The sequence below is a fragment of the Paenirhizobium selenitireducens ATCC BAA-1503 genome (assembly GCF_900492185.1).
Taxonomy (GTDB): Bacteria; Pseudomonadota; Alphaproteobacteria; order Rhizobiales; family Rhizobiaceae; genus Allorhizobium; species Allorhizobium selenitireducens_A.
Genome location: NZ_UEYP01000012.1, coordinates 1 through 55,952 on the forward strand (window position 1 = coordinate 1; position 55,952 = coordinate 55,952).

The 55,952-nt window shown below is 64.0% G+C and carries 53 protein-coding genes and 1 pseudogene (1 of these 54 running past the window's edge); 27 read left to right on the forward strand and 27 right to left on the reverse strand.

All coding sequences use genetic code 11. The features are described from left to right. Nucleotides 1–241 (reverse strand): annotated as a pseudogene (locus RHIZ70P_RS17230) (winged helix-turn-helix transcriptional regulator); the annotation flags it as partial. Between the two features lie 439 nt (nt 242–680). On the opposite strand from RHIZ70P_RS17230, the gene RHIZ70P_RS17235 reads away from it, so the two are divergent. Then, nucleotides 681–1,496 carry a quinoprotein dehydrogenase-associated SoxYZ-like carrier gene (locus RHIZ70P_RS17235; protein ID WP_235842262.1) on the forward strand — a complete coding sequence of 272 codons (816 nt, stop codon included), beginning with the start codon at nt 681–683 and terminating at the stop codon, nt 1,494–1,496. Between the two features lie 52 nt (nt 1,497–1,548). Here RHIZ70P_RS17235 and RHIZ70P_RS17240 read toward each other — a convergent pair whose 3' ends face one another. From RHIZ70P_RS17240 to nirK, 10 genes are all read right to left on the reverse strand, one after another. After that, nucleotides 1,549–1,899 carry a hypothetical protein gene (locus RHIZ70P_RS17240; protein WP_115671722.1) on the reverse strand — a complete coding sequence of 117 codons (351 nt, stop codon included), beginning with the start codon at nt 1,897–1,899 and terminating at the stop codon, nt 1,549–1,551. Then, complete coding sequence (locus RHIZ70P_RS17245) at nt 1,896–2,576, reverse strand: hypothetical protein (RefSeq protein ID WP_115671723.1); 681 nt, start codon at nt 2,574–2,576, stop codon at nt 1,896–1,898. The genes RHIZ70P_RS17240 and RHIZ70P_RS17245 overlap by 4 nt, the downstream gene beginning before the upstream one ends. Before the next feature lie 73 nt (nt 2,577–2,649). After that, entirely contained in the window at nt 2,650–4,896 is a 2,247-nt protein-coding gene (locus RHIZ70P_RS17250) for a PAS-domain containing protein (RefSeq protein ID WP_115671724.1), read from the reverse strand. Beyond that, nucleotides 4,893–6,095, reverse strand: a complete 1,203-nt coding sequence (locus RHIZ70P_RS17255) for an FIST N-terminal domain-containing protein (protein ID WP_115671725.1) — start codon at nt 6,093–6,095, stop codon at nt 4,893–4,895. Before RHIZ70P_RS17255 ends, RHIZ70P_RS17250 begins: the two co-directional genes overlap by 4 nt. Nucleotides 6,096–6,106: 11 nt before the next feature. Then, nucleotides 6,107–6,796, reverse strand: coding sequence for a response regulator (locus RHIZ70P_RS17260; protein ID WP_115671726.1), 690 nt, complete (start codon nt 6,794–6,796; stop codon nt 6,107–6,109). A gap of 418 nt (nt 6,797–7,214) precedes the next feature. Next, entirely contained in the window at nt 7,215–7,772 is a 558-nt protein-coding gene (locus RHIZ70P_RS17265; protein WP_419178310.1) for a DUF922 domain-containing Zn-dependent protease, read from the reverse strand. Nucleotides 7,773–7,963: 191 nt separating this feature from the next. Then, nucleotides 7,964–8,407, reverse strand: a complete 444-nt coding sequence (locus RHIZ70P_RS17270) for a pseudoazurin (protein WP_115671728.1) — start codon at nt 8,405–8,407, stop codon at nt 7,964–7,966. A 128-nt stretch (nt 8,408–8,535) separates the two neighbouring features. After that, the gene (locus RHIZ70P_RS17275) at nt 8,536–9,237 is read right to left on the reverse strand and encodes a Crp/Fnr family transcriptional regulator (RefSeq protein WP_115671729.1); all 702 of its coding nucleotides are present in this window, start codon (nt 9,235–9,237) and stop codon (nt 8,536–8,538) included. 93 nt (nt 9,238–9,330) lie between these two features. Then, nucleotides 9,331–10,227, reverse strand: a complete 897-nt coding sequence (locus RHIZ70P_RS17280) for an SUMF1/EgtB/PvdO family nonheme iron enzyme (RefSeq protein ID WP_115671730.1) — start codon at nt 10,225–10,227, stop codon at nt 9,331–9,333. Nucleotides 10,228–10,311: 84 nt separating this feature from the next. Further along, nucleotides 10,312–11,454, reverse strand: coding sequence for a copper-containing nitrite reductase (nirK, locus tag RHIZ70P_RS17285; protein ID WP_115671731.1), 1,143 nt, complete (start codon nt 11,452–11,454; stop codon nt 10,312–10,314). Between the two features lie 223 nt (nt 11,455–11,677). On the opposite strand from nirK, the gene RHIZ70P_RS17290 reads away from it, so the two are divergent. Further along, complete coding sequence (locus RHIZ70P_RS17290) at nt 11,678–12,931, forward strand: NnrS family protein (protein ID WP_419178311.1); 1,254 nt, start codon at nt 11,678–11,680, stop codon at nt 12,929–12,931. 56 nt (nt 12,932–12,987) lie between these two features. Here RHIZ70P_RS17290 and RHIZ70P_RS17295 read toward each other — a convergent pair whose 3' ends face one another. From RHIZ70P_RS17295 to RHIZ70P_RS17310, 4 genes are all read right to left on the reverse strand, one after another. Then, entirely contained in the window at nt 12,988–13,308 is a 321-nt protein-coding gene (locus RHIZ70P_RS17295) for a metal-sulfur cluster assembly factor (RefSeq protein ID WP_115671733.1), read from the reverse strand. 4 nt (nt 13,309–13,312) lie between these two features. Beyond that, nucleotides 13,313–13,834 (reverse strand): DUF2249 domain-containing protein, encoded by a 522-nt coding sequence (locus RHIZ70P_RS17300; protein ID WP_115671734.1) that lies wholly within the window; start codon nt 13,832–13,834, stop codon nt 13,313–13,315. Next, complete coding sequence (locus RHIZ70P_RS17305; RefSeq protein ID WP_235842263.1) at nt 13,831–15,168, reverse strand: hypothetical protein; 1,338 nt, start codon at nt 15,166–15,168, stop codon at nt 13,831–13,833. Before RHIZ70P_RS17305 ends, RHIZ70P_RS17300 begins: the two co-directional genes overlap by 4 nt. A 69-nt stretch (nt 15,169–15,237) precedes the next feature. Then, the gene (locus RHIZ70P_RS17310; RefSeq protein ID WP_115671736.1) at nt 15,238–15,546 is read right to left on the reverse strand and encodes a DUF2249 domain-containing protein; all 309 of its coding nucleotides are present in this window, start codon (nt 15,544–15,546) and stop codon (nt 15,238–15,240) included. 219 nt (nt 15,547–15,765) lie between these two features. Here RHIZ70P_RS17310 and hemN point away from each other — a divergent pair, with 219 nt between their 5' ends. Further along, complete coding sequence (gene hemN, locus RHIZ70P_RS17315) at nt 15,766–17,118, forward strand: oxygen-independent coproporphyrinogen III oxidase (protein ID WP_115671737.1); 1,353 nt, start codon at nt 15,766–15,768, stop codon at nt 17,116–17,118. Nucleotides 17,119–17,202: 84 nt separating this feature from the next. On the opposite strand, the gene RHIZ70P_RS17320 is transcribed toward hemN, so the two are convergent. The 6 genes from RHIZ70P_RS17320 to RHIZ70P_RS17345 form a co-directional block, all read right to left on the reverse strand. Beyond that, complete coding sequence (locus RHIZ70P_RS17320) at nt 17,203–19,101, reverse strand: nitric oxide reductase activation protein NorD (protein ID WP_115671738.1); 1,899 nt, start codon at nt 19,099–19,101, stop codon at nt 17,203–17,205. Nucleotides 19,102–19,112: 11 nt separating this feature from the next. Then, entirely contained in the window at nt 19,113–19,919 is an 807-nt protein-coding gene (locus tag RHIZ70P_RS17325; RefSeq protein ID WP_115671739.1) for a CbbQ/NirQ/NorQ/GpvN family protein, read from the reverse strand. A gap of 170 nt (nt 19,920–20,089) precedes the next feature. Further along, the gene (locus tag RHIZ70P_RS17330) at nt 20,090–21,436 is read right to left on the reverse strand and encodes a cbb3-type cytochrome c oxidase subunit I (protein WP_115671740.1); all 1,347 of its coding nucleotides are present in this window, start codon (nt 21,434–21,436) and stop codon (nt 20,090–20,092) included. A gap of 28 nt (nt 21,437–21,464) precedes the next feature. Beyond that, the gene (locus RHIZ70P_RS17335; protein ID WP_115671830.1) at nt 21,465–21,917 is read right to left on the reverse strand and encodes a c-type cytochrome; all 453 of its coding nucleotides are present in this window, start codon (nt 21,915–21,917) and stop codon (nt 21,465–21,467) included. A 177-nt stretch (nt 21,918–22,094) separates the two neighbouring features. Further along, on the reverse strand, nt 22,095–22,376 hold the full coding sequence (locus RHIZ70P_RS17340; RefSeq protein WP_181904056.1) for a cytochrome C oxidase subunit IV family protein: 282 nt from the start codon (nt 22,374–22,376) through the stop codon (nt 22,095–22,097). Between the two features lie 4 nt (nt 22,377–22,380). Beyond that, nucleotides 22,381–22,950: a cytochrome c oxidase subunit 3 gene (locus tag RHIZ70P_RS17345; RefSeq protein ID WP_115671742.1), complete on the reverse strand. Its 570-nt coding sequence runs from the start codon at nt 22,948–22,950 to the stop codon at nt 22,381–22,383. Nucleotides 22,951–23,052: 102 nt separating this feature from the next. Between RHIZ70P_RS17345 and RHIZ70P_RS17350 the strand changes: the two genes are divergently transcribed. From RHIZ70P_RS17350 to RHIZ70P_RS17360, 3 genes are read left to right on the forward strand one after another with little or no spacing between them, the layout of a single operon-like run. After that, entirely contained in the window at nt 23,053–23,208 is a 156-nt protein-coding gene (locus RHIZ70P_RS17350) for a hypothetical protein (protein ID WP_115671743.1), read from the forward strand. A gap of 13 nt (nt 23,209–23,221) precedes the next feature. Continuing rightward, nucleotides 23,222–23,695: a hemerythrin domain-containing protein gene (locus tag RHIZ70P_RS17355; RefSeq protein ID WP_115671744.1), complete on the forward strand. Its 474-nt coding sequence runs from the start codon at nt 23,222–23,224 to the stop codon at nt 23,693–23,695. Then, nucleotides 23,692–24,375 carry an NnrU family protein gene (locus RHIZ70P_RS17360; protein ID WP_115671745.1) on the forward strand — a complete coding sequence of 228 codons (684 nt, stop codon included), beginning with the start codon at nt 23,692–23,694 and terminating at the stop codon, nt 24,373–24,375. Before RHIZ70P_RS17355 ends, RHIZ70P_RS17360 begins: the two co-directional genes overlap by 4 nt. Here the strand turns inward: RHIZ70P_RS17360 and RHIZ70P_RS17365 are convergent. Together RHIZ70P_RS17365 and RHIZ70P_RS17370 are read right to left on the reverse strand one after the other, a co-directional pair. After that, complete coding sequence (locus RHIZ70P_RS17365) at nt 24,372–24,956, reverse strand: UbiX family flavin prenyltransferase (protein WP_115671746.1); 585 nt, start codon at nt 24,954–24,956, stop codon at nt 24,372–24,374. The two genes, RHIZ70P_RS17360 and RHIZ70P_RS17365, sit on opposite strands and share 4 nt — an antisense overlap. Further along, nucleotides 24,953–26,461 carry a UbiD family decarboxylase gene (locus tag RHIZ70P_RS17370; protein WP_235842264.1) on the reverse strand — a complete coding sequence of 503 codons (1,509 nt, stop codon included), beginning with the start codon at nt 26,459–26,461 and terminating at the stop codon, nt 24,953–24,955. The genes RHIZ70P_RS17365 and RHIZ70P_RS17370 overlap by 4 nt, the downstream gene beginning before the upstream one ends. Before the next feature lie 110 nt (nt 26,462–26,571). Between RHIZ70P_RS17370 and ubiT the strand changes: the two genes are divergently transcribed. From ubiT to ubiV, 3 genes are read left to right on the forward strand one after another with little or no spacing between them, the layout of a single operon-like run. Continuing rightward, on the forward strand, nt 26,572–27,081 hold the full coding sequence (gene ubiT / locus RHIZ70P_RS17375) for a ubiquinone anaerobic biosynthesis accessory factor UbiT (protein ID WP_115671831.1): 510 nt from the start codon (nt 26,572–26,574) through the stop codon (nt 27,079–27,081). Beyond that, a complete protein-coding gene (gene ubiU / locus RHIZ70P_RS17380) occupies nt 27,072–28,049 on the forward strand; it encodes a ubiquinone anaerobic biosynthesis protein UbiU (RefSeq protein WP_115671748.1) in 978 nt (325 codons plus the stop codon). The genes ubiT and ubiU overlap by 10 nt, the downstream gene beginning before the upstream one ends. 2 nt (nt 28,050–28,051) lie before the next feature. Next, nucleotides 28,052–28,990: a ubiquinone anaerobic biosynthesis protein UbiV gene (gene ubiV / locus RHIZ70P_RS17385; RefSeq protein WP_115671749.1), complete on the forward strand. Its 939-nt coding sequence runs from the start codon at nt 28,052–28,054 to the stop codon at nt 28,988–28,990. Between the two features lie 48 nt (nt 28,991–29,038). Here ubiV and RHIZ70P_RS17390 read toward each other — a convergent pair whose 3' ends face one another. Beyond that, on the reverse strand, nt 29,039–30,661 hold the full coding sequence (locus RHIZ70P_RS17390; RefSeq protein ID WP_115671750.1) for an ABC-F family ATP-binding cassette domain-containing protein: 1,623 nt from the start codon (nt 30,659–30,661) through the stop codon (nt 29,039–29,041). A gap of 308 nt (nt 30,662–30,969) precedes the next feature. On the opposite strand from RHIZ70P_RS17390, the gene RHIZ70P_RS17395 reads away from it, so the two are divergent. The 8 genes from RHIZ70P_RS17395 (at nt 30,970) to RHIZ70P_RS17430 (ending at nt 40,341) form a co-directional block, all read left to right on the forward strand. Next, the gene (locus RHIZ70P_RS17395; RefSeq protein ID WP_115671751.1) at nt 30,970–32,010 is read left to right on the forward strand and encodes an ABC transporter substrate-binding protein; all 1,041 of its coding nucleotides are present in this window, start codon (nt 30,970–30,972) and stop codon (nt 32,008–32,010) included. A gap of 162 nt (nt 32,011–32,172) precedes the next feature. Next, on the forward strand, nt 32,173–32,961 hold the full coding sequence (locus RHIZ70P_RS17400; RefSeq protein WP_181904057.1) for an ABC transporter ATP-binding protein: 789 nt from the start codon (nt 32,173–32,175) through the stop codon (nt 32,959–32,961). Then, complete coding sequence (locus RHIZ70P_RS17405; RefSeq protein ID WP_115671752.1) at nt 32,958–33,779, forward strand: ABC transporter permease; 822 nt, start codon at nt 32,958–32,960, stop codon at nt 33,777–33,779. Before RHIZ70P_RS17400 ends, RHIZ70P_RS17405 begins: the two co-directional genes overlap by 4 nt. A 133-nt stretch (nt 33,780–33,912) precedes the next feature. Next, nucleotides 33,913–35,730: a sensor histidine kinase gene (locus RHIZ70P_RS17410; protein ID WP_419178312.1), complete on the forward strand. Its 1,818-nt coding sequence runs from the start codon at nt 33,913–33,915 to the stop codon at nt 35,728–35,730. Beyond that, entirely contained in the window at nt 35,727–37,082 is a 1,356-nt protein-coding gene (locus RHIZ70P_RS17415) for a sigma-54-dependent transcriptional regulator (protein ID WP_115671753.1), read from the forward strand. Before RHIZ70P_RS17410 ends, RHIZ70P_RS17415 begins: the two co-directional genes overlap by 4 nt. 203 nt (nt 37,083–37,285) lie before the next feature. Next, on the forward strand, nt 37,286–38,269 hold the full coding sequence (locus tag RHIZ70P_RS17420; RefSeq protein ID WP_115671754.1) for a tripartite tricarboxylate transporter substrate-binding protein: 984 nt from the start codon (nt 37,286–37,288) through the stop codon (nt 38,267–38,269). Between the two features lie 95 nt (nt 38,270–38,364). Beyond that, nucleotides 38,365–38,826 (forward strand): tripartite tricarboxylate transporter TctB family protein, encoded by a 462-nt coding sequence (locus tag RHIZ70P_RS17425; protein WP_115671834.1) that lies wholly within the window; start codon nt 38,365–38,367, stop codon nt 38,824–38,826. A gap of 9 nt (nt 38,827–38,835) precedes the next feature. After that, a complete protein-coding gene (locus tag RHIZ70P_RS17430) occupies nt 38,836–40,341 on the forward strand; it encodes a tripartite tricarboxylate transporter permease (protein WP_115671755.1) in 1,506 nt (501 codons plus the stop codon). A gap of 122 nt (nt 40,342–40,463) precedes the next feature. Here the strand turns inward: RHIZ70P_RS17430 and RHIZ70P_RS17435 are convergent, their stop codons facing one another. After that, entirely contained in the window at nt 40,464–40,946 is a 483-nt protein-coding gene (locus tag RHIZ70P_RS17435) for a hypothetical protein (RefSeq protein ID WP_181904058.1), read from the reverse strand. Nucleotides 40,947–41,208: 262 nt separating this feature from the next. On the opposite strand from RHIZ70P_RS17435, the gene RHIZ70P_RS17440 reads away from it, so the two are divergent. The 10 genes from RHIZ70P_RS17440 to RHIZ70P_RS17485 all read left to right on the forward strand — a co-directional run bounded on the left by RHIZ70P_RS17440 (nt 41,209) and on the right by RHIZ70P_RS17485 (nt 51,449). After that, the gene (locus RHIZ70P_RS17440; RefSeq protein WP_115671757.1) at nt 41,209–41,415 is read left to right on the forward strand and encodes a hypothetical protein; all 207 of its coding nucleotides are present in this window, start codon (nt 41,209–41,211) and stop codon (nt 41,413–41,415) included. A gap of 86 nt (nt 41,416–41,501) precedes the next feature. Beyond that, the gene (locus RHIZ70P_RS17445; RefSeq protein WP_115671835.1) at nt 41,502–42,455 is read left to right on the forward strand and encodes a sugar-binding transcriptional regulator; all 954 of its coding nucleotides are present in this window, start codon (nt 41,502–41,504) and stop codon (nt 42,453–42,455) included. A 154-nt stretch (nt 42,456–42,609) separates the two neighbouring features. Next, complete coding sequence (locus tag RHIZ70P_RS17450) at nt 42,610–43,923, forward strand: ABC transporter substrate-binding protein (protein WP_115671758.1); 1,314 nt, start codon at nt 42,610–42,612, stop codon at nt 43,921–43,923. Nucleotides 43,924–44,137: 214 nt separating this feature from the next. Further along, on the forward strand, nt 44,138–45,010 hold the full coding sequence (locus RHIZ70P_RS17455; protein WP_115671759.1) for a carbohydrate ABC transporter permease: 873 nt from the start codon (nt 44,138–44,140) through the stop codon (nt 45,008–45,010). Between the two features lie 2 nt (nt 45,011–45,012). Then, on the forward strand, nt 45,013–45,843 hold the full coding sequence (locus tag RHIZ70P_RS17460; RefSeq protein ID WP_115671760.1) for a carbohydrate ABC transporter permease: 831 nt from the start codon (nt 45,013–45,015) through the stop codon (nt 45,841–45,843). A gap of 10 nt (nt 45,844–45,853) precedes the next feature. Beyond that, nucleotides 45,854–46,852: an ABC transporter ATP-binding protein gene (locus tag RHIZ70P_RS17465; RefSeq protein WP_115671761.1), complete on the forward strand. Its 999-nt coding sequence runs from the start codon at nt 45,854–45,856 to the stop codon at nt 46,850–46,852. Beyond that, the gene (locus RHIZ70P_RS17470) at nt 46,849–47,625 is read left to right on the forward strand and encodes an L-iditol 2-dehydrogenase (RefSeq protein ID WP_115671762.1); all 777 of its coding nucleotides are present in this window, start codon (nt 46,849–46,851) and stop codon (nt 47,623–47,625) included. The genes RHIZ70P_RS17465 and RHIZ70P_RS17470 overlap by 4 nt, the downstream gene beginning before the upstream one ends. A 47-nt stretch (nt 47,626–47,672) precedes the next feature. After that, nucleotides 47,673–49,166, forward strand: coding sequence for a mannitol dehydrogenase family protein (locus tag RHIZ70P_RS17475; RefSeq protein ID WP_115671763.1), 1,494 nt, complete (start codon nt 47,673–47,675; stop codon nt 49,164–49,166). Further along, nucleotides 49,163–49,870, forward strand: a complete 708-nt coding sequence (locus tag RHIZ70P_RS17480; protein ID WP_115671764.1) for an HAD family hydrolase — start codon at nt 49,163–49,165, stop codon at nt 49,868–49,870. The genes RHIZ70P_RS17475 and RHIZ70P_RS17480 overlap by 4 nt, the downstream gene beginning before the upstream one ends. Further along, a complete protein-coding gene (locus RHIZ70P_RS17485; RefSeq protein WP_115671765.1) occupies nt 49,863–51,449 on the forward strand; it encodes an FGGY-family carbohydrate kinase in 1,587 nt (528 codons plus the stop codon). The genes RHIZ70P_RS17480 and RHIZ70P_RS17485 overlap by 8 nt, the downstream gene beginning before the upstream one ends. Nucleotides 51,450–51,541: 92 nt before the next feature. Here the strand turns inward: RHIZ70P_RS17485 and RHIZ70P_RS17490 are convergent, their stop codons facing one another. After that, nucleotides 51,542–54,742 carry an efflux RND transporter permease subunit gene (locus tag RHIZ70P_RS17490; protein WP_115671766.1) on the reverse strand — a complete coding sequence of 1,067 codons (3,201 nt, stop codon included), beginning with the start codon at nt 54,740–54,742 and terminating at the stop codon, nt 51,542–51,544. Between the two features lie 118 nt (nt 54,743–54,860). Continuing rightward, nucleotides 54,861–55,952: the 3' portion of an efflux RND transporter periplasmic adaptor subunit gene (locus tag RHIZ70P_RS17495; RefSeq protein WP_115671767.1), read on the reverse strand. The gene runs 111 nt beyond the window's last position; only the last 1,092 of its 1,203 coding nucleotides appear in the window; its start codon lies beyond the right edge, outside the window — the gene reads right to left on this strand; its stop codon occupies nt 54,861–54,863.

Below are 55,952 nucleotides of genomic sequence, written 5' to 3' on the forward strand. Positions count from 1 at the left end.
GCTTCAGGGTGCGCTTCTGCTTGCGGCCCTTCTTCGATTCCGTCTTCAGCCAGGCCGACAGCCGATCCGCGAACGGATCAAGCTTGCTCGGCCGCTCCGGGACCTTGAACTTCGGCTCCACGCTGTCCAGGCGCAGGTACTTGCGGACAGTGTTCCGGGACAGGCCGGTCCTGCGGCAAATCTCCCGGATCGATAGATGCTCTCGAAAATGCCAGCGTCGGATTACGCTCAGTAACGCCATGTCGATCACTCCAGAGCCCCCGCTGAAACCTCGCGAGGGATGATTGAAACATGGGTCAAATCTCAGTGATAATTTCCCGCAATCCCGGGTCAGTTCTCAGTGCAAAACAACAGGGTGGCTTGGCGCGCACGCCCGCCTCGCAATCCGCTTGGCTCTCCGACGCATAGCCGGGCAAGAGTGCCGTCCGGCATCGCGGTTGCGCTGGCGTGCCGGCCTGCGCATCGCCCGATGCCAGCAGGCAGATTGCAACGAATGCCTCGAACACACCTCACCTCCGCATCCGTCTCCGCGACGGCCTTCGTCATCCAGCCTGCGACCGGCACACAAGCCCCGCAACACATCCGAAAGGCTTGGTTCTGCGCAACGGCGCCTGGGCGTATGATATGCTATCAAGCGGATCGGCACCGCGTCCGGTCCTTGGAAGAAGAGGGGCTCTGCCATGATGCGCCAGGTTCTAGCCGGAATGTCCTTCCTGCTCATCGCCGGGCTGGCCGTCGCCGAAGAGCCCGTCTCCGACAATCCGCTTGTCGAAGGCGCGACTTGGGCGACGATCAAGGATGCCATCGCCGGCGAGGTCCCGCTCAGCGACGGTTCCGCCCTACTGACGGTAACGGCGCCCTATCGCGCCAACGACGCGGCGACGGTGCCGGTCGTCATCGAACAAAGGGAGGCTGGCACCGGGCCGATACAGGCGATCAAGCTGGTGATCGACGAGAACCCCGCACCACTCGCCGCCGAAATCCGCTTCGGTCCCTCCATGATGCCGCTGAAGTTCGAGACCCGCGTGCGGGTCAACCAGTATTCCAACATCCGCGTCATCGCCGACACGCCGGACGGCAGCTACATGACCGGGCGTTTCGTCAAGGCTTCCGGTGGATGCTCCGCTCCCGCGACCAAGGATCCTTCCGCGGCGCTCGCCGGCATGGGCGAGATGCGGCTCAGATTGTTCGATTCCACCGCCCCGGCTCAAAGCGGGCGGCGCGAGGCGCAGATCATGATCCGCCACCCGAACTATTCCGGGCTACAGCGCGACCAGATCACCCAGCTCTTCATCGGTGCGCATTTCATCACCGAACTCGAAGTCCGCCAGGGCAAGGACCTGTTGTTCGCACTGGAGGGCGGAATCTCGATCAGCGAAAACCCGGTCTTCCGCTTCAGCTACCTGGACGACGGCTCACCCGATTTCGTGGTGCACGCTGTCGACACCGAGGGCAATGTCTTCGATCGGGTCCTGCCGAAGCGACCGCCGGCCTGAGCCGTCCTGGTCTGTCCCTGTCCTGTCCCGTCCTTAGACTTGGGTGGATGCTTCAGAAGCACAACATCTCGGCTTCCGCCTGGGCACGCCTGAGTTCGGCCACCATGGTCTGCGACACGACGGCGGTCTTGTACATGGCCAGTTGCTCACCGCTTCCCTGCTGCAAGGAAAGTACCGTCTCCGCCTCTACATATTTCTCGTAAGGCAGGATCGATGCGATGATGTCGATCGAACAGGCGCATTTGCGCAAGACCTCGCGGGTCTGTCCGTTGGTCGCCATGCAGCCGAAGACATAGTCGGTGCGCGCCTCGGTGGGATAGTCGTTTAGCCTCTCGGGCATGCCCTGCCCCCCGGCGGAGCCGGCCGCCAGTGCCAGGGCAAGGCCGATCAGGAGCCGCTTCATGGTTTCGCATTCCCGCCCTGGGTAAGAGTGATGGCGTTAGAATAACCGATATCGGCGGGCGTCGATCCCTCGGGAACGGACGCCTTCAACGAATAGTACCAGCCCGGCACATCCTGCGAGACGGTGACGGCGAGTGCCAGTTCGGCGAACCGCCCCATCTGCCCACGCGCCTTGTCCTCGGCGAAGGGCCGGATGGTCACCTGCCTTGCGGCAACGTCGCGATCACCGATACGAACCGAGACCGGCACGATCTCGGCATCCTTCAGCAGCGCCTCCTTGATGCGGTTGCGCATGTAGAACGGGCTCCCGCCCGACTGCTTTGCGATGTCCGCGACCGCAGTTTCGAGGAAGTACATGATCAGCGGGTTGCCGACCGATGCCGGGAAGGTGCCGATCATACGCATCTGCGGTCCACGATGCAGGATCAGCGCGGCATTGTCGTCCGAGGTCAACTGCAGGCCGATCGTGTCGGTGTCGCCAGATTCGTCCTTCTTGAGGGGTGAGACGATCCGGTCGTAGACGAGGATGTCTCGACCTTCTTCGCCTGCCGCCGGCGGGGGCGAGGCGAGAAGCCCGGCGAGCGCTCCCTTGCGGAACAGCAGATCATAGGTTTCCGCCGCCGACAGCGGCGCTGTCGACCCGCCGAACAGGGCGAGAAGAAGCAGAAAGACACGCATCGAAATCCTCCCTTTTCCTTAGAGCCTAGCCCCCTGCACCCGTTAGTCACCGCAGACATTGGTCGGTATTGGCTCAAGCCGCGCGGCCTCGGGTCTGCCAGTCGATCAATGCCCTCAGCCGGACGAGCTGGACGGGCTTGTTGAGCACGGTGAAAGACATTTCGCGGGCAAGAAGCAGGAGCTCGCGCTCACGGTTGGCCGAAATGATGACCGCCGGTATCTCCTCGCCGGCCATGGCCCGCAATGTCCGGATGGTGTCAATGCCGGTGTCCTCGTCGTCCAGCTGGTAATCCGCAAGCAGAATATCGGGCGGCGTGCCGATTTCCTGCATCAGCGCCAGGGCCTCCGCGGTCGAGCTGGCCGCCAACACGCTGGCCCCCCAGTTCTCCAGCTTTCTGGTCATGGCATTGAGCTCGTCGGCATCATTCTCGACCACCATGACGATCAGATCGAGGCTGCCCTCGGGCGGGGCCTCGGCGACCGGGCTCTCGCCATGCCCACCATATTCGGCAGCGGCAAGCGGCACTTCGATGGAGAACATGGTGCCATGGCCTGGGCGGGACTTGAGCTTCAGCGCATGATCGAGATGCCGGCAGGCGCGCTCGACGATCGACAGGCCGAGCCCCATGCCGGTGCCCTTGCCACCGCTGCCGCGGGTGAATTCCTTGAAAACCCGCGCCTGGTCATGGTCAGAGATGCCGATTCCGGTGTCCCAGACCTCGATGCGCAGCCGGCCTTCGGCCATGCGGCACCCGACAAGAACGCGGCCGCGTTCCGTATACTGGATGGCATTGACCACCAGGTTCTGCACGCAACGCATCAGGTAGCGCTGGTCGCTCGTCACCCAACGGGTCGTCGGCAGGATGGTGAGCTTGATGCCCTTCTCCGCCGCGAGCGGCGCCAGGTCTTCCGCCAGGCCCTGAAGCATATTCCCAAGGCTGAAGGACGTGACATTGAACTCGACGCCAGAGCTATCGAGACGCGAAATGTCGAGCAGCGCCTGTAGCAAGGTCTCAATCGAGTTGAAGGATCGATTGAGGCGGTTCACCACTTCCTTGGCTTCGGCCTGCTCGACCGTTTCTGTGAGGGTGGAGAGATAGAGCTTTGCGGCATTGATCGGCTGCAGCAGGTCATGGCTGGCCGCTGCGAGGAAGCGGGTCTTGGACGTATGCGCCGCCTCGGCCACTTCCTTCGCCTGCCGAAGCGCAGCCTCGATCTTCGTCTGCTCGGCGGCATGCTTCTGCAACAGCCGGTTCGCTTCGGTCAGCTCGGCGGTCCGCTCCCGCACGCGCCGTTCGAGAAGCGCGGCCGCCTCCGTCTCTGCGGTGATGTCCATGATCGAGACGATGAACCCGCCGTCGGGCAGCGAATGCACCCGCATGTCGAGGCTCATGCCGTCGCGCCGGCGAAAGCGCTGCTGGATCGTCTCGCCCCGCAAAAGCGCCTTGAACCAATTCGATATCTCCGGGTCCTGAGACGTCCTGTCGAGAATTTCATGCCGTTCGATGTGCTCGATGATGCGCTGGAACCGCGTTCCCTTCTTTAACAGCGGCAGCGGAATTCCGAGCAGTTCACCAAACCGCTCGTTGCGCACCAGAAGTTCGCCGGTCGAGGAGAAGGTGCACACGCCAAGCGACATATGGTCGAAGGCCGCCTGCAGCAGGTGCGCCTGCTGGTCGATAAGCCGGTTCTTCTCGCGACGGTTCTCGCGGACCAGGTCGGTGATTTCCGTCTGCAGCACCGCCATATTGTCGGAACTGGTCTGGCGATAGGAGATCTGGAACCAGCGATCGTTGCGCAGCGCCATGACGAAGGAGGAAAAACGCTGGCCGGAAGGCCCCTGGGCGGTCACGGCCAGCCGACCTCGCGCCTTTGATCCTTCGCCCTCCTCATGGACCAGGTATCGACTGGCATTGACGGCCGCGAGATAGTCGTCGAAGGCGAGACCCGGTTTGATGATCGACTCGACATCCGGCAGCAACTGGCGAAACTGGCTGTTGCAGACCTGTAGCCGGTCTTCGGAAAAGAGCGCGAAGCCCCCCTCCATGGCCACCATCGCGTCGGCGAGATTGCGCTGAATGCGCTCCTGCGCCTGATAGGCGATTTCCAGCTCGCTGGATGCCCGTCCGAGGGTATCCAGCGCCTTTTCCAGATCCTTGGTCTTCTCCCACACCTCGGCTTGCAGCGCGATGGCCGACTGGAACAGCGAATAGGCGGTGCCGCCGACCTCGTGGCCGCGCTCGGCGCGATTGATCAGCGCATCGATGATCTTCGCCTGCTTGGCGATCTGGATCTCATACGGATCATTGGGATCGATCACAGCGGCGCGCTCCCCCTGGGACGAAAGAAGGCGACGCCGACGAAGGTCTGGTTCACGTGCACGCCCAGATGCTGTTCGCCATAGGTGCTGAAGCCGACGACGCGGCGCTCGCGGAACCGGCCGGAAGCCTCGGCCTCCAGCCCCTTGCGGTCGATTTCCAGCTTGCGCAGATAGCAGTCGAAGCCGAGAATGAAGTCCGGCGGCTCTCCCTGCCGGTCGGTGACCGTCAGGCCGCTGTCCAGCGTGCGAATGATCTCCTTGCCGCGACCGAGCGTCAGCAGCAAGCCGTCATCGATCGCGGACAGAAAGGTCAGGCCATTCTCGCCGTGGATCTGCTGGATTGCCCGCACGTGATAGATATTGCCATTGCGCACGAGGACCGGGTTTTCGGCAAAGATGGTCGGCGAAAGGGCGCCGACTGGCACCTTGACCAGGCGCGCATACTCCTGCGCCGCGGGAGCGCCGTTGATCTCCAGCACCAGTCGCTCCTCGGGGACGGCCTTGGTCACGACCATCCGGCTCTCTGTGGGCTGGAAATGATCGAAACCGAGACCGCAGAAGGCGAGATCCGTCTCGAGCAGCAACAGCAGCGCCGCATTGCTGTGGAACTCGCCATTGCGCAGGACCTGGGTCCGCTCGAACCGCAGGCCGTCACCGGCCGAGCCGCCGAAGACGGGGATGTCCTTCAATCCCGCTTCCAGCGCCGCCACCAGGATGTCTTCCTGCTTCGACAGCCCGTCGGCGAAAATGAGCGCCAAACGCTGGCGCCCGGGCGTGGCGCGAAACTGCTCAGACAATCGCTCGGTCTGCTGCACCACCTCGGCGATAGACACTGGCGAAATGGGGACGAACAGTGTCGAGGCAACGCGGAAATGGCTGCGCTCGAAGGCAAGCGCCACCAGGGCGTCGTCTTCATAACCACGTGGCGTGATCTGTCCCGCCGTCGTGCAGCCGAAGACCACGGCATCCGGCAAGGCCGCCGGCAGTGCGGCGGCGAGGCCTTCGGGCGAAAGCCGGCTCGGCACGAACAGCAGGATGAAGCTCGGCCGGGCATGCGCGAGCTGGCGTCGAATCTCGGCAAGCGCCGTCACCGGGTCCTCGGCATGGGAAACCGCGATGCGGACGGCCTTCGCCGGCCGTTGATCCAGGTCCTCAAGGACCGCTGCGCTGCCCTGCGGATGGACAAGACCGGCCACCATCTGCGGCTCCGTCATTGCAGGCTGTGGCGGATCGAGACCTCTCGCACCAGCATGGCCGCCTGCGTGCGATTGTGCACGCCAAGACGCCGCAGCAGGGCGGTGATATGCGCCTTGACCGTCGCTTCCGCCAGCTGCATCTCATAGGCGATCAGCTTGTTCGGCATGCCTTCGCAGATCAGGCTGAGGATGCGGGTCTGCTGTTGCGACAAATGGGCGATCTTGCGCGATATGGTTTCCACGGATCGGTCGGTCGCTTGCGCCCGCGCCGGATGCGTGAACCCCGGCGGCACATAGGTCTTGCCGTTCCAGATGTCACGCATCGCATCCTGGAAGGTCTGGCGCCCCGTATCCTTCGGGATGAAGCCCGCCGCCCCGGCCGCAAGCACGGATTGGACGATGCCCTCCGTCGTGATCGCGGAAATGACGATGACCGGAATATCCGGTGTGCGCTCCTTGATCTTGAGGAAACCGCTCAAACCGGAGGCATCCGGCAAATTCAGATCAAGCATGATCAGATCGGGCGAGAAGCGCATCCGCAATTGCTGCAGCGCCTCGCCCAGCGAAGTCGCTGTTCGAATCCGTCGGGTATTGAATATGCTCTCCATCGTGGTGGCGAGAGCATCGCAATAGAGCGGATGATCGTCGATCACCAACGCCGATTTTATCGAAAGCAAGTGGTCGGACATTTCGGCCCGCGACATGGCTTTCCTCCCAAAAATACTTCCTGATTGTCATCAGCGGAGCAGCCTCCAACCGCCCCGTATGCCATGGATAATACTTCCGCTCCCTAGCGTGGTCGGGCTCTCCCAAACGCAACCACACGTAATTTGTTGCACAGAATTGGGGGTTGCGCAATTGCCGAGGTGACCGTCCTGATGTTGCTCGCCGGGCGGCCGATGCCGACGGCTAACTTATTGTAAATAAGCTATATTTCATATAACTTTTCGGATCTTTAAGTTAGTCTAACCTTACTCTTCACTTGGGATTGTGGCGTAATGGCGTACGGGCCTGGGCAGCGTCTCCACGGAAAACCTCGGATTGTTCTCCATTCGCCCCGGTCGACCCGCCACCGCCGGACACAACCACTTTGCGTGTCAATGTGAACCGGTGAGCCGCCGGCTATCCACCGTTCACCAATTGCAGGATCAGCGTGTGCACATTCCCGCCGGGATTGAGTTCTTCGCGATCGAAATCTCGGCTGCGCTGGCGCTGTTCATTAGAAAGCGCGCCCAGCCGCCTCGTCATTTCTTCCCGGATCTTGCGGCACTTGGGATCGCCGGGCACCGTCAAGCCGACGGTCGCCGCCTCGATCTTTCGCACCATGTCGATGATGTAATCGCCATGCACCCGTTCGTGCTCGGTCACGCCCGCAATGAAGCTGTTCCAGTTCCCCTGGACCGGGCCCGGCAGGGGATTTGCCGCCTTTGGCAGAACATAAGTGATGATGAGCTTCGGTCTGGCGCTCGCCAGCACGCATGTGTCACCGCGGGTTTCATATTTCCGGCTCCACGTCAGGGCGAAGCTGGTATGGGCGATCGACCGGACCCCGATGGCCAGCTTCGGACCCCTGGCGCCAATCGATTCATAGAGCTCCGGTCCATTCTTTCCCGTGACGGAGTAATTCTGGACCTTTTCAACAGGCTGCCATTCATTCGCGGCAGCCGATCCGGCGACCATCAGGCCGGCGATGATCAGACCATATGCGATACATGCTTTCACGCGTCTGTCCTGCTTGTGCTTCATCCTCAGACTAGAAGCAAAGCCATGGTGACGCAATCTGCGGCACGCCGTGCGCCCTCGGGCCGCGCGCATGAAAGAGCCCGTTCCGGTTGAGCCGGAACGGGCTTGCAGAGGCGAGTGACCCGACCTTACTTGAGCGAAGCCAGCGCGGCGGTGAGACGTTCCTGAGCCTTCTTCGGCACCTTCACGCCCTTGTAGGCTTCAAGGTCGGCCGGCGCATCGCCGACGACCACCAGGGCGACCATGCCCATGCCCACATGCGGCGCGCACTTCACGCCATAGGCGCCCGGAACGTCGAAGGTCACGGTGATCTTCTCGTTCATCTTGCCCTTGAACTCGGCGGCACCTTCCGGATGCAGACCCTTGATGATCTCGGCATTGTGACCCTTGTCGGTCGGGACGAAGGTGACGGTGTCGCCGGCGGCGATCTTCACACCGGCCGGTTCGAAGACCATGGCGCCGTCCTTGCCCTTGTTCAGCATGAAGACTTCGTGGTCGGCAGCGGCGGCGGAACCGGCAAAGGCTGCAAGCACGACAGCGGTGGCGGCAAGGCGCTTCAACATCATGGACATTTCTCTATCTCCTTGAAATCAGGACCCTTCGGATCCGTTGGAACAGGAGATACGATGTTCAGGGTGAGGCTTCTTTGAGCTTGCGCAACTAACAAAGCGCAAATTGCAGAACATTCTCATTCGCAGGCTCACGAGTGATCCTTGAGCCCTTCGGCCAATTCGGACAGGCCCGGGATATTGCGTACAAGCAGTTTCTGCCGCCCGCCTTCGACAAGGCCTAGGCCTTCCCATGCGCTGAGAATGCGCGACACGGTATGCAGTGTCGTCCCGGTCATCTCGGCAATGTCCTGGCGTGAAATCGGGAAGTCGATCCGGATGCCGCCTTCCTCCTTGCGACCCGCTTTGCGCGCCAGCCGCAGCACCACATGGGCCACGCGCCGCTCGACCTCCTGGGTCGACATTTCGCGGATACGCGTATGCGCCTCCTCGAGCCTCTGCCCGATGGTCTGCATCGCCGTCACCGCAAGCCGGGGATTGTGTTCGACGAAACTGGGCCACAGATCGGTCGGCCAGCCAAGCGTCAGGCTTTCGGCCGCGGCGATCGCCGTTCCCGGATAGTCGGTGCGCTGAAGCGCCTTGGCAAAACCGAAGAGATCACCGGGATGTACGACCCGCACGATGATCTGCTGGCCGTCTTCGGTCACCTGCGTCACCTTCAGGCGTCCGTGCAGCAGCAGATAGAAGCTGACCGCCGGCTGACCCTGTTCGAAAACCGATTCACCCTGAGGAACCCGCCGGGCTGCGGCGTGGCCAAGAAGCTTGTCGAGATCCTCGTCGCTCATCCGGTCGAACAGGGGAAGAGCCTTGACGACGGTCCGATCGATCTTCACCGCCGCTGTTCCTTTCTGCGCGCGCCCGTCGCCCGGAAAAGCCGGGCGGCGAGCGATACAATTCATGGCTACAAACTGAATTGCCCTTCTAGACTAGGATGCCGCGTGACGAAAGGTAAAAACTAGCCTCGAATACCAGGTATTGTCCCGAACCAGCCGGAAGCCGACATTGTCCGGCGGCGTTCCGACCGAGCATCCGCCGCTTTTCGGGTCGCGGATGAAGGAGCTGAGCGGGGACCGGTGCTTGCCGGATGCGATGTAAATGCCGCAGCTCTCGCTGGCGCTGGCTGTCACCCCGCCCTCCGCGAGCGTGACCTTGCGGTTGCAGGTCGTCGTCCATTCCCAGACATTGCCGGCGAAATCGGCAAGACCGTATTCGCCCTCGCCGAAGCGCCCCAGGGACTGCGGCGTCGGATCACGGGACGCCTTGCGCGAGGCCTCCCGCTGGTAGTCGGCCAACCAGCGCAGCGCCGGGTTCTTGCTGTCGGGATCGACCCCGAGGGCATCGTCGGGGAATTTCGACCCGGCCGCGAAGGCGAGGTCCTCGTCGCTGGGCAGGGTCCAGACAGCATTGGTACGGCGGCTCAGCCACAGGGCATAGGCCGTGGCATCATCATGGCTGATGCCGGTGGCCGGCAGGTCCAGCGAGGACGGGGTTTGCTGCTCGCGAGCAGGGCAAGCCCCCTCGGCCACGCAAGCGTCATATTCGGCGGTGGTGACCTGATATTTCATGATGTCGAGCGTCCGCGTCCGCTTGATCTCCACCTTCGGCGCATCGACGGCAAAGCCGTTCTTGTAGAACTCGCCGGCGGGTCGATAGGTGAAGCTGTGCGGCTCGATGCGGATGGTGGCGGGTACCGGGATATCGGTCGTGGCCGGCCGGAACAGCCCGGCTTGAAAGGCAAGCCCTCCGGCAAACGCCAGCATCAGCAAGGCCGGCAGGGCGATCGAAACGCTCGATGAAAGATGGGGTGAGCTAAGAGCGGACATGACGACCTTCCAGAGGCAGTCGATTGATTTGGGAAGAGACCCATGCCCGCACAGCGCGCGGGCATGGGCTTAAGCATCGGCCGATCAGCTGGCCGAGGGAGCGAGAACCGAGGTCATCAGATCGTCGTTCCAGTCGCCCGTAACGGCGAAGTGGGCGGCGGCACCGAGTTCGAAGGCCTCGATCAGGTTGTGGTTGACATAGGCGTAGATGCCCGGCTGCAGGAAGGTGTAATAGGCAGCCCCGGCAGCGCCACCCGGGATGAACCAGGTTTCCTGGTCGGTTTCCGGCGGGTTGTGGAACTTGCCGGTGGCCCAGACATAGTCGCCATGGCCGCCGATCAGGTGCGGACGGGTGTCGCGGTTGGCCTGCGAATGGACGATCAGCACGCGATCACCAACTTCGGCCTTGAGGGCATTTTCGCCGGTCAGGGCGCCGACCGCGCCGTTGAAGACGATATGGCTGGGGGTCAGGGTGCGCATGACCTGCAGGACGTCCTGATAGGCGTCGCCGGCAGTCTCATACTTCTTGAAATTGCCCTTCTCGTCCTTCGGCACATAGAAATCCTGTTCGCCGACATAGTAGACCTTGTCATAGACCAGCTCGTTGCCCTTGTGATCCTTCAGGCCGTCGCGCGGCAGAACCATCATCGCGCCATTCATACCCGAAGTGACGTGCCACGGAACCATGCCGGGAGGTGCGCAATGGTAGACGAAGACGCCGGCCTTGGTGGCCTTGAACCGCAAGATGGTCTTCTCGCCGGGGTTGACGATAGTGAGTGCACCGCCACCCAGGGCACCGGTCGAGGAGTGGAAGTCGATATTGTGCTGCAGCGTGTTGGTTTCGGGATTGATCAGCGTCAGCTCGACATAGTCGCCTTCATGGACGACCATCAGCGGGCCGGGGACCGAACCGTCGAAGGTCATGGCATGAACCTCGGTTCCCTGGTCATCGACGATGAGCTTCTTTTCCTCGATGGTCATGGTGAACTCGACCACCTTCGGTCCGCCCTCGGCCTTTTGCGTGTGGGCATGGACGAAGGGAGGCTTGACCAGGTCGACCTTGACGCGGGGAAGCTTGGCGATGTCGGCAGCGGTCGCGGAAGCGTTGGTCTTGATGTTGCCGCCTTCGGCGCGAGCTGCGGTCGGCATGACGATCGGCGCCAGTGCGCCGGCGAAGGCCGCACCGGCCAGGATCGTGCGGCGAGTTACCTGAAACTTCTCGGTCATCGGATTATCTCCTTTAGAGTAGAGCGGAGCGAATGTCGTCCGGTCGAGAATGGTTTTACGCCCGCACTGCACTGCGCAATTTGTGCCAGCACAAACTTCCTCTGGCGCGGGTCCCCCTGCGTCATTTTGGCAGAAACCGTGCTTTGGAAGACGCTGAATATATTGACAGAACAATGTTTTGCTTGCGCGCGATCAAAGAGAATTGGTGCATCGCACCGTATCAATGCTTGCGCTTTATCAAAACCACGGAGCCTCCCCCATGGCCGGTCCACAGAAACGACGTAGCGGCGGCATTCCGCGCGGCCTGGCGACAACCGGCCCGGTCCTCTTCTCCTATGGCTTCCGGCCGTTCTTCCTCGGCGCCGCCCTGATGGCGATCATGGTGATGGCCCTGTGGATTCTCGCCTTGACATGCGGACTGCCGGTTGGCGGCTCCTATGGCGCCGCGCATTGGCATGCCCATGAAATGCTGTTCGGTTTTGCCCCCGCGGTGGTGGCGGGCTTCCTGCTGACCTCCGTCCCGAACTGGACGGGTCGGCTCCCGGTCTCCGGCCGCCCTCTGATGGCGCTATTCGGCCTGTGGGTCGCAGGCCGCATCGTGCTGCTGCAACCCGACCTGAGCGGTATCGGGATCGCCATTGCCATTGACAGCCTGTTCCTGCCCGCACTGCTCCTGATCTTCGCCCGCGAAATCGTCGCGGGGCGAAAATGGAAGGACCTCAAGGTTCTGATAGTGCTGGCCTTACTGTCCGCCGCCAATATCGGATTTCATGTGGCGGCACTGATCGGTGAACACGGCGGCTTGGCCCAGAGACTGGCTGTTTCGGCCTATACCGTCCTCATTATGATCATGGGCGGCCGCATCATTCCCAGTTTCTCGCGCAACTGGCTGAACCAGCGCGGGGAAAAGCTGTTCCCGATCCCCTTCAGCACCTTTGACACCGTCGCGATCGCCGGCGGAGCCATGGCGCTCGGCGGCTGGACGCTATTGCCAGAGAGCCACCTGACGGGCCTGATCGCCCTTGTCGCCTTCGGCCTGCACATCGTGCGCCTGAAACGCTGGCGAGGGCACGCAGTCTTTGCGGAAAAACTGCTCTTCATCCTGCACACCGCCTACGCCTTCATCCCCTTGGGGTTTCTGGCGATCGCACTGGGCACACAAGACTATCTTGGCGCCAATTCGGTACTCCATGTGCTGACGGTCGGTGCCATGGCAACGATGATGCTGGCCGTCATGACCCGCGCAACCAGAGGCCACACCGGCCGTGTCCTGGCCGGCTCCCGCACCACGACATTTTCATACGCGTCGATCCTGCTCGCCGCACTCCTGCGGCCCGCGGCCGACCTCATGCCGAACCATATGACGACACTCTACGCGGCGGCAGGCTTGTTCTGGATCGCTGCATTCGCTCTGTTCGTCGTCGAGTACGGGCCGATGCTGACCCGCGTCCGGCGCGTCGGGCTGGCCGATCGCTGAGACCCACAGTCCGGCGTTCACGCTGCTGCATCTCAAACCATGTCGATCATCGGTGATCAGTGACGGACGGTTGCCGGAAAGACGCCGGACCGGATGAGATCGGGCGTCCAATGCGGGATGTAGGTCAGTTCCACAACCGCCGCATTGACCCCGTCGACCGCCTCGACGGCCGCCTGCACCGCCTGTTGCAGGAATCCGGCGGCAGGGCAGCCACGCGACGTTGTCGTCATGACGACGAGCGCTCTGCCGCCGACATCGACCGTCACATCGTAGATCAGGCCGAGATCGACAATATTGCCGCCGATCTCGGGATCCGTGATCCCCTTGAGCGCGGCGACGATTTCTCCAGCAAGCCCCGGCAGGCTGTCGACGTCCATCACCTCACTCCTGCGTCTCGCCGATGCGGATAAGCATGCGATAGGCGGTTCCCGTCTCGTCGTAATTGCCGACCCACTGGTGACCACGCTTTTCCAGTTCCGGCATCAGGAACACCGGCTCGCGCGACAGCAAGGCGAACAGCACCTCGCCGGGATCCATGAGTTCGGTCTTGGACAGAATGCGCGCCATCGGCTCTGGCGGATCGAGCTCGGTCAGGTCGAGGTGGAAAACCGGTTCGGCCCACGTCGCCGCGGACACCGCATCGTCGGAAACCGCGACATCGGCCGGCCCGCCCGCTTCGGGCGTAAACAGCACCTCCCATTCGCCACCGCCGATTTCCGATGCCTCGTGCGAGAAGCCGCGCTGTCCCATGACGCGAAACAGCGGTTCGGGCTTGAACGTGGCGATGAGGCGAAGTCCCTCGCCCGGCTTGAGGGACTGAACGGCTTCCATGATCGCCTGGAACGGTTCACCGCCATTGCGCAGGATCGGCCGGACGTCGAGTTCTTTGTAGGCGTGTGTCATCTGGACCTCGTGGGCTGAAGGGACGGCAGGAAGAAATTGGGACGGATGGCTCCGGCAGGCAAGCGTTTGTCGGGCACTATTTCCAGAAGCCGGCGCGTGCGCAGGAATTCGGCGACCAGCGCGATGCTTCCGCCAAGCTGCAATCCGGCGCCGGCGCGAAAGAGCAAGCCCTGATCGAGCGCCAGCGCCAGGGTCGCCAGCAGCACCCCGGCGTGGAACAACAGGAACCAGCGCCGGCCGCGCGGCTCACTGACGAGATCCTGCACGCGCGGGGTGGGAACGCGCCCCAGGACAGGCCCGTAGCATTCGAGCCAGGTCAGGAAGGGAATGATCTTGAAGAGCTTGGCGAGGCCGAGCCCCGTCAGCCATCCGAAACCAAGAAGATAGACGATGGGGGCGATGTCGGTTGCCAGACGCCCGGCCACCGCTGCCACACCGAGCCAGCCCGCGCCGACAAAAAGTGCGGCAAAGGCTGCGATGCTGGCAAGACTGTTGAGCTCGAGCTTCGGCCGCCGACGGGCATGATAGATGGCATGAAGATCGACGGCGTAGAACCCCAGGGCGGTGAGGCAAAACACAAGGGCCAGAGTCAGGGCCGACGTTACGAAGCCAGCATCACCATCGTTTGCCGACAGGAACACGGCGGCCAGCAGCATGGCGATCGACGCCGCGCCCGCCAGCCAGACCCGCCTGGCTCCGCGGGAGGCGCTATCCGGCGACAGCAGGAACATTGGCAGCAGCTTGTAGCTGACGCCGACCGCCGAGACCGTCAACCAGCCGCCAAGGCCGAGCGCCGCATGCAGCGGCAGCCCGGTCGGCAGGAAACCGGTCCAGGACGACGGCAGATAGCCGGAGAGGGCGAGCGCGAATGTCGCCCCGAGCCCGAGCGTCGCCAGCAGCGCGACCAGTCCGAGGCCGACAAATTGGGCCGGCAGGGCTAACGGCCATGCACTGGCAAGCGTGATGCCGACAATGCCGGCGATCGTCAGGTAGCCTGCGGAAAGGCCCAGGGCGCCGAACGAGAGCAGCGGGGCCGCGAAAGCCCCGCCCCTGTCCATGAGCATGAAGCCGAGCACGAGTGAGGCCTCCCCGATGACGATTGCAGCGAGGCCCGGCAGTGCCGCGCCGCCGCCCTTCAAAGGCTTGGCCACCAGAACCGGCACGAACTGCAGCAAGGCGCCGGACATCAGCAGACCGAACCAGCCGGTGGTCATGAGATGAACGACAGCCAATGTCGGCGGCGCCTCGATCGCTGCTCCGGGATAACCGTAGCCCGTGAGCAGCAGTCCCTCGGCCAGCAGCAGAAAGACGCAGCCGGCCGCGAAATAGGCCATCGTCCAGCGGGAAAGGCTCGCACCCGGCATGTCCGTCTCCTCATTGCGGCGCCGTCGACGGCGATCCGCTCAATGGGCCCCGCCGCAGCCGCAACCGCAATTGGACCCGGTATCGGCGCCGACCGCGGCCGCCGCGTTCAGCCGTTCGATCGCCACCCGCCACACCTCAGGGCCCTGCTCGAGATATTCCCAGCCGAACAGGCCGGAGAAGTTCGACTGCAGATGATACTGAAGCGGACGGGGATCATGATCGCTGGTGATCAACATTGCCGCCCCCGGCGGCAGTGCATGCAGCATTCCGAAAATCCGCGGATGGCGTTCCGGCGGCGGAATGAGGCGCACGTCGATATGGGGCCTGGTCTCTGCAATATCGGTCATTGGTTCGTCCTGTCTCCGTTCGACCCGCAAATCATCATCGACGGCCCGGGCCCGGCCGATGCCTTGGATCTAGCCCCAAGCCTCGGAATCGACCTTGTCGCCGCGCAAATAAAACGGCGAAGGCGAACTTGGCCTTTCGCCTCGTTCCTTGGGATTTGGCAAAGAGCAAGAATGCGATCGGGTTTAGGCAAGGGATAATTGTGAACCCGGAGTAGCCCCATGTCCCGCGAACTGATCGAAAAATACGGAGAGGCCCGCCTGCCCCGCTACACCAGCTATCCAACCGCACCGCGCTTTGCCCCGGGCATCGGTGCCGGCACCTATGGCGACTGGCTGGCCGCCATACCGTCCAGCGAGGTCGTCTCGCTCTACCTGCACATCCCCTTTTGCCGGTCGATGTGCTGGTATTGCGGTTGTCACACCTCGATCACCCAGAAAGACCAGCCCATCCTCGACTATCTCGACGTGTTGAAGCGCGAGATTCGACTGGTGGCGAAGGCGGCCGGCAAACCGCTGAAGGTCGGCCAGATCCATTTCGGCGGCGGCACGCCGACTATCATGACGCCGCAGGAATTCCTCGATCTGTCGATCTTCCTGCTGCAGGAGTTCGACATCACCTCATCCGCCGGCATCGCGGTTGAAATCGACCCGCGGACGCTGACGCCGGCGATGATCCGGGCGCTCGGCCAGTCCGGCGTGACGCGCGCCAGCCTCGGCGTCCAGAGTTTCGATCCGGTGGTGCAAAAAGCGATCAACCGAATCCAGACCGAGGAACAGACGGCCGAGGCAACCCGCGGGCTGCGCGCCGCCGGTATCGACGGCATCAATTTCGACCTGATCTACGGCCTGCCGCACCAGACGGTGAAATCCTGCATCGAGACAGCCAGGGCGGCGATCGCCATGCGGCCCGACCGCTTCGCCGTGTTCGGCTATGCCCATATCCCTTCATTCAAGAAGCACCAGCGGCTGATCGACGAAAACGCCCTGCCGGACGCCGCCGCGCGCCATGCCCAGGCCGAAGCCATCGCCGAGACGCTGGTCGCCGCCGGCTACCGCCGCATCGGCCTCGACCATTTCGCCCTGCCGCAGGACGATCTGGCGCGCGCCGCCGAAACCGGCAACCTGCACCGCAATTTCCAGGGCTATACGACGGATGCCTGCAAGACCCTGATCGGGCTCGGCGCCTCGGCCATCGGTCGCACCTCCGAAGGCTATGTCCAGAACGACGTGGCGATCGGCCAATATGCCCAGCGCATCGCCTCCGGCCAGCTCGCCACCGCCAAGGGTTACCGCCTGACGGCGGAGGACCGGCTGAGAGCACAGGTGATCGAACGACTGATGTGCGACTTCCGCGCCGATCTGGCGGACCTGTGCGCGCAGCACGGCTTCGCCGTCGACCAATTGCTGTCCGGCAATGCCATGTTCCAGCGCCTGCTGGAAGACGGGATCACCGAAATGGCCGAGGGGGTCATCACCGTCAAGGATGATTGCCGCTTCATCATCCGCGCGGTCGCGGCCAGCTTCGACGCCTATCTCGACCAGTCGGCGCGAACTCATTCCAAGGCGGCCTGAACCGCCGAATCTACCCCTGAACAAGAAGAGGCCCGGCACCACCCCGATGCCGGGCCTCCCTTTGCGTGCCTTGCCGTGTCCGCCTCAGCCGGCAAGGCCGCGATAGATGGCCGGCAGGGCCGCCGGCAACCGGGCGATGTTCGACACCACGGCATAGCCGTGCTGGCCGAAGATCGCCGGCACATAGGATTTCGCGTCGCGGTCGACCGTCACGCCGAACACCCTGACACCCTTGCGTCGCGCCTCGATGACCGCGCGGCGACTGTCTTCGAGCGCAAAGCGCCCCTCGTAGTGATCGACGTCATTGGGCTTGCCGTCGGTGAGCACGAGCAGCAGCTGCCGCCGGTTCGGCTGCTCGGTGAGCTTGGCCGTGGCATGGCGGATGGCCGCGCCGATCCGGGTGTAATAGCCGGGCTTCAGCGCCGCGATGCGGTTCTCCACCACGGGCCCCATCTTCTCGCCGAAATCCTTGACCGTCTCGACGCGCACCCAGGAGCGGCGGCGCGACGTGAATGTCAGGATCGAGTGATTGTCGCCGCAAGCGGCAAGTCCGTTGGCCAGCACAAGAAGTGCTTCCTTTTCGACGTCGAGCACCCGCAGGTCGTCGAACCACGCATCCGTGGACAACGAAACATCGACGAGCAGGGTGACGGCAAAGTCATGCGCCTGCGGCCGGCTCATCAGGTGGATGCGGTCGCTGCCCTCGCCGCCGGCCTTGAGGTCGGTCCGGCTGCGCACCACGGCGTCGAGGTCGAGATCGGCGCCGTCGAGCTGGGCCCTCAGCATCTCGTGCTTCGGCCGCAGCACCTCGAATTGACGGCGCACGCGGCGGATCAGGCTCTTCATCGCAGCGCTCGCTTCCGGGCCTTGCGCCTCCTCGGGCGCGGGTCCCGCCAGCACGCGGCAATAATCCTTGAGATAGGCGTTGCGCCGATAGTCCCACTCCGGATAGCTCAGCTCCGCCGTCAGCGGCGTCCGGTCGAGCGCCTCGGGCGGAAGATCGAGATCGAAGCGGAAGCGGGCCGACGGACGACCCTTGCGCTCGCCGAGCGTCATCTCGTCCAGTTCCTCGGCAGCCGCCGCATCGTGATCGTCGCTGTCGTCACCGGGGCGATCGACATTGACCATCTCCGCCATGGCGAGGATCTTCTCGAAACGGTTGAGAATGAAAGGGCTGCGGTCCTTGTCGCGGCCGTCGCTCTTTTCGCGGGTCGCGATCTGGCGTCCGGTCGTGGCGCCCTGACGGTCCCCGCCGGCGGCCGGCCTGTCCTCTTCCGTGCGCGGCGCGCTCTCCTCGCGCAGCAGCGCATCGGGCCAGAGCGGCACGGGCATCATCGGCAGGTAGCCGGGCGGCGCCCTGGTCGGCAAGGGTTCGGGATAGGCGAGCGGCGCAAGCCCTGCCCCCTCGCGCAAAAGGTCGATGATGCGGTCCTCGACCAGTCGCTCGACGCGCGGCAGCTTGCCGCGCTGCCTCTCCACCAGGACGGCGGTGCAAAGCGTGCGATAGCGGGACCTGAGACCGGGAAAACGCTCGAGCACCGCCTGAGCCGTTTCGCCGGCCCGGTCGATCAAGGCAAGGTCGCGGGCCAGCGGATCGCTGGCCGAGACCGGATTGAGCGGCATGACTGCCATGGCGGCAGCCAGCCAGACATAGAGATCGCGGTTGAGCTCGGCCTTGGGCAGTAGATCGAGCACCGGCGGCAGCATGACGGTCGCGTGATCGCGGCCGGGCTGAACCAGCTTCTCCTCGCCGAGACCCAGTCGTTGGCGAAACTTCAGGCGATGGCTCGAGGTTCGTCCGCGCGCCGGGGCGAGTTGCACGGCGCGCTCACCACCGAAGCCGCGAAAGCAGACAGACAGCACCGGCTGGACCTCCTCGAGCAGGACGGCGGCCTCCGGATAGCGCGGCCATGTGCGGGTATTTCCGGCGATGTTGTGCCAGGCGCGCCCGACGGTCTCTTCCAATTCCAGGAAGTCCAGCATGATGCACCTCTTTAGCGGATGACCGCGCTGGCCAGTTCGAGAAGGGCCGAGCGCACGTCCGGCTCGTCGGTCAGCGGCTCGATCATCGCCGAGCGCACGGCCTCCTTCGGCGCAAGGCCCGCGTCGATCAGGCTGGCGCAATAGACCAGCAGGCGGGTGGAGACACCCTCTTCCAGATCATGTCCTTTGAGCGCCCGCAGACGCCGGGCAAGCTCGACCAGCGGGGCGACCCGCGCCTCGTCCAGCCCGCTTTCGGCCGAAACCACCGCGATCTCGCGATCCCTTGGCAGGAAATCGAACTCGATGGCGACGAAGCGCTGGCGGGTCGACGGCTTCAGCGTCTTCAAGAGGTTTTGGTAACCGGGGTTGTAGGAGACGACCAGCATGAAACCGGGCGGTGCGTTCAACACTTCTCCGGTGCGCTCGAGCGGCAGGATGCGCCGGTCGTCGGTCAGTGGATGCAGCACGACCGCCACGTCCTTGCGCGCCTCGACGACCTCGTCGAGATAGCAGATGCCGCCTTCGCGCACGGCCCTCGTCAGCGGCCCGTCGACCCAGACCGTATCGCCACCTTTCAGCAGGTAGCGGCCGGTAAGGTCGGCAGCGGCCAGGTCGTCATGGCAGGAAACGGTCGACAGCGGCAGGCCGAGCCTGGCGGCCATGTGCCCGACGAAACGGGTCTTGCCGCAGCCGGTCGGCCCCTTGAGCAGCAGCGGCAGCTGGCGGGTCCAGGCCGTCTCGAACAGGGCGCATTCATTGCCGGCCGGCGAATAGGCCGGAATGTCGGGCATGGGCGGATTGGTGAGCATGAGGTTCATGGGGTGTTTCCTTCAAGGCTGGGTTATCGACCCGTGGCGGGGCTCGTCGACCTCTTCCGCCTGATCGGGGAGAGGTGCCGAGCGACCGTGAGACGATGAGGGGACCTTGCGGAACGCCCCCTCATCCGGCCCTGACGGGCCACCACCTCCCCGACGGGGAGGAGCAAAGACTACTCCGCCGGTTCGGCGACGCCGCCGAAGGCCGGCGCCTTTTCCTTGCCGGGCATCAGCACCGCCCAGGCGAACATCAGCGCCGAGACCAGCACCACGGCGCCGGAGCCGAGACGCACCCAGTAGAACAGCGCGAGCTGGTCCTGGACGGCCATGTAGCTCTCGCCGAGCACACGCTGCAGGTGAACCTGGAGCACACCGGCGAAGGTCAGCGCGAAGGTCATCACCGACATGGCCGTGCACATCATCCAGAAGCTGGCAATCGACAACCACTGGTTATACGGCAGGCGGCCGCGGATTTCGGGAATGGCATAGGCCATGATGGCGAGGTTGAGCATGACATAGGCGCCGAAGAAGGCGAGGTGGCCATGGGCTGCGGTCACCTGCGTGCCGTGGGTATAGTAGTTGATCGAGGACAGCGTGTGCAGGAAGCCCCAGACGCCGGCGCCGAAGAAGGCCATGACCGAGCAGCCGATCGACCACAGCAGCGCTGCCTTGTTCGGATGCTTGCGGCCGGCCTTCCAGGTCATCACGAAGGTGAAGATCACCATGGTGAAGAAGGGAGCGACCTCGAGCGTCGAGAACAGCGAACCGATCCACTGCCAGTAGCCCGGCGCGCCGATCCAGTAGTAGTGGTGGCCGGTGCCGAGAATGCCGGAGAAAAGCGCCAGGCCGACGATGACATAGAGCCACTTCTCGACCACTTCGCGGTCGATGCCGTTGAGCTTGATCATCAGGAAGGCCAGAACCGAGGCCATGATCAGTTCCCACACGCCTTCGACCCAAAGATGCACGACATACCACCAGTACATCTTGTCGAGTGCCAGGTTGATCGGGTTGTAGAAGGCGAACAGGAAGAAGATCGCGACACCCCAGAGCCCGAAGATCAGGATATTGGTGACGACGGTCTTGCGGCCCTTGAGCACCGTCAGCGTGATGTTGAACAGGAACATCAGCATGACGACGACAATGCCGACCTTGATGATGAAGGGCTGCTCGAGGAATTCGCGGCCTTCGTGGATCCCGAACAGATAGCCGACCACGGCAACCGCTGCGGCGATGAGGAAGATCCAGAACTGGGCGATCGCCATCTTGGGGCTATAGAGTTCCGTCTCCGCCTCTTCCGGCAAGAGATAGTAGGTGGCGCCCATGAAGCCGATCAGCAGCCAGACGATCAGGGCATTGGTGTGGACCATGCGCACGATGTTGAACGGCAGAAGCTCGGACAGCGTGTTGGGCAGCACGTAGACCGTGCCGGCGAGCACGCCGAACAGCACCTGGGCGAGGAAAAGGCCGAGCGCGCCGTAAAAGTACAGCATCGCGACCTTCTGGGTTTGGTATTTCATTGTCGTTTCTCCTTGTCGCGGCGCTTGCTCAACCGGCGTCGTTCGGCGGCCAGTTCTGCGTCTTGATGCGGCTCGTCCATTCGAGGAAATCGGCCAGGTCGTTCAGTTCCTGTTCGCTGAGGTTGAACTGCGGCATCTGCCGGCGACCTTCGACGCCCGACGGCTGCGCGGCCATCCAGGATCTGAGCGTCTCGCGAGCGCCCTCCGGATCTTCCTTGCCGCCCCAGCGCACCCACACATTGCCCACTTCCGGCGCGAAATAGGCGCCTTCTCCGAGCAGGGTGTGGCAATTGATGCAGGAGTTCTTTTCCCAGACGTGCTTGCCGCGCGCCACGCCGTCGGTCAGCGTCGATTCGTCGGTGGACGTGGTCTTCATGTAGTAGTGGCTGTGGGCCGTCAGGCCCACGAAGATCGTGAAGAAGAAGATGGACCCGCCATAGAAGACGTTGCGGGCCCCTGTCTTGGTTAGGCGCTCTGCCATCCCCATGGTCCTTTCGTTCGCCGCAGCTTTCATTCTGCCGCCGGCCTGGTGAAATCCCCCTGCAGCGGTCGGCGGCCTGGCCGCCCCTCATGCCGTCCTGCGGGATGGTCCCTTTCTAGCGGCGGACGAAAAGCCTTCTTTGCTATTTGGCAAATAAGCGGGCGAAGGTCCGATCGCTCAGACCGGCGCAGCGATCGCCACAAAGACGGCGCGCGAAAGCGCCAGCAGGACGAAGGACAGCGGCCAGGCGACGAGCGCGAAACGCAGCACGCCACCGGCGTGGCGAAGGCCCATGAAGTCGAGGATGATGATGCGCGCCTTGGCAAGTGCGGCCATGAGGACGATGCCGATCGGCACCAGCATGTGGCCGCTGAGCGCGGCGGTGATCGCCCCGCCGGCCGCCAGGACGCTTGCGGTGACGAAAGCCCAGTGAAGGCGTTCTTGGGAAAAGCGGTCCATCGGATCAGGCCAGGTAGATGATCGGGAACATGACGATCCAGACCAGATCGATCGCATGCCAAAGCGTGGTGATCAGCGCGACGTTGCCGCGGGTCGGCCGCCAGGCGATCAGGAGCATGACAAGCGCCCCGAACACCACATGCAGCAGATGGAAACCGGTGATGATGAAGTAGAGCTCGAAGAAGCCACTGACCGCCGCATCCCCGGCATAGCGGATCTCCCCGGCATATTCGGCGAGCTTGACGAGAAGGAAAACGAAACCCAGCAGGGCCGCCGCGATCAGCGAGCGACGGACCTGCCGGGCCGAGGCGGTGGGGCGAGCCGCCACCGCCGCCTGCCAACCACTGGTGAGAAGCACGACCGTGTTGATGGCCGCGAGCCCGGGGCTCAAATGCAACCGCGCCAGGGCGAACCGTTCCGGCTCGAAAGCCGACATGACCAGAAAGGCGCCGATCAGGATCCCGAAGGCGACAAGCTCGCTCCACACCAGCACCCAGAGCAGGAGAACATCGCTCTCCTCCTCCTCGACCGGGGCCGCGATGGCGACCGCTGAAATATTTGTTCCCGTCATCATGGGCTTTTTCTTAAGGAGAGCCGATCGGCGCGTCTTTGCGGCAGCACAAAGAAAAATGACAGTCGCCAAGTTAAGGTCGCCGCATCAAAGGAGATTTCTTCCATGACTGACGCCCAGATCGGCCTTGCCGTCGCCACGCCCATCATCATCGGTTTTGCCATCCTGCTCTACCGCATGGGCGTCCTGCAACGCGGCGGTACCATCTCGGCCGTCCTCGCCTCGGTCGCCATCGCCACCGTGCTTTTCGTCAGTCAGTGAAGAGGAGTTCGCCATGCACGACATCCGCAGTCTCGACCAACAGGAACTGAAGACACTCCGGCAGAACCACGAGGAGCTCCTCGGGCTTTGCCGCAGCCTCGAAGAGCTGGCGGACAGCCTGCCCTTCGCTATCGACGAGGCCCTCTGCCGCGAAGTGGCAGAACAGGTTGTCCCGCTTCTGGCCCGAACGCAAGATTTCGAGGAACAACTGCTTTTCCCCGATCTCGACCGGAGCGCCGGCTCCTGCTTCACGGCGATGATGATCGAGCGGTTGAAGAACGAGCACCGCTGCGACCGCCTCGCCGCCGAGGAAATCTCGCTGACGCTGAAAGCCATGTTGCGCGGCCATTGCGGCATGACCTTCGAGACCATCGGCTACATGCTGCGCGGGTTCTTTGAATGCGTGCGCCGCCACGTCGCCTCCGAAAAGGCGATGATCCACCAGTTGATCTCCCCTGAGCCGGAATCGCGGATGACACTCGCATGACCAACCTTTTGATCGCGCTCGGCGCCTTTCTCGCCCTTCACTCCGTGCCGGCCATCCCTCCGATCCGCGCCGGCGCGATTTCCATGCTTGGCCGTCGCACCTATCTCGGGCTCTATTCGCTGGTATCTGTGCTCGTCCTCGCCTGGGTGTTCCAGGCGGCGCTCACCACCGACTACATCCCGCTGTGGGAGCCCGCCGGCTGGCAGGCGAAGGTCACACTGGTCACCGCACCGATCGGTGTGTTCCTCGTCCTTGCCGGCCTTGCGAGCAATAATCCCCTGTCGATCACCATGCGGCAGGAAACGGCCCCCGGTGCCATCACCACGATCACCCGCCATCCGGTACTCTGGGGCTTCCTGTTCTGGTCGCTCGGCCATCTGGTGCCGAACGGTGACCTGCGCTCGCTGATCCTGTTCGGCGGGCTGGCGCTGTTCACCGTATCGGGATTCGCCCTCCTCGACCGTCGCGCCCGCAAGCGTCTCGCCGGTCGCTGGGACCAGATGGCGAAGGCTTCCTCTCTCGTACCCTTCGCCGCCGCTCTTTCGGGCCGCAACCGGCTGCGGATCGACGGCCCCCTCCTGCTCTCGGCGCTCACCGCTGCGGCGATCACCGGCTGGCTGCTCTTGGGCGGGCACGCCCTTCTGTTCGGCGCCGATCCGCTGCTTGCCACCACTTTCTAGCCCGGCACGTCGCCGCCCCATTCGGCCGCCAGCGGCTCGTCCGTGATCCGCAACAGATCGATGGCACGCGCGGCGATATGGTCGACGATAGCATCAACCGTCTCCGGCCGTCGGTAGAAGGCAGGCACCGGCGGCATGACGATCGCGCCCATTTCGGTTACCGCCACCATGTTGCGCAAATGCCCGAGATGCAGCGGCGTCTCGCGGGCGAGGAGAACGAGCGGCCGGCGCTCCTTCAGGTGCACGTCCGCGGCCCGGATCAGCAGCGTATCGGCAAGTCCTCTCGCGATGCCGGACAGACTGCACATCGAACACGGCGCAACGATCATGCCCGACGTGCGAAACGAACCGCTGGCGATCGCCGCGCCGATATCAGCGATCGCATAGCGACGAACGGAGAGCGCCTCGAGCCGGTCCAGCGCCCTCTCTCCCAGTTCATGGGCAAAGGTCCGCTCCGCCGCCGCCGACACGACCAGATGCGTCTCCACACCGACCAGCGCGGCCAGCCGCTCGGCGATCCTCATGGCAATCGGCGCGCCGGATGCACCGGAGACGCCCAGCACGACGCGTTTGACGCTCATGGCAGATCCTCCAATCCGAGTTCGCTCCACATGGCATCGACCTTTGCGGAAACCTCCGGCGCCATCTCCAGCACCCGCCCCCATTCGCGGTCCGTTTCCGGCCCGATCTTGGTCGTGGCGTCGAGCCCGAGCTTGCCGCCCAGCCCCGGCTTCGGCGAGGCGAAGTCGAGATAGTCGATCGGTGTGTCGGGGATGATCGTGACATCGCGGCTGGCGTCGAAACGGGTCGACAGCGCCCAGATCACGTCGTGCCAGTTGCGCACGTCGATGTCGGGATCGACCGCGATAATCAGCTTGGTATAGCTGAATTGCGGCAGCATCGACCACAGCCCCATCATGATCCGCTTCGCCTGTCCGGGATAGCGCTTGTCGATTGACACCACGATGGCGCGATAGGAGCACGCCTCCGGCGGCAGCCAGAGGTCGGAAATCTCGGGAAACTGCTTCTTCACCAGCGGCAGGAACAGCTCGTTCATCGCCTCACCGAGCTTCGAGGGCTCGTCCGGCGGCCGGCCGGTATAGGTCGAGAGATAGATCGGCTTCTTGCGCATGGTGATCGCCGTCAGCGTCATCACCGGGAAGCGATCGACCGAATTGTAATAGCCGGTATGGTCGCCATAAGGCCCCTCTTCGGCCACCTCGCTTGTCGAAACCGTGCCCTCCAGCACGATTTCCGCATTGGCAGGCACGCAGAGCGGCTGGCTCGCCGCCTTCACCACCCGGCTGCGCCGCCGCTTGAGCACGCCGGCGAAGCCGAGTTCGCTCATGCCCTCGGGCAACGGCATGACGGCCGCAAGGATGGTGGCCGGGTCGGCGCCGATCACCACGGCGACCGGCATGTCCTGTCCGAGCTTCTGCCACTGGCGATGATGCTTCGCCCCGCCGCGATGGGCGAGCCAGCGCATGATCAGCCTGTCGCGGCCGAGCACCTGCATGCGATAGATGCCGACATTCACATCACTCGGGTCGTCCGGCGAGCGGGTGATCACCAAAGGCCAGCTGACCAGCGGCGCCGGCTCCCCCGGCCAGCACCACTGGATCGGCAGGCGGCCGAGGTCGATCTGATCGCCGCGCCAGATCACCTGTTGACAGGACGCGCCGGAAACCTGTTTGACCCGAAGTGCCAGGGCCGACTGCAAGAGCGGCAGTTTTCGCATTGCCTCCTTGAGCGAGCGCGGCGGTTGCGGCTCGCGCAACTCGCCGAGCAGATCCGCGAGTTCGCCGATCCCACCGCTCTGGAGCCCGAAGCCCCACTCGATCCGCTCGCGCGTGCCGAACAGATTGGCGAGCAGCGGAATTGGCAGGGTCTCACCGGCTGCATTGACAGGCTTTTCGAACAGCAGCGCCGGTCCGCCGGAGGCAAGCACGCGGCGATGGATCTCGGTCACCTCATGTAACAGTGACACCGGCTTTTCGATGCGCTTGAGGCTGCCGCGGCGTTCCAGCGCGGCGACAAAATCCTGAAGGTCGGCATAGCGCCTTGTGGCGGAGGGTGCGCTTGTCATCCCGCCTGTGTGGCGGCTAAAAATCATCGAGTCTTTGCGCTGGCTCAAACGCGCGCGCCGACCGAGCCGTTAGCATGGCGCGCACCGCTTTCCGCAAAGGCCCTGAAAACATGGAATTTCCCAAGACGCTCGTCACACCCCTGAACTACGTACCAATAGCGGTGATCGAGCGAGCGACGGGCCTGCTGTTTGCCCGAATGATGAAGGAGCACCCCGGCCTGTTCGAACGCCTTGGCGAACACAAGTCGAAGCGTTTCGCCTTCCTGCCGGGCGATGTTCCGCTCGCCTTCATCGTCGAGCCAGCCCACCCGTCGATCCGCGTGCTGCGCAAGAGCGGCTCGCCGCTGACCGCCGATGCCGCGGTCGAAGGTCCTCTCTTCATGCTGCTGGCATTGCTCGAAGGACGCTGCGACGCCGACGCGCTGTTCTTCTCGCGCGATCTCAACGTCACCGGCGACATGGAGGCCATGCTCGCCATGCGCAACGCCCTCGACGACTGCGACATCGACCTGCCGCGCGACCTCTCGACGCTGGCCGGTCCCTTCGCCCCTATGTTCGGCCGCATGGCCGAGGGTATTCGCCGCCGCGCGCTTGGCAGGGAGGGATCGGCATGGAACTGATCTGTCCGGCAGGCACTCCCGCCGCCTTCCGCGAAGCCGTTGATGCCGGCGCCGATGCCGTCTATTGCGGCTTCCGCGACGAGACCAATGCCCGCAACTTTCCCGGTCTCAACTTCAGCCGCGACGAGTTGCGCGAGGCGATTGCCTATGCGCGCCGCCACAAGACGCAGACCTTTGTTGCGCTGAACACCTTCATGCGCGCCGGCGACGAGGAGATCTGGTACCGCGCCGCCGCCGATGCCGTGGCGCTTGGCGCAGACGCCCTGATCCTCGCCGATTTCGGCCTGATGGCGCATGTGACGGAACGCTATCCCGAACAGCGGCTGCACGTCTCGGTCCAGGCCTCCGCCTCCAATGTCGATGCGATCAACTTCCTCGTCGACGCCTTCAATGCCAAGCGGATCGTCCTGCCGCGCACGCTCACCATCGCCGACATCGCCCGCATCGCCCCGAAGATCCGCTGCGAAATCGAGGTCTTCGTTTTCGGTGGCCTCTGCGTCATGGCCGAGGGACGCTGCTCGCTCTCTTCCTATGCGACCGGCAAGTCGCCCAACATGAACGGCGTCTGCTCGCCGGCCAGCCATGTCCATTACCGCAGGCAAGGCAACGAGCTGGTCTCGGAACTCGGCGACTACACCATCAACCGCTTCCCCGCCGGCGAGGCCGCCGGCTATCCGACGCTGTGCAAGGGCCGCTTCGACATCGCCGACGACCGCAGCTACGCTTTCGAGGATCCTGTCTCGCTGGATGTCATGAGCGAGATCGATGCCTTGACCGCCGCAGGCGTCAGCGCGCTGAAGATCGAGGGCCGCCAGCGCGGCAAGGCCTATGTCGCCGAAGTCGTCTCGACACTGAAGAAGGCGCTCTCGGCGAAACCCGAACAGCGCGCTGCGCTTCTTGCCGGCCTGCGAGGTCTGAGCGAAGGGCAGAAGACCACGTCGGGCGCCTACGAGAAGCGCTGGAGATGAGCATGACCGATACCCCTTCCCCCTCGCTCACCATGGGTCCCGTCTACTATCTGTGGGACGGCCCCAAATGGCGCGACTTCCATTTCCGCATCGCCGACGAATCGCCCTTCGACACGGTGGTGATCGGCGAAACCGTGTGCTCCAAGCGCCAGCATTTCATCGAACCCCATCTTGCCGAAGTGACCGAACGGCTGGAGGCCGCCGGCAAGACCGTGGTCTTCTCGACGCTGGCGCTGGTGACGCTTGAGCGCGAGAGCCGGCAGGTGCGCGAACTGGTCGAGGAGAGTGATCATCGGATCGAGGCCAACGACCTCTCGGCGCTTGGTCTGTTGAACGGCAAGCCGCACAATGTCGGACCGCTGGTCAACGTCTACAATGCGCCGACCGCCAGGCTGCTGGCGAGCCGGGGCGCGAGGACCATCTGCCTGCCGCCGGAACTGCCCTTCACTTCCGTCGAGAAGATCGTCGCCGACAGCCCCGGCATCGATTTCGAGGTCTTCGCCTTCGGCCGCATGCCGCTTGCCATCTCGGCGCGCTGCGCCCATGCCCGCTCCAAGGGCAAGATCAAGGACAACTGCCTGTTCGTCTGCGGCGAGGAGCCGGACGGCCTGCCGGTCAAGACGCTGGACCGCCAGTCCTTCCTGGCGCTGAACGGGGTCCAGACCGTGTCCCACACGTGCCAGGCACTTCTTGGCGAACTGGCGGATCTGGCCGCGTGCGGCATCTCGGCCATACGCCTGTCGCCGCAGGACTGCGACATGGTCGCGGTCGCAAGGCTCTATCGCGACGTGCTCGACGGCACGCTGGAGGCCGATGAAGCGATCGACCGGCTGCGGGACATCTATCCGGCAGCGCCCCTGTCGAACGGTTTCCACCATGCCCGCGAGGGTGCGGCCTGGGTGGCCCGCGCCCGCGACGTCGCCAGCGGCGCCATGGCCTGACGAACATACCGGCCGATCACCAGAATCGGTCGGGCTTGTCCTGGAATTTCAGCTCCGCAGACCCGGCGCCTCATGACCGGTCCGCGCCACATATTCCGTATAGCCGCCACCATACTGGAACGCGCCTTCGGGCGTCAGTTCCAGCACGCGATTGGAAAGCTCCGCCAGGAAATGGCGATCGTGGCTGACGAACAGCATCGTGCCTTCATACTGCGACAGCGCCTTGATCAGCATTTCCTTGGTATCGAGATCGAGGTGGTTGGTCGGCTCGTCGAGCACCAGAAGGTTCGGCGGATCGAACAGCATGATCGCCATGACCAGGCGCGCCTTCTCGCCGCCGGAAAGCACGCGGCAGCGCTTTTCGATATCGTCGCCGGAGAAGCCGAAGCAACCGGCAAGGGCGCGCAGCGGCGCCTGTCCTGCCCGCGGGAAGGTGGTTTCCAGCGTTTCGAAGATGGTCATCTCGCCATCGAGAATATCCATCGCATGCTGGGCGAAATAGCCCATCTTGACGCTGGCACCGACGCTCACCGTGCCTTCGTCAGGCGTGGAATCGCCGGCCACCAGCTTCAGCAGGGTCGACTTGCCGGCACCGTTGACGCCCATGATGCACCAGCGTTCCTTGCGCCGGACCATGAAGTCGAAGCCCTCGTAGATGACCCGCTGGCCGTACTTCTTGTGCACGTTCTTCAGATTGACCACGTCTTCGCCAGAGCGCGGCGCCGGCTGGAATTCGAAGGCGACCACCTGGCGACGCTTCGGCGGCTCGACGCGGTCGATCTTTTCCAGCTTCTTCACCCGGCTCTGCACCTGCGAGGCGTGGGATGCGCGCGCCTTGAAGCGCTCGATGAACTTGATTTCCTTGGCCAGCATCGCCTGCTGGCGCTCGAACTGCGCCTGCTGCTGCTTTTCGTTTTGCGCCCGCTGCTGCTCGTAGAACTCGTAATTGCCGGAATAGGTGTTGAGCGAGCCGGCATCGATCTCGATGATCTTGTTGACAATGCGGTTCATGAACTCGCGGTCGTGCGAGGTCATCAGCAGCGCGCCTTCATACCCTTTGAGGAACTGCTCGAGCCAGATCAGGCTCTCGAGATCCAGATGGTTCGACGGTTCGTCGAGCAGCATCACATCGGGGCGCATCAGCAGGATGCGGGCCAGCGCCACGCGCATTTTCCAGCCGCCGGACAGCTTGCCGACGTCGCCGTCCATCATCTCCTGGCTGAAGCTAAGGCCCGCCAGGACCTCGCGAGCGCGCCCCTCAAGCGCATAGCCGTCGAGCTCCTCATAGCGCGCCTGAACCTCACCGTAGCGCTCGATGATCTGATCCATCTCGTCGAGCCGGTCCGGATCGACCATGGCAGCCTCGAGTTCACGCAGTTCGGCGGCGACGACGCTGACCGGGCCTGCCCCATCCATTACTTCGGCCACCGCGCTGCGGCCGGACATCTCGCCGACATCCTGGTTGAAGTAGCCGATCGTCATGCCCTTCTCGACCGAGATCTGGCCTTCGTCGGGCTGCTCCTCGCCGGTAATCATGCGGAAAACCGTCGTCTTCCCCGCCCCGTTCGGACCGACCAGACCGATCTTTTCGCCCTTGTTGAGCGCGGCGGAGCTTTCGATGAACAGAATGCGGTGGCTGAGCTGCTTGCTGATGTTTTCGATACGAATCATGACCGGACGTGGAGCTGGAGAAGAATTTCGGGGCCTTATGTCACGGCTCGTGCGGTCTGTCGAAATTTTATCGCAATGCAGCGGCCGATCTGGGGGTTTTGCTCGCGGTATCTTCGCGCATGCTCACGCTCGACCGGCCAATGGCGCCTGCCGCGCAGCGTGCCACCAAAAAACAGCAAACTCCATGCAATTTGCACATAAATTAATCACCATAAAGTCTTGCACTCTTTATGTGCATTATTCGCTTGCGCGAAGGCCGAACTTTGGCTTCAATCGCCGCAACAAACCAACAGAGGGAAATTCTGACCATGCTTTCGAGACGACTGTTTTCCAGTCTGGCCGCAACCGCAGCCCTTGCCTTCACGCTCGGCCTCTCCATGCCGGCCGCCCCGGCACATGCGGAAACGCCGATCAAGTTCACACTCGACTGGAAATTCGAAGGCCCGGCCGCCGGCTTCCTGCTGGCGCTCGACAAGGGCTACTTCAAGGCCGAGGGCCTCGACGTCACGATCGACAGCGGCAATGGCTCTGTGGAAGCGATCCCGCGCGTGGCGACCGGCGCCTACCAGATGGGCTTTGGCGACATCAACTCGGTGATCAAGTTCCTCGACGAAGACGCCTCCCAGAAGGTCAAGGCCGTCTACATGGTCTATGAACGCCCGACCTTCGCCGTCGTCGGCCGCAAGGCCCTCGGCATCACAGAGGATCCGAAGTCGCTCGAAGGCAAGAAGCTCGGCGCCCCGCCGCCGGACGGCGCGTTTGCCCAGTGGAAGGCCTTCAAGCAGGTAGCCGGCATCGATGACAGCAAGATCACGATCGAATCGATCGGCTTCCCGGTCCGCGAACCCATGCTCGCCAAGGGCGACGTCGACGCCGTCTTCGGCTTTGCTTTCTCGGTCATCCTGAACCTGAAGGCTCAAGGGGTGCCGGCCGACGACATCGCCACCATCCTGATGGCCGAACACGGGCTCAACCTTTACGGCAATTCCGTCCTGGTCAACACCGACTTCGCCGAGGCCAATCCTGAAGCCGTCAAGGGCTTCCTGAAAGCACTCGCCAAGGGCTTTGCCGATGCCGTTGCCAATCCGGCAGAGGGTGTGGCCGCCGTCCTGAAGCGCAATGAGACGCTGAATTCCGACATCGAGCTGGAACGCCTCGGCATGGCCAATGCCATGAACATCAAGACCCCTTACGTCGTCGAAAACGGCATGGGCGGCGTCGACATGGCACGCCTCTCCGCCTCGATCGAAACGCTGAAACTCTCCATGGGCCTCAAGGGCAATGTCACGGCCGAGCGCGTATTCGACGCAAGCTATCTGCCGGCCAAGGAAGAGCGGATGCTGCCCTGATTGCGTCCCCTTCTCCCCAGCGGGGAGAAGGTGGCGCGCAGCGCCGGATGAGGGGGGCGAAGCCAGGAAAGCTGGTGATCGAGCCCCCCTCATCGCCCCGCATTCGCCCGGCACTTCTCCCCGCTGGGGACAAGAGGTCGCCGCCGCCCAACAGGAGACCCAATGTCCCACCTCGTTTCCATTGACAATGTCGACATGCGCTATGGCGGCGCGGAGGGCACGCTCGCCGTGTCCGGCCTGACCCTGCGCGTCGACAAGGGCGAATTCGCCGCCGTCGTCGGCCCCTCCGGCTGCGGTAAGTCGACGCTCATGAAACTGGTGACGGGACTGCATATCCCCCAGGCAGGCGACGTGATCGTAGCGGGACGACAGGTAACTGAACCGGTGTCGATCGTCGGCATGGCGTTCCAGAACCCGACCATGCTGCCGTGGCGCACGACGCTGGAGAACATCCTGCTGCCGCTCGAAATTGTCGAGAGGCACCGGCACCGGCTGCGCGCGCACAAAAGGGAGTACATTGAAAAGGCCGAGAACCTGCTGGAGATCGTCGGGCTCAAGGGGTTCGGATCGAACTTCCCCTGGCAGTTGTCCGGCGGCATGCAGCAGCGTGCCAATCTCTGCCGCGCGCTGATCCACGAACCGGAACTGCTGATGCTGGACGAACCATTCGGCGCGCTCGACGCCTTCACCCGCGAGGAACTGTGGTGCGTCATCCGCGATCTGCATGCAGCCCAGGGCGTTACCATCATCCTTGTCACCCATGACCTGCGCGAGGCGACCTTTCTTGCCGACAAGATCTTCGTCATGAGCAGCCGGCCCGGCCGGGTGCTTGCCGAGCACCGCGTACCCTTCGCACGCCCGCGCAACCTCGACTTGATGTACGAGACGCCTTTCAACGACATGGTCCACGCCCTGCACGGCGAGATCGCCAATGCGCGGGTGGCCGCATGAGCACGATCGTGGAGAAACCCGCCATGGCAGCGCCTGTCCGCACACCGATGATCGCCCGCGTCAACTGGGTGCGCGCCGCTCCCTGGCTCTATACGTTCGCTCTTTTTGCCGCCTGGGAATTGCTGGTCCTCGGCCTCGACATGCCGCCGACCATCCTGCCCGCGCCGACGCGCGTCTTCGAGGCGATCGTCCAATACTGGTCGCCGATCTGGAAGAACTCGCTCCAGACGTTCTACACGACCACGCTTGGCTTCATCATCGCCGTCGTCGCCGGCCTCGGCATCGGCCTCTTCATCGGCTGGTCGAAGACCATCTATGCCGGCCTCTACCCGCTGATGATCGGCTTCAACGCCATCCCCAAGGTGGCACTCGTCCCGATCCTCGTGATCTGGTTCGGCATCGGCACGGTGCCGGCGGTGCTGACCGCCTTCCTCATCTCCTTCTTCCCGATCGTCGTCAACGTGGCGACCGGGCTTGCCACCATCGAGCCGGAGACTGAAGACGTCTTGAGGGCGCTTGGCGCGAAGAAGATGGACATCATGCTGAAGGTCGGCATTCCCCGCTCCATGCCCTATTTCTTCGGCTCGCTGAAGATCGCCATCACGCTTGCCTTGGTCGGTTCCGTGGTGTCCGAAACAGTCGCCTCGAACTACGGCCTCGGCAACATGATGAGTTCGGCCCAGAGCCAGTTCAACGTGCCGCTGGTCTTTGCCGGCCTGCTCATGCTCGCCGTCGAGGGCATCGCCATGTATGCGCTGATGGCCTGGCTCGAGCGGCGCATGACGGGTTGGGCGCACCGCTCGACCATGGCCAATTGAGGTAAGCGGCCGCCGCTTCAAAACAGTTTCGCACAGATCGCCTCTAGGAAACGACGGTCCGGCTCTCTAGACTTCCTTCCCGCGGCCACTTCGGCCGGGAGGAGCGGAGGAGGAGGCCGTTGTCTTCGTGAAACTGCGACATGCGCTGGTCTTTGTCATTCTGCCGGTTTTCATCGGGCTTGCCGCCCTCCAGGGCGGTGCCATTGCCACGCGCGCCTATATGGAGGAGGCCTCCCTTCAGGCCAGTTCGGCGTTGCGTCTTGCCGTTTCGGCTCTGGGTGGCCACCTGAGCCGTTACGAACCGCTCCCCGCGCTGATCGCCGATCACGACGACATCAAGGCGCTGCTTCGCGCGCCCTCCGACCCGGCCCTGAGAGAGACAGCGAACACCTATCTCCAGCAAATCAACACGCTGCTGCGTTCCTCCGACATCTATGTCATGACCATGGACGGCGAGACGATCTCCGCCAGCAATTACGACGGACCGGCCAGCTTCGTCGGGCAGAACTTCAGCTACCGCCCGTATTTCCAGGATGCCGCCAGAGGGCTCCAGTCGCGCTTCTACGCGCTCGGCACGACCTCGCTGAAACGAGGCTACTATTTCGCATCGCCCGTCAGCGTCGATGGCGCCATCCGCGGCGTGATCGTCTTCAAGGTGGACATCGATTCGATCGAGACATCGTGGAAGGGCGGCGAGTACAAGATCTTCGTCGCCGATCCGGAAGGCATCATCTTCATGACCGGCAGCCCGGAATGGCTCTACAATGGCATCCTGCCGCTCGACGCCGCGAGGCTCGCCCGCACCCAGGCCTCGCGCCGCTATGCCGATGCGCCGCTCAAGGAACTGCCGCTCAAGCGGAAGACCGAGGACGGACATAGCCTGATGACGGTCACGGACGACGGCGCCGCGCGCGAATATCTCGTGCTGTCGCAATACATGCCCGAGGCCGACTGGACGGTGAACGTGCTGATGGACACCGCATCGGTGCGCGGCCAGGCGCGCACCGTCGTCATCGCCCTCATCCTTTTCGTCTGCCTCGCCGGACTGGCCATCGCCATCCTCCTGCAGCGGCGGGCCCGCACGGCCGAACGTCTGCGTCTCGAGGAGCGGGCCCGCAACGAACTCGAGCACCGCGTCGCCGAACGCACCGCCGACCTCGCCCGCGTCAATGAGCAGATCGAACTGGAAATCGCCGAGCGGCGCCTGACCGAACAGGAATTGCGCAAGACCCAGGCCGATCTCATCCAGGCCGGCAAGCTCGCCGGCCTCGGCCAGATGTCGGCCGCCCTGTCCCACGAATTCAACCAGCCGCTGGCCGCCGCCAAGACCTATGCCGACAGTGCCGCGCTGCTGATCGACCGCGGCCGGACGGAGGAGGCGCGCGACAACCTCTCGCGCATTTCCGGCCTCGTCGACCGCATGGCCTCGATCAGTCGGCACCTGCGGAATTTCGCCCGCAAGCCGAACGAGAAGCTCGGGCCAGTAGGGCTTGATGCAGTGGTCGACGACACGCTGGAAATCGTGGCAGCGCGGCTGAAGGCGGCCGACGCCACGCTCGACGTCGATCTCGGCCGGCATCCGCCGGCTGTCGTCGCCGGTCCGGTGCGCCTGCAGCAGGTCCTGGTCAACATCATCACCAATGCCGCCGACGCGGTCGAGGGCCAGAGGAATAGAACGATCGAGCTCAAGGCGCGCCGCAAGGGTGGCAGGGTCCTGTTGACGGTGCGCGACCATGGGCCCGGCGTGCCGGCATCCATCGCGGAACGCATCTTCGACCCCTTCTTCACCACCAAGGGGGTCGGCAAGGGACTCGGGCTTGGCCTGTCGATCTCCTACAATATCGTCAAGGATTTCGGCGGCAGCCTTTCCGTCACCAATCATGCCGACGGGGGCGCGGTGTTTCGCATCGAGCTCGACGCCGCAGAGAAGATGAAGGACGCAGCGGAATGAGCGGCCGGCGCATCCTTCTGATCGATGACGAGGAGGACATGCGCCGCTCCTCGGCCCAGGCGCTCGAACTCTTCGATCTGGAGGTGACGACCTTTTCGACGGCCGAGCCGGTGCTCGAGCTGATCGGCTACGGCTTCGACGGCGTCGTGGTCAGCGACATCCGCATGCCCGGCATGGACGGCATGACGCTCTTGCAGCGCATCCGGGAAGTGGACGCGGAAATCCCGGTGATCCTGGTGACCGGCCACGCCGATGTGCAGCTTGCCGTCAGCGCCATGCGCGCCGGCGTCTACGACTTCCTCGAAAAACCCTTCACCGCCCAGCATCTCGCCGGCATCATTCGCCGGGCGCTCGACCGACGCGGGCTGGTCCTGGAAAACCGCCGTCTGCGCGCCGTCGCCGGCAAGCGCGACGACATCGAAACCCGCCTGCCCGGCCGCACCCAGGTCATGGTCGACCTGCGCTACCGACTGCGGGCGATCGGCGCCACGGATGCAGACACCCTGATCATCGGCGACACCGGCGTCGGCAAGGAAGTGGTGGCCCGCGCCCTGCATGACGTGAGCGCCCGCGCCAACAGGCCGCTGATCGCCATCAACTGCGCAGCCCTGCCGGAAAACCTGATCGAGAGCGAACTCTTCGGCCACGAGGCTGGCGCCTTCCCCGGCGCGCTCAGGCCCCGCTACGGCAAGTTCGAACATGCCCGCGGCGGCACGATCCTGCTCGACGAGATCGGCTCCATGCCCTTCGACCTGCAGGCGAAGTTTCTGCGCGTGCTGCAGGAGCGCGTCATCACCCGGCTCGGCTCGAACGAACTCGTGCCGCTCGACGTGCGCTTCATCGCCACAAGCAAGGCGGACCTCGAGGCCGAAGTCGCCGCGGGGCGCTTCCGCGCCGACCTGTTCTATCGCCTGAATGTCGCGACCATCCATGTGCCGGCCCTGGCGGACAGGCTGGCCGACATTCCGATCCTCTTCCTCCAGCTCGTGCGCGAGGCCGCCGCCCGCTACATGCGCGATGACATCGAGGTCTCGCCCGACCTTCTGGCCGACATCGCCGCCAGGTCCTGGCCAGGCAATGTCCGGGAACTTCGCAACGCCGCCGACCGCCTGGTCCTCGGACTTGACCCCGTTCCGGACGAGAACCAACCGATAGTCAGCCGCCAGCGCCTCTCCGACAAGGTCGGCGCCTACGAGCGCGGCCTGATCGCCAGCGCGATTTCCGCCCATGGCGGCAATCTGCGGCGGGTCTATGAGCAGCTCGGCATTTCCCGCAAGACGCTCTACGAAAAGATGCAGAAATACGGCCTCGAACGAAAGCCGGGCTCCGATCCCGACCGATTCGACAACTGAGCAAGAAATGGGTGGATTTCCACCCATTGCCCAGCCGATTTGTTCCCGAACCTACCCATGCTGCGTTGCACGAACCCTCAAAATCCACTGTTCGCCACTCTACCCGGCTTGCGAGGCACCCCCTTCCCCGCGCTGATGGCGCATCCAGGACCGACGCGGAAGGAGCCGCATCGGCCTGGCGTGTTTCATCCGGGAGGAATTCGATGAAAACCCTGAAAACCGTGCTCGGCCTCACGGCTGCCCTTGCCGTGACCCTGTCGTCCGCTGCCGCCTTCGCAGCCGGCTATCCCGAACGCACCATCACCATGGTCGTGCCCTTTGCCGCCGGCGGCCCGACCGACACCGTGGCCCGCCTCGTCGCCGAATCGATGTCGAAGGATCTCGGCCAGCAGATCGTCGTCGAAAATGTCGGCGGCGCCGGCGGAACGCTCGGTGCCGGCCGCGTCGCAGCGGCCGAGCCGGACGGCTACACCGTCCTTCTGCACCATATCGGCATGGCGACCAGCGCCACGCTCTATCGTAAGCTCGCCTATGACACGCTGAACGCCTTCGAATATGTCGGCCTCGTCACCGACGTTCCGATGACGATCGTCGCCCGCAAGGACCTCGAGCCGACCGACCTCAAGGGCCTGATCGACTACATGAAGGCCAACAAGGACACCGTTACCGTGGCCAATGCCGGCATCGGTGCCGCCTCGCATCTCTGCGGCATGCTGTTGATGAGCGCAATCGACACGCCCCTCGTCACCGTCCCCTACAAGGGCACGGGCCCGGCCATGACCGACCTGCTCGGCGGTCAGGTCGACATCATGTGCGACCAGACCACCAATACGACGAAGCAGATCCAGGGCGGCACGATCAAGGCCTATGCCGTGACCTCGCCCGCCCGTCTCGACGTGCTGCCGGACGTGCCGACCGCGGTCGAAGGCGGCCTTGCCGACTTCCAGGTCGGCATCTGGCACGGCATCTATGCGCCGAAGGGCACGCCGTCGGAGGCCGTCGAACGCTTGTCGAAGTCGCTTCAGGTCGCCCTCAAGGACGAAAACGTCGTCGCCCGCTTCGCCGAACTCGGCACCGCGCCCTCGCCGGAAGCGGATGCCACCCCGGCAGCACTCAAGGCCAAGCTCGAAGGTGAGATCGCCCGCTGGAAGCCGGTGATCGAGGCCGCCGGCCAGTTCGCCGACTGACCGCCCACCTGTAAGGACGCCGCCCGCGACCTTGCGGGCGGCATTCGCGCGCTCGGCGCGACACTGCGGCAGTAATGGCCACCATGGGGGACACCATGAAATCAATGAAGTTCGACCGGACCGACGCGCTGTGTGGCGCCCTGTTCATCGCGCTCGGCGGCTTCTTCGCCTATCAAAGCCTTGGTCTCGATCTTGGCACGGCGTTCCGAATGGGACCGGGCTTCTTCCCACTCGTCCTCGCGGCCATCCTGATCCTGCTCGGGGCTGTTATCCTGATCCAGTCCGGCAAGGTAGAAGGCGAGCCGCTCGGACCGATCGCGCTCAGGGGCATTTTTCTCATCCTGCCGGCACCGATCTTCTTCGGCCTGACCGTCAGGGGGCTCGGTTTCGTACCATCGCTGTTCTTCGCCGCTCTGATCGCCGCCTTCGCCTCGCATCGCATGGGGCCGCTCATGGCGGTGCTGCTGGCAGCCGCCATCACGGTCTTCTCCGTGCTCGTCTTCAGCTATGCGCTCGGGCTGCCCTTCGAGCGGTTCGGACCCTGGGTCCGGTTCTAGGAGCGCGGCATGGACTTTCTCAGCAATCTCGCCCTCGGCTTCTCCACCGCGGCCTCGCCGGAAAACCTGTTCTTCTGCCTGATCGGCGTGCTGCTCGGCACCCTGATCGGCGTCCTGCCCGGCATCGGCGCCACAGCCACCATCGCCATGCTCCTGCCGATCACCTTCCAGCTGGAGCCGGTCTCCTCGCTGATCATGCTCGCCGGCATCTATTACGGTGCCCAGTATGGCGGATCCACCACGGCGATCCTGATCAACATGCCCGGCGAATCTTCGTCTGCCGTCACCGCCATCGACGGCTACCAGATGGCCCGCAAGGGCCGCGCCGGAGCGGCCCTGTCGATCGCCGCACTGGGCTCGTTCTTCGCCGGCTCGGTCTCGACCTTCCTGGTCGCCATCCTCGCCATCCCGCTCACCGCCGTGGCGCTCAAGTTCGGCGCCGCCGAATATTTCTCGCTCATGGTCGTCGGCCTCGTCTCCTCGATCGCGCTCGCCCACGGCTCGATCGTCAAGGCGCTCGCCATGGTCTCCCTCGGCCTGCTGCTCGGGCTCGTCGGCACCGACATCTATTCCGGCACGCCACGCTTCACCCTTGGCATCCGCGAATATGCCGACGGCCTGAACTTCGTCGCGGTCGCCGTCGGCGTCTTCGGCATCGCCGAGATCCTGCGCAACCTCGAAGGGGAAAAGACCCGCACCGTGCTGATGTCGAAGGTCAGCAATCTCTGGCCGACCCGCGACGACTTCCGCCGCATGGTCGCACCCGTGCTGCGCGGTACTGCCATCGGCTCGGCGCTCGGCATCCTCCCCGGCGGCGGCGCCATTCTCGCGGCCTTCGCCTCCTACACCGTCGAAAAGCGCATTTCCAAGCATCCGGAGGAATTCGGACAAGGCGCGATCGAAGGCGTGGCCGGTCCGGAATCGGCAAACAATGCCGGCGCCCAGACCTCCTTCATCCCGCTCCTGACGCTTGGCATCCCGGCCAATCCGGTCATGGCGCTGATGGTCGGCGCGATGATCATCCAGGGCATCGTTCCCGGACCGAACGTCGCATCCGAACAACCGGCGCTGTTCTGGGGCATCATCGCCTCGATGTGGATCGGCAACCTGATGCTGGTGATCCTCAACCTGCCGCTGATCGGGCTGTGGGTGAAGCTGCTGACCATTCCCTATTACGTGCTCTTCCCGATCATCATGGCCTTCTGCTCGATAGGGGTCTACAGCGTCAATTCCAACGTCTACGACCTCTATGCCGTCGCCGGCTTCGGCCTGCTCGGCTATGTCCTGGTCAAGCTGCGCTGCGAGCCGGCGCCGCTGCTGCTCGGTTTCGTGCTCGGGCCGCTTCTGGAAGAGAACCTGCGCCGCGCCATGATCCTGTCGCGCGGCGACCCGATGACCTTCGTCACCCGGCCGATCAGCGCCGTTCTCCTGCTTCTCGCGCTGGCCGTCCTCGTCATCGTCTTCCTGCCCTCGGTCAAGGCCAAGCGCGAAGAGGTCTTCCAGGAAGAGGACTGAGGCCAGACAAGCGCGCCTGAAGGCGGCGTGAAGAAACGAAGGCCCGCGACAGCCATCTGCCGCGGGCCTTGCCATTTCTCCAAAGAGGCATCATCAAGCCCCTGAACTGGAATCCTACGAGATCAGTTCCACTGCTGGCTGCGCCATTCCCACGGGGTCACCTTGCCGTCCTTGTCGGCATCGGCCGCATTGAAATGCGCCTTGGCGCCGGCAATGAACTCGGCCTGGGAAACGGTGTCGTTCTTGTCGAGATCCATCTCGCCGAAACGCTCGGTCTTCTCCTTCTCGCGCGCCGCCTGGCGGGTCTTGTTCCAGCCGTCCTGCGGCCCCATGCGGACCAGCATGTATTCTTCCATGGTCAGTTCGGCATTGTCGTCGGCGTCCATCGCGGCGAAGACTTCCTCGGCGGCCGAAGCGGCCTCCTCCGCGGAGACCACACCATTGTCGTCGGCATCGATGATCGGAAAGCGGCCACGCCCGGGCATATTGCCCATCATCATGTTGCCACGTCCCCAGCCGGGACCCGAACCATACCCGAATTGCTGCGCCTCGGCCACGCCGGCGAGCAGCATCACCGTGACCATAGCACTCACCGTGGATCTCATTGTTCGTCTCATGGGGTATCTCCCTTACCTGTTTGAAAGAGGAAACGAAGTCTCGCTGCGGCGCCAACACGCCACAGGTGCAGACTAGCCCCTTTTCAGTAATATAGGAACATCACTATCCAATGACGGGACAGCCTCAGGAAAGGGCACAAGTGCGGACCGGCCCCCATGCGATCTCCCTTCATTTTTGCCGCGGAGCGACTGTCACAGCGATCCGCAATCGCTATAAGCGGCACAACGGAAACCTGTTGAGAGACCAGTGATGGAAACGACGGAAATTGGCAGTCGGGCGGAATTTGCGCTGTGGGCGATCCAGCGGGCGCAGGAGATCGTCACGATCGAGGGCGCAACCTTCGCGCTCGCCGCGCGCGACATGGACGAGGAAGCGCTCGCCTCGAGCGCCGCCGCACTCGGCAAGGCCATAGCCGACGCCATGCTGGAAGTATTCGACGGCCTGCTGGCGGAGTAAATCCCGGTCACGGACCAGGGAGAGCGATTTGACAGCCTTGCCAAAACTTGGCAGCACTGCTCTTTGAAAGGGTGGTGCCGATCCGCATGGCAAGACGAGGCGAAGCACAGACAAGGCTGGACGATGCGGCGCGAGCCGGCTGGCTCTATTATGTTGCCGGCCGCACCCAGGACGAGATCGCCGCCGCCATGAGCATTTCGCGCCAGAGCGCCCAGCGCCTGGTCTCGCTCGCCGTCGCCGAAAAGCTGATCAAGGTCCGTCTCGACCATCCGATCGCGGCCTGCATGGAACTGGCCGAGGCGGTGAAAGCGAAGTTCGGCCTCAGACAGGTCGAGATCGTGCCCACCGATCCGGGTTCGGACTCGGCATCCGTCGGTGTCGCCGAAGCCGGGGCCGCCGAACTCGAGCGCTGGCTGAAGCAGCCGGATCCGCTGATCATCGGCATGGGAACCGGACGGACGCTGCGCGCCATGGTCGACCAGTTGCCGCCGATGGAATGCCCGCAGCACAGAATCGTCTCGCTGACGGGCAACATCAGCCCGGACGGGTCCGCCGCCTACTTCAACGTCATCTTCTCGATGGCCGACGCGGTGAAAGCGCCCCATTTCCCGATGCCGCTGCCCGTTATCGTCTCGTCCCGCGACGAACGCGACCTGCTGCACCGGCAGCCGCTCGTCGCGCCGACGATCGAGCTTGGCCGGCGCTCCGACGTGACGTTTGTCGGGATCGGCGAGATGGGAAGCAACGCACCGCTTCTGGTCGACGGGTTCCTGCGTCAGGACGAGATGGCCGACCTTCTCGCTGCCGGCGCTGCCGGCGAAGTCTGCGGATGGGTCTTCGGCGCGGACGGCAAACTGCTCGACCATCCGGTCAACGAGCGCGTGGCGAGCATCCCCATACCATCGCGTGAGACTTCGATCGTCATCGGCCTGGCCCGCGGCCGGCGCAAACGCGATGCGATCCGCGCGGCCACGATCGGCGGCTACATCAACGGGCTGATCACCGACGAGGATGCCGCCCGCCATCTGCTGGCCGGCTGAGCAGACCTCCCCATTTATTTTTCATCGCCGAGACAATGCCTTGGGCTTCGCCTTCGGCACCGCAGCATGGATTCTGCATTGACAATGTCTTGCCTAAAACTGAGTAATTGCCCATGAGCAAAGCAAATGCTCATTTTTCTTCTGGGAGGAAGATATGACATTGAAGACGATTTTGCTGGGCGCCTGCTCGGCACTGGCCCTTACCGGCATGGCTTCGGCCGAAACCCTCACCATCGCGACCGTCAACAACGGCGACATGATCCGCATGCAGAAGCTGACGGATGATTTCACCGCAAAGAACCCCGGCATCGACCTCGAATGGGTGACCCTCGAGGAAAACGTGCTGCGCCAGAAGGTGACGACCGACATCGCCACCAAGGGCGGCCAGTTCGACGTTCTCACCATCGGCACCTACGAAGTGCCGATCTGGGCCAAACAGGGCTGGCTTCTGCCGCTCGAGAATCTTGGCGCCGACTATGACGTCGACGACCTCCTGCCGGCGATCCGCTCCGGCCTGACCGGCGAGGACGGCAAGCTCTACGCCGCCCCCTTCTACGGCGAGAGCTCGATGGTCATGTATCGCAAGGACCTGATGGAAAAGGCCGGGCTCACCATGCCCGATGCCCCCACCTGGGACTTCATCGCCGACGCTGCCCGCAAGATGACGGACAAGGACAACGAGATCTATGGCATCTGCCTGCGCGGCAAGGCCGGCTGGGGCGAGAACATGGCCTTCCTGACCGCAACCGCCAACGCCTTCGGCGCGCGCTGGTTCGACGAGAACTGGAAGCCGCAGTTCGACCAGCCGGAGTGGAAGACGGCGCTCGAATTCTACGTCAACCTGATGAAGGATGCCGGCCCTCCGGGCGCCTCCTCGAACGGCTTCAACGAGAACCTGGCGCTCTTCCAGACCGGCAAGTGCGGCATGTGGATCGATGCCACCGTCGCCGCCTCCTTCGTCACCAATCCGAAGGACTCGACCGTCGCCGACAAGGTCGGCTTCGCACTCGCTCCCGACACGGGGCTCGGCAAGCGCGGCAATTGGCTGTGGGCCTGGAACCTGGCCATTCCGGCCGGCACCCAGAAGGCCGAAGCGGCCGAGAAGTTCGTCGCCTGGGCAACCGGCAAGGACTATCTGAAGATGGTCGCCGACAAGGAAGGCTGGGCCAACGTACCGCCGGGCACCCGCACCTCGCTCTACGAGAACCCGGAATACCAGAAGGCGGCGCCGTTTGCGAAGATGACGCTCGACTCGATCAATGCAGCGGACCCGAAGAGCCCGACCGTCAAGCCGGTTCCCTATGTCGGCGTCCAGTTCGTGGCCATTCCGGAATTCCAGGGCATCGGCACGGCCGTCGGCCAGCAGTTCTCGGCCGCCCTTGCCGGACAGGTGAGCGTCGATCAGGCGCTCGACAGCGCACAGAAGCTGACGGAACGGGAAATGATGAAGGCCGGCTACATCAAGTAAGCTCCCCGACGAAGGGCGGGGAGACCTCTCCTCCCCGCTCCGACTGGAGCAAGGCCGGCTGGCCGCATGGCCGGGCCGACCGGGCTCCCCTTTATCGAAACCTCCTGGCATCGGTCGCATGACCCAGACCGGAGGCCGGAGGGCCGCATAGGCGCCCTTGCGCAACTGGCGCGGCCCTCAATCAACCTGCACATGGCGAAAAGGCGCTGACCCCATGGCGACGACACACACCCATTCCGCGGCGCGCCTGATGATGGCGCCTTCCGTGATCCTGCTCCTGGCATGGATGATCGTGCCTCTCACGATGACGGTCTACTTCTCCTTCCTGCGCTACAACCTCTTGATGCCCGGTACGGAAGAGTTCGCCGGCTTCATGAACTACCGCTTCTTCCTGACCGATCCGGCCTTCTTCGATGCCCTTGCCAACACGCTTCTGCTCGTCGGCGGGGTCCTGGCGATCACCGTCATCGGCGGGATCGCACTGGCACTTCTCCTGGACCAGCCGATGTTCGGCCAGGGCATCGTGCGCATCCTGGTGATCGCGCCGTTCTTCATCATGCCGACCGTCTCGGCGCTGGTGTGGAAGAACATGCTGATGAACCCAGTGAACGGCCTGTTTGCCTGGATCGCCAAGTCGCTTGGCCTCCAGCCACTCGACTGGCTGGCAGTGGCCCCGCTCACCTCGATCATCATCATCGTCGCCTGGCAATGGCTGCCGTTTGCCACGCTCATTCTTCTGACCGCGCTGCAATCGCTCGACGAGGAACAGAAGGAAGCCGCCGAAATGGACGGCGCAGGTCCGCTGTCGAAGCTCGCCTACATCATCCTGCCGCACATGGCCCGGGCGATCACGGTGGTCATCCTGATCGAGACGATCTTCCTGCTGTCGGTCTTCGCCGAGATTCTGGTCACCACAAATGGCGGTCCCGGCACGCAGAGCACCAATATCACCTATCTCGTCTATGCCCAGGCCCTGCTGCAGTTCGACGTGGGCGGCGCATCGGCCGGCGGCATCGTCGCCGTAGTGCTCGCCAACATCGTCGCCTTTTTCCTCATCCGCCTGATCGGCAAGAACCTGGAGAGCTGACCATGGCCCGCGCCATTCCCGTTCGCCGCAAGATCCTGTGGACCGCGCTCGCCTGGACGATCGGCATACTGATCTTCTTCCCGATCCTGTGGACCTTCCTGACGAGCTTCAAAACCGAGGCGGAGGCGATCGCCTCGCCGCCGTCCTTCCTGTTCTTCGACTGGACGACCGAGAACTATGCCGAGGTGCAGGAGCGGTCGAACTATTTCCGCCACTTCATGAACTCGGTGGTGATCTCCCTCGGCTCGACGCTGGCCGGCCTCTTCATTGCCGTTCCGGCGGCCTGGTCCATGGCCTTTTCGCCCACCCGGCGGACCAAGGACATCCTGATGTGGATGCTGTCCACCAAGATGCTGCCGCCGGTCGGCGTTCTGGTGCCGCTCTATATCCTGTTCCGCGACGGCGGCCTGCTCGACACCCGCACCGGCCTGGTAATCGTGCTGACCCTCATCAACCTGCCGATCATCGTCTGGATGCTCTACACCTATTTCAAGGAAATCCCCGGCGAGATCCTCGAAGCCGCGCGCATGGATGGCGCCTCGCTGATGAAGGAGATCGTCTACGTCCTGACCCCGATGGCCATTCCCGGCATCGCCTCGACACTCCTCCTCAACGTCATCCTGTCCTGGAACGAAGCCTTCTGGACCCTCAACCTGACGGCCTCCAAGGCAGCACCACTGACCGCCTTCATCGCCTCATACTCGAGCCCCGAGGGTCTCTTCTACGCCAAGCTGTCGGCCGCCTCGACCATGGCCATCGCGCCGATCGTGATCCTCGGCTGGTTCAGCCAGAAACAACTCGTCCGCGGCCTGACCTTCGGCGCCGTCAAATAGGAATAGCAAGATGGGTAGCATCACACTCCAGAATGTATCCAAGTCCTTCGGCGAGGCCGCCGTCATCCCGTCGATCGACCTTCAGATCAACGATGGCGAGTTCGTCGTCTTCGTCGGCCCCTCGGGCTGTGGCAAGTCCACCCTGCTGCGGCTGATCGCCGGCCTCGAGGATGTCTCCGGCGGCCGCATCCTGATCGACGGCGTCGACGCCACCGCCAAGCCGCCGTCGCAGCGCGGTCTGGCCATGGTGTTTCAGTCCTATGCGCTCTATCCGCATATGAGCGTGCGGTCCAACATCGGCTTCCCGCTGAAGATGGCCGGCATGGACAAGGCGGAGATCGACCGGAAGGTCGCCGATGCAGCCCGCATCCTCAATCTCACCGACTATCTCGACCGCAAGCCGCGCCAGCTCTCCGGCGGCCAGCGCCAGCGCGTCGCCATCGGCCGCGCGATCGTGCGCTCGCCGGAGTGCTTCCTGTTCGACGAACCGCTGTCGAACCTCGACGCGGCGCTGCGCGTCAACATGCGCCTCGAAATCTCGCAACTGCACCAGCAGCTCAACGCCACCTCGATCTATGTAACCCATGACCAGGTCGAGGCGATGACCATGGCCGACAAGATCGTCGTCCTGAACAGGGGCCGCATCGAACAGGTGGGCTCGCCGCTCGAACTCTATCACAAGCCCGCCAACCTCTTCGTCGCCGGCTTCATCGGCTCGCCGAAGATGAACCTGATCTCCGGCGCAGCGGCAACGCCCTACGGCGCCCCCACGATCGGCATACGGCCCGAGCATGTCACGCTGTCGACGGAGAGCGGCATATGGAAGGGTACGGTCACGGTCGCCGAACATCTGGGATCGGACACCTTCCTGCACATCGCCGTCGACGGCATCGGTCAGGTGACCGCAAGGGCCGACGGCGAATTTGCCGCGCGTTACGGCGACACCGTCTTCGTCACCCCGGATTCCGCCCGGATCCATCGTTTCGATGAGAAGGGACTGGCACTATGAGCGGCAGGCTGGAGGGCAAATCGGCACTCATCACCGGATCGGCGCGCGGCATAGGCCGCGCCTTCGCCGAAGCCTATGTACGCGAAGGCGCCACCGTCGCCATCGCCGACATCGACGTCGAGCGGGCCGGACGGACGGCGGCGGAGATCGGCGACAAGGCCTACGCTGTACGGCTCGACGTCACCGACCAGGCCTCGATCGAGGCGGCGATCAAGGCCGTCGAGGAAAGGACCGGCGGTATCGACATCCTGGTCAACAATGCCGCGCTGTTCGATCTGGCGCCGATCGTCGAGATCACCCGCGAAAGCTATGATAGGCTTTTCTCGATCAATGTCGCCGGCTCGCTGTTCATGCTGCAGGCAGCGACCCGGTCGATGATCGCCCGTGGCAAGGGCGGCAAGATCATCAACATGGCGAGCCAAGCCGGCCGTCGCGGCGAGGCGCTGGTGGCCATCTATTGCGCCACCAAGGCGGCGATCATCTCCATCACCCAGTCGGCCGGCCTCGACCTCATCAAGCACGGCATCAACGTCAACGCGATCGCCCCCGGGGTCGTCGACGGCGAGCACTGGGACGGCGTGGATGCGCTCTTCGCCAGATATGAAGGTCGGCCGCCCGGTGAAAAGAAAAGGCTGGTCGGCGAGGCCGTGCCCTTCGGCCGCATGGGGCGCGCCGAGGATCTGACCGGCATGGCAATCTTCCTGGCCTCGCCCGAAGCCGACTACATCGTCGCCCAGACCTACAATGTCGATGGTGGCAACTGGATGAGCTGACGCTCGCCCCGCCGCTGCCTGACCTCTCGTCATCGAGGACCAATCAAATGACCTGCAAGCTATCGCTGGCAAACCTTGCCGAAATCGAAAGGACCGCCGCCGTCCCGGCCTATCGCCGCGACCAGTTGAAGGCCGGCATCCTGCATTTCGGCGTCGGCAATTTCCATCGCGCCCATCAGGCCGTCTACCTGCACGAACTGTTCGACCAGGGCCGGGATCTCGACTGGGCCATCCTCGGCTGTGGCATCATGCCGTCCGACCGGCTGATGAAGGAAAAGCTCGAAAACCAGGACTATCTGACCACTGTCGTCGAGCAGGACAATGAGCGCAGCGCGGCGACCGTGACGGGCCCCATGACGGGCATGCTGGCGGCGCCGGATTTCGATGCGATCATCGCCGCGCTCGCGGACCCGGCGATCCGCATCGTTTCGATGACGATCACCGAGGGCGGCTATTTCATCGACCCGGCGACCGGCCGGTTCGACCCGACCCACCCGGCCATGGTCGCCGATGCGGCCGATCCCATCCATCCGAAGTCGGTCTTCGGCCTGATCATCGCAGGCCTCAAGGCCCGCCGCGCGGCCGGCATTCCGCCCTTCACCGTGATGTGCTGCGACAACATTCCCGGCAATGGCGAGGTGACCGAGGCAACCATCACCGGCCTCGCCCGCCTGTCAGACCCCGACTTCGCCCAGTGGATTCATGAAAACGTCGCCTTTCCCAACGCCATGGTCGACCGCATCACGCCGGCGACCGGTGAACGCGAGATCGCCATGACCCGCGAAATCTACGGTATCGACGATGCCTGGCCGGTCTTCTGCGAGGAATTCAAGCAGTGGGTTCTGGAAGACAGGTTTCCGCTCGGCCGACCGGCGCTGGAAAAGGTCGGCGTCACCTTCGTTCCGGATGTGGCTCCTTACGAGTTGATGAAACTGCGCATCCTCAACGGCGGCCATGCGGCGATCGCCTATCCGGCGGCGCTTCTGGACATCCACTTCGTCCACGAGGCGATGGAGAACACACTGATCCGCGGCTTCCTCGCCAAGCTGGAACAGGACGAGATCATCCCCGTCGTGCCGCCGGTGCCGGACACCAGTCTCGAAGACTATTTCCACCTGATCGAAAGCCGTTTTTCCAATCCGAAGATCGGCGACACCATCCCCCGCCTTGCCCAGGACGGTTCCAACCGCCAGCCGAAATTCATCCTGCCCTCGACCGCCGACCGCCTCGCCAGGGGTCTCGACGTCACCGGCCTCGCCCTCGTCTCGGCGCTCTGGTGCCGCTATCTGGAGGGCACGACCGACAGCGGCAAGCCGATCGTCTTCAACGACCCGAGCGCGGACCGCCTGCACGCCGCAGCTCTCAGGTCGCAAGGCGATCCGACCGCCTTCCTCGCCCTTGGCGACATCTTCGGCGCGATCGGCACCGATCCCCGCTTCGTCGCCCGCTTCACCCGCGCCATCGGGAGCTTGCGGAGCATCGGTACCGCCGCTACGCTGGAACAGTATCTCGACGGCAAGCTCTCGGACCAGGCCGGATGAACCACGCGGAAAAACGGCTGGTGATCTTCGATTGCGACGGCGTCCTCGTCGACAGCGAGCCGATCGCCCTTGCCGTTCTCGCCGACTTCCTCGGCCAGGCGGGTATCGCCATCGACGACGAGGGCGTTGCCCGGCGCTTTCTCGGCCGTAGCCTCGCATCCGTTCGAGAGACGGTGCGCGACGAGTTCGGCCTCGAAATCGACGAGACCTTCCTGAGCCGCATGCGCGATGTGCTCTACGCCCGCTTCCGCGCCGAACTCCGCCCGATCGACGGTATCCCCGCTGTCATCGCAGGCTTTGCCGCGGCCGGCATTGACTGGTGCGTCGCCTCGTCCAGCCAGAAGGAACGCATCGAACTATGCCTGCGCGCCACCGGACTGATTGACCATTTCGCCCCGCATATCTTCAGCGCCACCATGGTCGCCCGCGGCAAGCCGGCGCCGGATCTCTTCCTCCATGCGGCGCAGGCGATGGGCTATTCGCCCCAGCAATGCCTCGTCATCGAGGACAGTCCGTCCGGCATCGAGGCCGCCCGCGCCGCCGGGATGCAGGTCATTGCCTTTACCGGCGGGTCGCATACCCGGTTTGCCGATTATCGCGCCGCGCTCGACCAACTTGCCCCGGATGTGCGGTTTGACGACATGGCGGATTTGCTTCAGTTTGTGGTCCCGGCGAGGAGACCGAAAGACAACCCTGATGCGTGACTATCTGATGGCCGTCGACGTGGGCACCGGCAGCGTGAGGGCCGGCATATTCGACCTGCGCGGTACGCAACGCGCCCGCCACACCACGCCGATTTCACTGCATCAGCCGCGGGAAAAACACCTCGAACAGGACAGCGAGGAGATCTGGACGGCGGTCTGCCGGTCAGTCCGCGCCGCGATCGAACTGGCTGGCCTGTCGGGTGACGACATCGCGGCGATCGGCTTTGATGCGACCTGTTCGCTGGTCGTGCGGGACCGCACAGGAAAGCCGCTCTCGATCTCGACCACGGGCCGAGACAATCTCGACACGCTCTTGTGGATGGACCACCGTGCCGCCGAGCAGGCCGAACGCTGCAATGCGACCGAGGCCCCGCTGCTGCGCCGCTATGGCGGGCGCCTCTCCGCCGAAATGCAGGTCCCCAAACTCCTCTGGCTGAAGGAGAACATGCCGACCGCTTGGCCTGAAGCCGGTCTGATCTTCGACCTGTGCGACTATCTCACATGGCGGGCGACGGGATCTTCGGCCCGCTCCCATTCGCCGCTGGCATCGAAATGGGGTTATACGCCGGAAGGCCCCGGCACGCGGCCGGACGACTTCTACAGGCTCGTCGGACTTGACGACCTGGCCGAGCGCGCCGGCCTGCCGACAAGCGCCCTGCCGCCGACGCGGCCGGTCGGCAATCTTTCCGAATGGGCCGCCGGTGAGCTGGGCCTCAGCCCGGCCTGCCTGGTCGCGCCGGGGCTGATCGATGCCTATGCCGGCACGATCGCCCTGTTCGCATCGAAGCTCGCGACGGCGGTTGACCGGCTGGAAACCCACGCCGCCCTGATCGCCGGAACCTCCAGCTGCGTCGTGCAACTGACACACGACGAACGCCAGGCCGAGGGGTGCTGGGGCGCGTTTCGCGACGTGGCAATCGCCGGCCTCTGGCTGACGGAGGCCGGGCAGTCGGCATCAGGGGCCCTGCTCGACCATATATTGCGGACCCATCCCGCCGGTGGAGAGCCGACCCAGGCACGCCACGCCCAGGTGCTCGACCATATTGCCGAGCGTCGGGCAGAGCGCGGTCCAGGCTATGGCCTTCCCATCCATGTCCTGCCCGATTTCCACGGCACCCGTTCGCCGACCACCGATCCGGACCTGACTGGCACCATTGCCGGAATGACGCTAGACCGCAGCTTCGAGGGCCTGTGTCGCCTATACTGGCGCACCTGCGTCGCGCTCGCCTGCGGCATACGCCACATCATCGGGCAGATGCCGGGAGAGCCGGATCGGATCGAGACGCTGGCGATTGCCGGCGGCTTTTCCCATCATCCGCTCATTCCGCAACTCTATGCCGACGTGCTGGGCTGTACGATCCTGGCGCCTGTCGACCAGGATGCCGTCCTGCTCGGGACCGCCCAACACGCAGCCGTAGCCGCCGGCCTTTTCGCCGACATGGCCTCCGCTGGCCGCGCCATGGCGATCCGCACGAACGCGACCCCACCCGACGCGACGACCCGGAACCATTACGAACGGGACTATGCGGCGCTGCTGATCATGATGCGGCACCGGGCGGAACTGACACAGCTGCTTTGAGCCGTATTGCCCGGTTCCAACCATCGTTTCGCCGAGCTTGGTCAGCCTTGCGATTCCATTCAAAGGCCCGACCAAGCGGTCGCCACCCGGGCCTATTCCGCAGCCATGCGGCTTGTTTCTCCTCGCTCCTGCAACTGCGCGTTCTCCTCGTGGTGGATCAGCGGGCGATTGCCCGTGAGGCGACGAAGCAGCACGTAGAAGACCGGCGTCATGAAGATGCCGAAGAAGGTGACGCCGATCATGCCGGAGAAAACGGCAAGGCCCATGGCAGCGCGCATTTCCGCACCGGCACCGGTCGAAAGCACCAGAGGCACGACACCCATGATGAAGGCCATCGACGTCATGAGGATCGGTCGAAGGCGAAGCCGGCTCGCCTCGATCGCCGCCTGGAGCGGCGTTCGGCCCTCGAACTCCAGCTCCCGGGCGAATTCGACGATCAGGATCGCGTTCTTCGCCGATAGCCCCACAAGCACCATGAGGCCGATCTGGGTGAAGATGTTGTTGTCCCCACCCGTGTACCAGACCCCGGCCAGCGCGGCGAGCACGCCCATCGGCACGATCATGACGATCGCGATCGGCAGCGTCAGGCTCTCATACTGGGCCGCCAGCACGAGATAGACGAGCAGAAGCGCCAGCGGAAAGACGACGATGCTCGAATTGCCGGCCAGGATCTGCTGGTAGGTCAGGTCCGTCCATTCGAAGGTGATGCCGTTCGGCAGCGTCTCGTCGGCGATGCGCTCGACCGCCGCCTGCGCCTGCCCCGACGAGAAGCCCGGTGCCGGGCCGCCATTGATGTCGGCGGCGAGGAAGCCGTTATAACGCGTGGTGCGCTCCGGCCCCGTGGTGCTTTCGACCTTCAAAAGCGCCGAAAGCGGAATCATCTTCCCGGCGCGCGAGCGCACCTGGAGCTGGCCGATATCCTCGGGCCTCGCACGAAACGCGGCATCGGCCTGGACCCGGACGCTGTAGGTGCGGCCAAAGGCGTTGAAGTCGTTGACGTAGAGCGAGCCGAGATAGATCTGCAGCGTCTCGAACACGTCCGTCACCGACACGCCGAGCTGTTCCGCCTTGGCGCGGTCGAGATCGGCATAGAGCTGCGGCACGTTGATCTGGAAGCTGGAGAACAGGCCCGCAAGCTCCGGCGCCTGGTAGGCCTTGCCGAGGAAAGCCTTGGTCGCCTCGTCGAGCGCCTGGTAGCCGAGACCGGCACGGTCCTCGATCTGCAGCTTGAAGCCGCCGGTGGAACCGAGGCCGTTGACCGGCGGCGGCGGGAACATGGCGATGAAGGCGTCCTGGATGCCCGAAAACTTCTGGTTCAGCTGCATCGCGATGGCACCACCGGAGAGTTCCGGCGTCGTACGCTCGGAAAAATCGTCCAGCACGGCGAACACGATGCCCGAATTGGAACCGATGGTGAAGCCGTTGATCGACAGGCCGGGGAAGGCGATGGCATGGGCGACGCCCGGCTGTTCCAGCGCGATGTCGCTCATCCGCTTGATCACGTCCTCCGTTCGGTCCAGCGTCGCGCCGTCCGGCAATTGGGCAAAGCCGATGAGATACTGCTTGTCCTGCGCCGGGACGAAGCCGCCCGGAACAGCATTGAAGACGGCATAGGTGGCGCCGATCAGCGCGAGATAGACGACCATGACCAGCGACTTGCGCGACAGGAGACCGCCGACGCTGCGGCCATAGCCGTTCGACGCGGCGCCGAAGGCCCGGTTGAAGCCGCGGAAGAACCAGCCGAAGACCCGATCCATCGCCCGCGTCAGCCAGTCCTTGGGCGCATGATGATCCTTCAGCAGAAGGGCGGCCAGGGCCGGCGACAGGGTGAGCGAGTTGATCGCGGAAATCACCGTCGAGATGGCGATGGTCAGCGCGAACTGGCGGTAGAACTGGCCGGAAAGGCCGCTGATGAAGGCCAGCGGCACGAAGACCGCGACCAGCACCAGCGCAATCGCGATGATCGGCCCCGACACTTCCCGCATGGCGCGGTAGGTCGCCTCGCGCGGCGTCAACCCGTTCTCGATATTGCGCTCGACGTTTTCGACGACGACGATCGCGTCGTCCACCACGATGCCGATGGCAAGCACCAGGCCGAACAGCGTCAGCGCATTGATCGAGAAGCCGAAGGCATACATCACCGCAAAGGTGCCGATGATCGAGACCGGTACGGCGATCAGCGGGATGATCGAGGCGCGCCAGGTTTGCAGGAAGAGGATGACGACGAGAACCACGAGGGCAACCGCCTCCAGAAGCGTGTCGACGACCTTCTCGATCGACGCACGCACGAACTCGGTGGTGTCGTAGACGATCTCGTATTTCACCCCGTCGGGCATGGCGAGCTGGAGTTGGTCCATGGTGGCACGCACATTGTCGGCAATCTCGATGGCATTGGAACCGGGCGCCTGCAGCACGGCAATCGCCACCGCCGGCTGGCCGTCGAGCAGCGAACGAAGTGTATAGTCGGCAGCACCCATTTCGATGCGGGCGACATCCTTGAGGCGCGTGATCTCGCCCTCATTGCCCGTCTTGACGATGATCTCGCCGAATTCCTCGGGCGTGCTCAGACGCCCCTGGGCGTTGACGTTGAGCTGAAGTTCGACGCCGCTCGGGCTCGGCGATGCGCCAATGATGCCGGCCGCGGCCTGCACGTTCTGCTGGCGGATGGCATTGGTGATGTCGCTGGCGGCAAGCGCATGTTCGGCCGCCTTCTGCGGATCGATCCAGATGCGCATGGCGTAGTCGCCGGCGCCGAAGACTTGAACCTGGCCGGCGCCTTCGATGCGGGCGAGACGGTCCTTGATATTCAGCGTCGCGTAATTGCGCAGATAGGTCACGTCGTAGCGGTCGGTGGTCGACACCAGATTGACCACCATGATGAAGTCCGGCGAACTCTTGACGGTGGTGACCCCGAGCGCGCGAACCTCCGCCGGCAAGCGTGGTTCGGCCTGCGAGACACGGTTCTGGACGAGCTGCTGGGCCTTGTCCGGATCCGTGCCGAGCTTGAAGGTGACGGTCAGCGTCAGCACGCCGTCGGACGTTGCCTGGCTGTTCATGTACAGCATGTCGTCGACGCCGTTGATCTGCTCCTCGAGCGGCGTTGCCACCGTCTCGGCGATGACCACGGGGTTGGCGCCGGGATAGACCGCGCGCACGACGATCGACGGCGGCACGACCTCGGGATATTCCGAGATCGGCAGCGAGCGCATGCCGATCAGGCCGGCAACGACGATGAGGATCGACAACACGGCAGCAAACACCGGCCGGTCGACAAAAAAGCGGGAAATACTCATTTCGAAGCCCCTCTCCAGGGTGAAATTTCGACAAGAAGTCCTATCCGGCAAACTAGTGTCCGCCAGAGGATCGAATGCGATGCGCAAAGCGGCGAGGCCGGCGCCCCACCCTCTATATTCAGTTGACGGCCGCGACGGCCTCCTTGGTCTGCGGATCGACAAGTGCGCCCGGACGCACGCGCTGCAGCCCGTTGACGATGACCTTGTCGCCATCGGCAAGCCCGCTCGCGACGATCCGCTCGCCATCTGCACTGCCGCCGAGCTCGACCGGGCGATAGGCCACCTTGTTGTCGGCATCGACGACGAAGACGAACTTCTTGTCCTGATCGGTTCCGATCGCCTTTTCGCTGACGAGGATCCGGCTATCCGGCCGCGGTTCGCCCATGCGGATGCGCACGAACTGGCCGGGGATCAGCAGCCCTTGCGGATTGTCGATCACGGCACGAACCGGGATGGTGCCGCTCAAGGCATCCACCTCGTTGCCGATGAGTTGCAGCTTGCCCTTGATCGGTGTCCCCTCGTCGGCGAGCGTGCCGATCTCGACCGGGATCTGGTCGATCGGCGGCAGCGCGCCGTCGGTCGCCGGCAGCCTGGAAAGCGCCCGCGCGACGATCTCCTCGCTGGCGTTGAAGCTGGCATAGATCGGGTCGGACGAGACCAGCGTCGTCAATGCCGACGAGGTGGATCCCGCGGCGACCAGGTTTCCGACGGTGATCGCGATCTTGCCGGCGCGGCCGGAAACGGGTGCGCGCACCTTGGTATAGTCCAGCTCGAGTTCGGCGGAACGAAGAACGGCCTGGGCCGTCTTCAGGGCGGCTTCCGCTTCGGCAACGGCGTGCTGGCGCTGGTCGAGATCGCTCTGCGAGATCGTGCGATTGCCCGCCAGCCGGCGGCCGCGTTCGAGTTCGGTATTCGCCAGCGCCACACGGGCTTCCGCGGAGGCGACCTGCCCATTGGCCTGGGCAACGGTCGCCTCATAGGGCGCGGGATCGATGGTGAAGAGGAGGTCTCCGGCCTTCACCAACGCGCCCTCGCGGAAATTGACTGACTGGATCGCCCCGCCGACACGGGGGCGGATCTCGACCCGGTCCACGGCTTCCAGCCGGCCCGAGAATTCCTGCCAGGTGGTGACATCGCGGCTCTTCACCACGGCCACGGTCACCGGCGTCGCCGGCGGAGCGGCGGCTGCGGTATCCGCCGCCCCCGTCTC

Excerpts from the sequence above, each read along its gene's own strand:
- RHIZ70P_RS17390 (WP_115671750.1), bottom strand. The coding sequence starts at position 30,661 with ATGATTCGTATCGAAAACATCAGCAAGCAGCTCAGCCACCGCATTCTG.
- RHIZ70P_RS17370 (WP_235842264.1), bottom strand. The coding sequence starts at position 26,461 with ATGACAAGCGCACCCTCCGCCACAAGGCGCTATGCCGACCTTCAGGAT.
- RHIZ70P_RS17485 (WP_115671765.1), top strand. The coding sequence starts at position 49,863 with ATGCGTGACTATCTGATGGCCGTCGACGTGGGCACCGGCAGCGTGAGG.
- RHIZ70P_RS17260 (WP_115671726.1), bottom strand. The coding sequence starts at position 6,796 with ATGTCGCGGGCCGAAATGTCCGACCACTTGCTTTCGATAAAATCGGCG.
- RHIZ70P_RS17435 (WP_181904058.1), bottom strand. The coding sequence starts at position 40,946 with ATGAGATCCACGGTGAGTGCTATGGTCACGGTGATGCTGCTCGCCGGC.
- RHIZ70P_RS17360 (WP_115671745.1), top strand. The coding sequence starts at position 23,692 with ATGACCAACCTTTTGATCGCGCTCGGCGCCTTTCTCGCCCTTCACTCC.
- nirK (WP_115671731.1), bottom strand. The coding sequence starts at position 11,454 with ATGACCGAGAAGTTTCAGGTAACTCGCCGCACGATCCTGGCCGGTGCG.
- RHIZ70P_RS17405 (WP_115671752.1), top strand. The coding sequence starts at position 32,958 with ATGAGCACGATCGTGGAGAAACCCGCCATGGCAGCGCCTGTCCGCACA.
- RHIZ70P_RS17465 (WP_115671761.1), top strand. The coding sequence starts at position 45,854 with ATGGGTAGCATCACACTCCAGAATGTATCCAAGTCCTTCGGCGAGGCC.
- hemN (WP_115671737.1), top strand. The coding sequence starts at position 15,766 with ATGTCCCGCGAACTGATCGAAAAATACGGAGAGGCCCGCCTGCCCCGC.
- RHIZ70P_RS17350 (WP_115671743.1), top strand. The coding sequence starts at position 23,053 with ATGACTGACGCCCAGATCGGCCTTGCCGTCGCCACGCCCATCATCATC.
- RHIZ70P_RS17345 (WP_115671742.1), bottom strand. The coding sequence starts at position 22,950 with ATGATGACGGGAACAAATATTTCAGCGGTCGCCATCGCGGCCCCGGTC.
- RHIZ70P_RS17455 (WP_115671759.1), top strand. The coding sequence starts at position 44,138 with ATGGCGACGACACACACCCATTCCGCGGCGCGCCTGATGATGGCGCCT.
- RHIZ70P_RS17400 (WP_181904057.1), top strand. The coding sequence starts at position 32,173 with ATGTCCCACCTCGTTTCCATTGACAATGTCGACATGCGCTATGGCGGC.
- RHIZ70P_RS17300 (WP_115671734.1), bottom strand. The coding sequence starts at position 13,834 with ATGACACACGCCTACAAAGAACTCGACGTCCGGCCGATCCTGCGCAAT.
- RHIZ70P_RS17470 (WP_115671762.1), top strand. The coding sequence starts at position 46,849 with ATGAGCGGCAGGCTGGAGGGCAAATCGGCACTCATCACCGGATCGGCG.
- RHIZ70P_RS17425 (WP_115671834.1), top strand. The coding sequence starts at position 38,365 with ATGAAATCAATGAAGTTCGACCGGACCGACGCGCTGTGTGGCGCCCTG.
- RHIZ70P_RS17490 (WP_115671766.1), bottom strand. The coding sequence starts at position 54,742 with ATGAGTATTTCCCGCTTTTTTGTCGACCGGCCGGTGTTTGCTGCCGTG.
- RHIZ70P_RS17395 (WP_115671751.1), top strand. The coding sequence starts at position 30,970 with ATGCTTTCGAGACGACTGTTTTCCAGTCTGGCCGCAACCGCAGCCCTT.
- RHIZ70P_RS17460 (WP_115671760.1), top strand. The coding sequence starts at position 45,013 with ATGGCCCGCGCCATTCCCGTTCGCCGCAAGATCCTGTGGACCGCGCTC.
- RHIZ70P_RS17305 (WP_235842263.1), bottom strand. The coding sequence starts at position 15,168 with ATGGCCTATTTCGCGGCCGGCTGCGTCTTTCTGCTGCTGGCCGAGGGA.
- RHIZ70P_RS17365 (WP_115671746.1), bottom strand. The coding sequence starts at position 24,956 with ATGAGCGTCAAACGCGTCGTGCTGGGCGTCTCCGGTGCATCCGGCGCG.
- RHIZ70P_RS17235 (WP_235842262.1), top strand. The coding sequence starts at position 681 with ATGATGCGCCAGGTTCTAGCCGGAATGTCCTTCCTGCTCATCGCCGGG.
- RHIZ70P_RS17335 (WP_115671830.1), bottom strand. The coding sequence starts at position 21,917 with ATGGCAGAGCGCCTAACCAAGACAGGGGCCCGCAACGTCTTCTATGGC.
- RHIZ70P_RS17450 (WP_115671758.1), top strand. The coding sequence starts at position 42,610 with ATGACATTGAAGACGATTTTGCTGGGCGCCTGCTCGGCACTGGCCCTT.
- RHIZ70P_RS17255 (WP_115671725.1), bottom strand. The coding sequence starts at position 6,095 with ATGGTGGCCGGTCTTGTCCATCCGCAGGGCAGCGCAGCGGTCCTTGAG.
- RHIZ70P_RS17245 (WP_115671723.1), bottom strand. The coding sequence starts at position 2,576 with ATGCGTGTCTTTCTGCTTCTTCTCGCCCTGTTCGGCGGGTCGACAGCG.
- RHIZ70P_RS17340 (WP_181904056.1), bottom strand. The coding sequence starts at position 22,376 with ATGGACCGCTTTTCCCAAGAACGCCTTCACTGGGCTTTCGTCACCGCA.
- RHIZ70P_RS17430 (WP_115671755.1), top strand. The coding sequence starts at position 38,836 with ATGGACTTTCTCAGCAATCTCGCCCTCGGCTTCTCCACCGCGGCCTCG.
- ubiU (WP_115671748.1), top strand. The coding sequence starts at position 27,072 with ATGGAACTGATCTGTCCGGCAGGCACTCCCGCCGCCTTCCGCGAAGCC.
- RHIZ70P_RS17320 (WP_115671738.1), bottom strand. The coding sequence starts at position 19,101 with ATGCTGGACTTCCTGGAATTGGAAGAGACCGTCGGGCGCGCCTGGCAC.
- RHIZ70P_RS17270 (WP_115671728.1), bottom strand. The coding sequence starts at position 8,407 with ATGTCCATGATGTTGAAGCGCCTTGCCGCCACCGCTGTCGTGCTTGCA.
- RHIZ70P_RS17420 (WP_115671754.1), top strand. The coding sequence starts at position 37,286 with ATGAAAACCCTGAAAACCGTGCTCGGCCTCACGGCTGCCCTTGCCGTG.
- RHIZ70P_RS17280 (WP_115671730.1), bottom strand. The coding sequence starts at position 10,227 with ATGTCCGCTCTTAGCTCACCCCATCTTTCATCGAGCGTTTCGATCGCC.
- RHIZ70P_RS17440 (WP_115671757.1), top strand. The coding sequence starts at position 41,209 with ATGGAAACGACGGAAATTGGCAGTCGGGCGGAATTTGCGCTGTGGGCG.
- RHIZ70P_RS17265 (WP_419178310.1), bottom strand. The coding sequence starts at position 7,772 with ATGGTCGCCGGATCGGCTGCCGCGAATGAATGGCAGCCTGTTGAAAAG.
- RHIZ70P_RS17475 (WP_115671763.1), top strand. The coding sequence starts at position 47,673 with ATGACCTGCAAGCTATCGCTGGCAAACCTTGCCGAAATCGAAAGGACC.
- RHIZ70P_RS17415 (WP_115671753.1), top strand. The coding sequence starts at position 35,727 with ATGAGCGGCCGGCGCATCCTTCTGATCGATGACGAGGAGGACATGCGC.
- ubiV (WP_115671749.1), top strand. The coding sequence starts at position 28,052 with ATGACCGATACCCCTTCCCCCTCGCTCACCATGGGTCCCGTCTACTAT.
- RHIZ70P_RS17325 (WP_115671739.1), bottom strand. The coding sequence starts at position 19,919 with ATGAACCTCATGCTCACCAATCCGCCCATGCCCGACATTCCGGCCTAT.
- ubiT (WP_115671831.1), top strand. The coding sequence starts at position 26,572 with ATGGAATTTCCCAAGACGCTCGTCACACCCCTGAACTACGTACCAATA.
- RHIZ70P_RS17290 (WP_419178311.1), top strand. The coding sequence starts at position 11,678 with ATGCTTGCGCTTTATCAAAACCACGGAGCCTCCCCCATGGCCGGTCCA.
- RHIZ70P_RS17355 (WP_115671744.1), top strand. The coding sequence starts at position 23,222 with ATGCACGACATCCGCAGTCTCGACCAACAGGAACTGAAGACACTCCGG.
- RHIZ70P_RS17445 (WP_115671835.1), top strand. The coding sequence starts at position 41,502 with ATGGCAAGACGAGGCGAAGCACAGACAAGGCTGGACGATGCGGCGCGA.
- RHIZ70P_RS17295 (WP_115671733.1), bottom strand. The coding sequence starts at position 13,308 with ATGGACGTCGACAGCCTGCCGGGGCTTGCTGGAGAAATCGTCGCCGCG.
- RHIZ70P_RS17240 (WP_115671722.1), bottom strand. The coding sequence starts at position 1,899 with ATGAAGCGGCTCCTGATCGGCCTTGCCCTGGCACTGGCGGCCGGCTCC.
- RHIZ70P_RS17480 (WP_115671764.1), top strand. The coding sequence starts at position 49,163 with ATGAACCACGCGGAAAAACGGCTGGTGATCTTCGATTGCGACGGCGTC.
- RHIZ70P_RS17330 (WP_115671740.1), bottom strand. The coding sequence starts at position 21,436 with ATGAAATACCAAACCCAGAAGGTCGCGATGCTGTACTTTTACGGCGCG.
- RHIZ70P_RS17310 (WP_115671736.1), bottom strand. The coding sequence starts at position 15,546 with ATGACCGATATTGCAGAGACCAGGCCCCATATCGACGTGCGCCTCATT.